This window comes from Paenibacillus sp. N3.4, assembly GCF_008017805.1.
In the GTDB taxonomy this organism is placed as follows: domain Bacteria; phylum Bacillota; class Bacilli; order Paenibacillales; family NBRC-103111; genus Paenibacillus_E.
Genome location: NZ_VRTT01000064.1, coordinates 1 through 43,457, shown reverse-complemented (window position 1 = coordinate 43,457; position 43,457 = coordinate 1). Strand labels below are relative to the sequence as shown.

The window sequence follows — 43,457 nt, the reverse complement described above, 5'->3', positions numbered from 1 at the left end:
GGGGAGGAAAAGCGTATTATATTGACTCCGAGGTTGAGCACTCTGCTTGAAGCAACGAGCAGGCTGCAGACGCGAATGTCCCGCAGACTTTTCTTGTCTCATCGCCGTACCATTGTCATAGGCGAAAATTTGCCAAAGCAGGCATCAACGGAATGTTCGATGTGGTTCCCCGGACACCGGAAAGTCGACTCACATGCTTCCTCGTCATTACCAAAGGCAAAGGGTATGACCTGCTGAACACTCAGCCTAAATTTGAACGTTTTCCGGCGGAAGCTATTCGGGAATTAACGAAATCACGCCAATCTATGACAACCTCCACGAAGGACATTGGCATAGCGCTAAGCTTTAACAGCGATCCAATCGTAAACTATTTTGAATCTAAGGAAAGCCAAGCATCCAAACAGAAATCTCAAGAAGTTCAATTTAGCGGCTATGCGCAGTTCAAAGGCGATCGAATGATTGGTATTTACAAAAACCAAGAAGCAAACGGACTCATGTGGCTCAAAAATCAAGTCAAAGAACATTCACTTACTTTCCCGATGGAATCAGGTAAAGATATGTCCATTCTCATCACGAAAGGCCAGACCAATATTCAATTGACGCTGCAAGACGATAAGGTCACTTTTCAACTAAAGCTCGATGCTAGAGGAATTGTTCGTGAGGATTTGTCCGGACAAGATTTAAATAAATCGGAGGTTCTTCATAAGGTCGAGCAAAAAATGGCCGAACAGGTGAAAAAATCAGTTCGAGCAGCGATCAAACAAATGCAAAAGGAAGATACCGATTCCGCACAACTAGGCTTACTAGTATGGAGGACTCATCCGAATGCCTGGAACGACAGGCTGGAAGCGAAATGGCCGGAGATTTTTAAAGAAGCTGCATTTCAAATCACTGTCGATGCCTCTATTACTGAAACAGGTCTTATTAATCAAAATGTAACAAAGAAAGGAACGTAAATATGGATAATATTTTTATGCTTAGCTTTCTAACCATAATGGTGATGAGCTTCGCCAGGGATCGTATGAAATTGAAACAAGCCGGAAATGGTGTAAAGATGATTTATGGTCTTTTCACATTTCTGTCCCTTACTTTTTTTATTACCAAATACTTGCATTGGTCTATTCCCATGCCTTCTCGTTTTTTTATTCATTCCGTCTCTCCATGGCTAGGCCGTTTAATCGGCGTATAAAATTCGCATAAGGTGGTGTTCTCCATCGATCATAAACAAGTGATTAACCAGAGGCAGCTAGCTTGGTTAGCTTCTTCCGTCATCACCAGCGGAGGCATCCTAACCTTACAAAATGTATTGATTCGAGTTAGCCAAATGGATGCCTGGTACAGCTATTTACTATCGATCTTCTATGTTTTCGTCATCGCCGCCTTTTTCGGGTATTTGGCAAAGGTATATCCCCAAAAGCATATTTTTGAAGTTTCCAAAGAAATATTGGGCGTATGGGGCGGCACGATCGTTAACCTGCTTATCCTGTTTCACTTTTGGCAAATGGTTGTTCGCGACATTTCTTCCATGGCTAAATTCAGTTCTACCCTTTTACTGCACAACACACCGTTAGAAATACTCATGCTGCTGCCTTGCTTGCTGCTTATCTATTTCGGGAAAGGCAGTATGGAGGTCGTCGCTCGTGTGAACGATTTGTTTTACCCGCTCTTTGTCATTACGATCATTATGATGCCCCTGCTCCTATCCAACGAATTTTATATTCAACTGATGACACCGTCACTGACGATACCCTTCCAGCATTTAGCAGCTAGCAATCTACTCACACTTGGAGGTGCTGGCGATGTATTCATTCTAGGTGCGTTCCTTCATATGGTTTATAACGCTAACCATATCCGCTCTTCCATACGTCATGGCACCTTGCTCGGTATTTTCTTGCTTACGCTGCTCCTTTTTCTCATTATTGTCGTCCTAGGGCCCAAGATGCCCGGCAACTTCTTGTATCCTACTTATAATCTGGTCCAAATGATTCATATCACCGATTTCCTTGATCGACTGGATATCATTATGCTAACGATCTGGTTTCCAACAGTCGCATGTAAAATCATTGCTATTTATATGGCGCTTCTCTTAGGAATAAGTGCCATTATTAATGAGCGCAATTACCCGATTTTTAATAAGCCAGTCGCTTTATTCATTGCCATAACGACCTTTCTTTCGTTTAAAAGTACGACGGAGCTGCTTTCGTTCTCTAATTTCAGTTCGCCCATCATTGTACTTATCTATCAACCCTTGGTCATGGGTCTTATCTTCATCCTTTCGGTTAGGAAGCAGAAAAAAAATCCGGAAACCGTCAAATCCAAGGATGAAACAGATCCGACAATGAATCCCTCGAAACAGGTAAAAAGTCGATTCACCTACAAGCAATGGTTATGGTCAGGCAATTTATTGCTGGCATTTTCCACTGTGTGCGTGACCATTGGATTAATGTTCAGTACATATAAGCCAATCATAGGAATCGTTTGTGGCCTGGGATTTGGCTGCAGCTTGTTATTAATAGGTGTGACAACCTATATGGAGGTGAGCCTTTTAAAGCAGTCCCAAACAGGTAAATAACAGAAGTTAAACAAGGATAAACGACTTCGTCGTCCTCCAGGGACGAGCGAGTTTTATTAAGGTAGATGCGAAGCAAAAATATAGACATATACTTTCTTATCTAATGAAAAAAACGCACCTGCCACAATCAGCGGGTACGTTCATGAACTTAGACGGGAACTGTCTGACTTAACCGACTTTTGGCCACTTTCAAATAACCATACATATTAAGAAACTCACTCTCATTTGCGAATCGCAGCTTCAGCGAGCCTGCCGCTTCCTGAATATAAGGCTTCAGTGCGGATGCGCCTCCGCCAATGACATAGAAGCACTGGATGTCAGGATATTTGCGCCAGCGTTTCTTGATCATTTCGATCATACGCAGGGCTGCGCGTCGGAAATGCTGGTCCACAATCGGCCGAATATCGACTTGCCCTTCACCTATCAGTTGAATCGAAAACTCCCGGTTCTTGACACGTTGCACCAGCTTTGCGCGACTAGGAAACACATAACCATAAGCATCTTCGACATCTCGAATGATTGCGTCAAGATAGGTGGCAATACCAACCTGCTCACCATGGCTAAAATGGTTATCGATAGCCATCCGTTTGATTACAGGGAAATCAGTTGTCAACGCGCCAATCTCACAAACGCCGATGCAGCCGTTGTAGATCTCTTCATCCTTGACCAACAAGCTGTCATGGGTGGCCAAATGGAAGATGGCGGCTGCCCCTTCAATGGAAACGGCCACTTTGCGGATGGATACTTTAATTTTGCGGTTTCGAAATTGTGGGGTTGAGAGGAACGTTACTTCGTGTTCGCCAAGAAGTCTTTGTTCGAATTGTTGATTGTATTTGGCAAACGTACGTACAGGCAAACCTGTACCAATCGTATATTCAACCTCATCCGCGCTACCGTGTCCTCCGTTAAAGCCTTGGCTGGCAGCAAGACCTTGGTAAGCTAATGCCGTTAAAGCGACAATGAGAGATTGTTCAGAAATCGCTTTATTGTCTGTGTCCTCCAATTCCAAGTTATCTTCATGCTCCAAAGCAAGCTGTCCGACAAAATAACGTTGATTTCTTTGCGACAGGGATGGGCTGTAAATCATAACATCCAGTGCTTTCCAAGGTGAATCTTCTTCTTGCAAAATATGCCTTTCGTAACCTGGTGCAATGATATTCGGGATAATCAGCGGTTCTTTAGAACCATCCAGCACCAACTTGATACTATCGTTACCTATATCTATACCTGCAAGCTTTATCAAGACCGCATCCACTCCAAATCTACTATTTCCTGTATTTGTTAAGTGAATTCGATTAATTCCGACAGTATTCCTTCCTACTTTTGACTCATTTTATCTAGGACTAGTAGGTATAAAGAGGGTTTTTATCGAAATATGACGAATGTTCTACAAGAACTTTACCAAATTCAACCATGACAAGGAGACTAGTAAGCCTGTATGAAGCTCAAGTGGAAACCTAAAAAGCTGACGCTGGTCATCATTCCCGATGCCAATCAATCTGTCGTCAGATTCCGTATTCCAAATATATTCGCTTATATCGCTGCAGCATGTTTGTCCCTGCTGCTGCTTATTTCTATGATTACATATGCTTTGCACGCCCATACCTTGAAAACGGCCAGCGAACTTCAGTCCAAACTGAACGGCGTCAATCATCAGTGGAACGCTACCTTATCCTCCAAGAATCAGGCCATTGAAAAGCTGCAGAACGAAGTGATCCAGCTATCCCAGCAAGCCGAGCAGATGAAAACGCAAGTTGAAGAAATGAAAAAATTCGAAAACGATCTCAAATCAATTGCTGGAATCGAAGCAAGTCCATCTGTAGCCACCTCGATTGGTGTCCAAGATGGACCTACAGATGGAACAGCTCCTGTCACATTGAATGCTGCGGGTATAGGCGGCAGTCCCAATCCAGTTTCGCAGGAAGCCATCATTCAGCTTGGTGAGCAGACCCTTGCCTCCTTCACCTTGCTTCATAGCGAAGTGCAAGAACTGCAAACCAGCCTAGCCGAGACCAAAGAAAAAGTTACCGTCAAGCAGCAGCTGCTTCGTGTGACACCTACCTTATGGCCAACATCCACCAAGGTCGTCACCTCGACATTCGGCTACCGAACGGACCCCTTTACCCATCGTCCAAGCTTTCACTCGGGGATTGACTTCGGTGCCAAAGAGAATGATCCGGTCTTCGCAACAGCTGCTGGTAAAGTCGTTAGTACCGGTAAGGACATGTTCCACGGCAACAACATCGTCATTGAGCATTCCAAGGGCCTGCGCACTTGGTATATGCATTTAAATAAAATTCTGGTCAACAATGGGGACACGGTAGAAAAAGGCAGTACCATTGGTCTCGTAGGCTCCACTGGGCGCAGCACAGGAGCTCACCTGCATTATGAAGTTCTCAAAAATGGAGAGAGCACCGATCCCAAACCTTATCTCAAAGCGATGCGAAAGGATGAATAAGCATGTTTAAAAGCAAAAAAAACAATATGAACCCTAATACAACAGATACTTTAATTGGAGAAGGCACGATCTTCGAAGGACGTATCAAATCTGAAGCGAGCATTCGCGTTGAAGGCAGCATTACGGGCGATATCGAATGTGCAGGGGACGTTATAATTGGTGAGCAAGGCAGCGTGAAATCCAATATTTCCGCCAGAGATGTCATATTGGCTGGCACTGTACAAGGCAACATTGTCACTAAGGGGAAACTGACGATTACTTCCACAGGATCACTCCAAGGCAATATCAGCGCAGCTTCCTTCATCATTGAGGAAGGCGGATTATTCCAGGGGACCAGCAAGATGGACACAAAAACACCGGAGATTTCCTCATCGAGCAACGAACAGGACAATGGCAGCGCACAAACATCCATAGGGAATAGCGCATTCAAAGGGAATACAATTGCAATGTGAACGAGCGGGGGAGAATCAGGCTGTCTAGTCGATGTCCTTTCTGCATGATATAATGGTTGGATAATCTTTTATTTCTAACGAATTCAGGAGATAGGCCAATGAAAGAACAAACCATCCTTTTTGATCTTGATGACACCCTAGTGCATTGTAATAAATATTTTGATTTCGTGATTGAACAATTCGTCGACCTGATGCTCACCTGGTATTCCGGACATGGACTTACGGCGCAAGACATCAGACAGAGGCAGCTTCAAATCGATCTAGCCGGTATTCATATTCATGGTTTTATGCCGGATCGTTTTCCGAAATCGTTCGTTGAAACCTATCAATGGTTTGCTGAGCGATACAACCGTCCCACTGTTGCAAGTGAAGAGTCTTGGCTCATGCAATTAGGGCACACGGTTTATGAATTCACGGCTGAGCCGTATCCGCTTATGAATGAAACACTGGAAGAGCTTCAGCAAGCGGGACATCGTTTGTTTCTTTATACCGGCGGAGATGCCTCTATTCAAATGAAAAAGGTGCGAGACTTGAGTTTGCACACCTACTTCGATGACCGAATCTTCGTTACCTTGCATAAGACCAAGGAATTTATGGAATCATTGATGAATGAACAACGGTTTGACCGTAATCACACGTGGATGATCGGTAATTCGGTGAAGACGGATGTACTGCCTGCTTTGCATGCAGGCATTCATTCTATCCACATTCCTGTTATGCAAGATTGGGAATACAACACAGGCACAATCGATATCGTACCCAAAGGAGCCTTCTACCAATTACCTTCTTTACAGGAAGTTCCTCATACCATTCATTCGCATATTAAGAAATAGAGCGGCTTCCCCGATCAAATATGGCCTAATGGAGCGGCAGACTTAATACCAATAGGAGCCTACTTGCTTTGCGCAGGTAGCTCTTCGTGTTTTGCGTAAAACCAAAATCTGACAAGCATTAGGCTGCCACATCGCGCCGGCGAAAAATCTCCCATGAAAGCACATTAAACAGTAAAAAGTAGAAGACTAAAACGGTGATAGAGAATCCCATTGTCATTCCTTCTGCTACAGGTGTCCCTTCCAAATAAGGCGTCAAATCGGTGTTCGCGAACAAAAAATACTTTCCCCAGCTGTATCTGGTTAAGAGCAGCGTAATGATTTGTCCGGCAAACATGATGAAAATACTTAAACCAATAGCCAGCGACGAACTGCGAAATACCGTCGAAATCATAAAAGCGAGAGTAACGATCATCACAAGCTCAATCAGCTTTAACCCATAAGTAGAAAGCACGTAAAGCAGCATATTTCCTTCATGAACACTTCCGTCCGGATTTATTGTAAGGTGCGGAAGACTAAAGCTATCAAATCCGTACAAAATTCCATTCGCCAGAAGTGTACTGATCAACAGAACAATAACAAGAACAGCCGCGAATAGCATCGTTGCCGCATACTTAGCAAAGAGAATCTTCGCTCGACTGGCCGGCCGAATAAGCAGCAGCTTAATCGTCCCCCAAGTAAACTCTCCCGCAACCATATCTCCCGCAATAATAACCGTAAACAGCGTAATCAGCATAATCAGACCGCTTGCTTTCTGAGCGCCGGCCCAAAGCGTATTTTGTAAAGGTGGAACATTATGATCGAGCGCATATTGCTGTAGCGTAATATCGTCCTTCAGTCTTTGTTTGAAAATGTCCGGCAAATCCGGATTATTCAGTTCTTTCTTCGTTTGTTCGATGTTATTTGCTGCTGCCTTTTTCCAGTCCTGATTCGCCTCATAGCCTGAATGAGAGAATATGGCAGTAACAACGACAACAACAATCAGCAATAAACCCATGATCCAAGTACGCAGTCGACGATATATTTTCATATTTTCATTTTGAATTAAATTAAGCAATCGAATCACTCCCCGTCATTTCCAGAAATTGATCTTCCAACGTCTTGGGCCTAGCCCGAATGCCATAAACCGCAATACCCGCCTCTACGAATCGCTTGTTCCACGCGGCGATTTCTTGTTTATCCAAGCTCATGACGAGTTCGTCCTGATTAACCTCCACTTCCAATCCGGGTGCATCCGCTGCTATTAACGCTGCTGCTTGCTGGGTCGATGTCACCTCAAAAGCAACCAACTGCTTTTCCCCTGCTTGCACGAATTCTTTGATTAATCTAACGTCAACCAGCTTCCCATTTTGAATAATAGCGACACGGTCGCACATTAATTCCATCTCCGCAAGCAAATGACTGGATATAATGACAGATATCCCATCTTCTTTGGTCAGCTTGCGTAAATGATCACGGAGCTCGCGAATCCCTGCTGGATCCAGACCATTCGTAGGCTCGTCCAGAATCAGCACAGAAGGCTTATGCAGAAGTGCTTGAGCAATCCCTAGTCTTTGACGCATACCGAGCGAATAGGTTTTCACCTTATCGTGAATTCTGTTCTCCATCCCTACAAGAGCAATGACCTCTTGAATGCGATCTTCCTTAATACCGGGGATCATTCGTGCGTAATGCACCAAATTCAGATATCCGCTCAGGAACTTGTACATTTCAGGATTTTCTACAATAGCTCCAACATGCCGAATCGCCTTTTCAAAATCCGATCGGATGGAATAACCGCCAATGTGAACGTCCCCTTCGGTCATGCTCATCAATCCAACCATCATCCGGATTGTCGTCGTTTTACCTGCCCCATTAGGACCTAGGAAGCCGAATACCTCACCACTCGGCACATCAAAGCTTAATTTATCGATAATTGTTTTGGAACCGATTCGTTTCGTAAGCTGCTTGATTTGTATAATCGGGACCTGAGAATCTGCTGCCATAGTCATACTCTCCTTCGCTTTAATCTTATCTTTTTCTTCACTTACTGAATTTCATGGACGGTATCCACATCTATGGATAACCACAATCGCCCCTCATCAAACAGTCACATGACTATGATCTTCGCAATTATGACCGTACTCACTGTAGATTTCTCTCCATATTATGTACAATGATCTTACAAGATTGAGTAGTAAAGGAGATCTTTTATGGTTCAAAGAAGACCTTGGCACGGCGTGGAATGGTCGCTTTTTATCGTTTTGACCGGTTCTGTGCTGCTTAGCCTGCTTTATGCCCTTGTGCACATGCATGAATATGAACACCGTTCCACTTTCTTAACAATTATGGCTATTCTCCTCTCCTACAGTGTACCATTTCTTTTCTGGAGACCTAATTACATTCAAACAGTTTGCTATCCTATAGCTGTCTTGCTAACGGGAATTCCTCTACAAATCTATCTATCGTGGATGCAGCAGGATGCTTACCTTACTATTAATTGCCCATTAATGGTCATTGGATTCCTCACGGATCGAAAAAATGCTTGGTGGACCGCCCCCATCTTCATGGTAGCTATGCCTGTAGCCTATTATTTCATCCTGCACAGCGGAATGGGGGTTGGTGAATTATTTGGTTTTATTTTGAATGCCGTGCTTTTCTTCGCCATTGGACTTAGCCTGCAACGAGTCGTAAATTCGAATGAGAAAACCGAGAAGCTGCTTGCCGAGAATCAACGACAATATATGTTAATCCACGAGCAAAATAATGCTTTAGAGCAATATGCCAACCAAATCGAACAGCTCACACTGGTTGAAGAACGCAATCGAATGGCCCGAGAATTGCACGACACCGTGGGTCATACTTTTACTTCCGTCATCATGGGCATGGATGCGATATCCTACTTAATTGAAGCCTCTCCCGAAAAAGCGAAGGAAAAACTGGATGTCCTGAGGAATGTTACCCGCAATGGTCTGGAAGAAGTTCGCCGCAGTATTCATCAAATGGTTCCCCAGGAAGGGGATATGCTGCTCTCACAGCAGTTGACCCGACTAGCCAATGAATTTGCACTGCATACAGGTACTCAGATTCGATTTACAACCGTTGGAGAAGAGTTCGATATTCCTAAGCAAACCAAACTTTCCCTGATCCGCTGCTTGCAGGAATCACTAACCAATGCCAAACGACATGGTCGTGCCTCCTCTGTGGAAGTGGTCCTCACATACGGCGATGATCAAGTTAGCATACGCATCGAGGATGACGGCGTCGGGGCTGAGCAGTTAAAAGTCGGTTTCGGCATCAATGCGATGCAGGAACGCATTGATGCCTTGCAGGGCGTTTTGCAAGTAAGCTCAGCCGCAGGCCAAGGAACTATCGTGTCCTGCTCCATTCCTGCCAGGCGTTTACCATCATTCTAGCTACGAACAATTTCCCGTAGTAGATGGAAAATGATACAATGTGGATAACTAACGTATCCCTTAGGAGGATCTATGCATGAACCCAACACCGCTCAAGCTGCTCCTGGTCGATGATCAGGATTTAATAAGAGAGAGCTTGCATATCGTACTCGATATGGACCCGAACATTCAAGTCGTTGGTCTTGCCGAGAACGGCCGCGTCGCTTTGAAGCAGTGCGAAGAACTGCAGCCAGACATCGTCCTCATGGACATTCATATGCCCATCATGGATGGAGTTGAAGCGACCCGTCAAATTAAAGAGGCATGGCCGCATATTCGGGTTATTATCCTGACCACCTTTCAGGAAATCAGCTACGTTGTCGATGCCTTGGGTGCTGGAGCAGAGGGCTATTTACTCAAAGCTATCCATCCGAAGGACTGGCAGCGGGTATTAAATGGGTACATCAAGGCGGAACACTAATACCTCAAGACATTGCGAAAATGCTTGTTCAGCAAGCCCGTGGTGTACAGGAATCGTCGAACCGTGAAATCGTTGAAAAATCTACACGTGAAGAGCCTGCGCGTGTAGACGCTTACGGACTTAGTGATCGCGAGGTGCAGGTGCTGCACGCTATAGCCGATGGACTTAACAACAAAGAAATCGCTGAAAAGCTCTTCTTGTCTGAGGGCACCGTGAAAAACTATATTTCCAGCATCTATTCCAAAATGGATGTCCGCGATCGTATTCAAGCCTCCAAGAAGGCATATGAGGAAGGATTGCTGTAGCAAGTCTTTCGATTGCCATGCTTTGATAAAGTCGCTCATCCATACGATGGAGCGGCTTTTTTATGCAATAAAAAGACTATGGCTTTGACTACGCCATAGTCTTGAATCACATTTTATCAGTTGATAAATTGAACATATTGCAAAAATCTTTTTAACATCACCGTTGCTTGTCCTCTTGTTGCAAGTTCTTTTGGAGCGAAGGATTGCTCGGTAAGTCCATTCACAATGTTAGCTCGAAGCGTCTGAGCCACTGCCTCTTTCGCCCAGTCGCTGATTTCCCCACTATCCGTAAAACGAGATAACTTGTCTTGTGCTGCCTCGGATTTAACTTCTTTACCCGCTAAGTTGATTGCGCGTGAAATCATGATCGCCATTTGTTCTCGGGTAATATCTTGTCCGGACTCGAATTGCCCATTCGCTGTGCCCTCAACTAACCCTACTTTCGCAGCCGTGCCTACAGATCCGGCAAACCAATCCTCATTTTTCACATCACTGAACTGCGTTCCCTTAGCATCCGGGATTAATCCTAGTGCGGATACAAGCATGGAAGCAAACTGTGCACGAGTCACATGTTCATCCGGCGTGAAGGACGACTCATTAATTCCTTGTACAATAAACTTAGATGCAAGCAAATCGATATCATTTTTGGCCCAATGTTCATTAGTATCATCGAAAGATTTACTTAATTCCACTAATGTATACATGCTATTATGGGATGATTTAATAGTAACTTCTGATTTACCATTGACCTGAGTCATAACTGCAGGAATGAACATCATTTTACCTGTGACTGTATCGTAGGAAACTGCTGTTGTTTTGTTAGCATTCAACGTATTCGGTGCAATTATCTTTCTTTCAACGTAAGTCCCTGAGAAATCGTTCAATTCTAACTTCGAACCGGATAACGTCTCTGCAATAATCGTGAATTCGATTGGATGATCCAGCAGCGTCTTGATCGACGGGTTCGCTTTCTTTAGCATTTCGTATGATTTATCCGATGCTTTGTTTATGGAAATCGTTATCTTCACATCTTTCAGGTCTGCATTCAATTTGCTCGCAACATCTTTAAAAATTAGGATAGGAACATTGTAAGTACCTACGTCGGATTGGATAGAAAAAACAGCATTTGATTTAGATGCAATAGCGTCTTTCAATGCGGAAGCCGGAATTTCGACTTTTGCTCCATCGTCCACACTGTTAAGTTCAAAAGAGAACATATTCTGAGCTTGTTTTTTAATTTTAAGCATTTCCAATCCCTTTTTCAACTGATCTGCATCGATCTGCGCAAGCCAGACTGATGTAGCATTGGTGCTCGCTTGCTTACTAATCCTTAAAGAATTTTTAGGAAGAAAGACGCCATTATCTGCATCCTTGGGAGAATTATCAAATCCACCACCGCCTCCACCCATTGGAATAACAACTGGGGGAACGACCGGAGATAGAATACTTATTGTTCTGTAAGCATCGTAGGAATCGACTTGAAGATCATGATTATTGTAATCTTCTTGCATATAAGAAGTAATCGTTGCTCGGAACTTACTTCCAGACCATTGAGGTAACTGGATTTTATTTGAACTGCTTGTCGATGACATTTTAAGCACATATTGTTGATTTGGCTCTAATTCAGCTGCCAAACTGAACTCAAGCTCACTAAGATTCCGAGATGAGGCATTTCCTCGAAATACACGATTTATAGGAACTATGCTTTGATCGGATAATTTTATTAATTGAAAATCAATCTGCTTTTAAAATCCCCATATTTATCGTTGTAGCGTTCCCTGCATGAAGTTCTCCAACTCCATATGGATCGAACGGGAAGGAAACAGAAAGAAATTTACCCTGACCTCTTGAAGGCGTGAACCGCGCAATCTCTTCATTTGGCTGCATCCAATGCCCTACCTCTTTATTATTAAAAATAAACTGTGGGGTAGAAGCAAAAGAACCTACCGGATATTCACCATTTTGAGTAAGATCATAGTACTTGCGATTATTAACATCAATTGCTGCCCTTCCGCCGTTGGGATACGTCTTTGGATTAAAGCTTTTGTTATCAACGGTTGTCACAGTTATTGTATATTTGTCCGATGGAAGATCGAACGAGTAAGCTAATGCATAGCTAGCAAAATAACCATCGCCTGATAGATCATTTGTTATTTGATAATGCCCAACAGACGTGTTTCCTTCAATTCTATTGCCATTGTAAGTCAGTTCATGCGCAACGTTACCACTTGCATCTTTCACGACAAACTTCGTCCCCTTTTGCGGGATTCCATGCAATTGGAAAATACCATGATATTTATAACCATCGAAATCTGAGGAAGGGCTTAGATGAAGAACATCGCTTGCATCCGACTCTTTCCCCATAACATCAAAAGCTTTCATCTTCACATCAATCGTAGGACCACCAATCACATAAGGTAAATCGAAATACTTGAGTACATCATAATAAACTCCATAGAACGATCCATCGTTGACGTATAAATTATAGCCAAACTGTAAAGGTTGAGACGCTATATCCCATGAAACACGCCACTTTCCATTTAGAAATGCGCCGGTTAGACCTGTTGGTTTATTCAATTTATACTCATTCTCGTAACTATACACATTACCAGTAACCTGGTTGATCGTGGAGTATACGGGCGTATTATCTTCGTAAACAGTCATGGTAACAGGCTTTAGTCCTATTAAATTATTGTTAGCCCCACTGTTCAATGTGTAATAATAAGAGTTATACATGTCGGAGGAAGACAAATTGCTAGCAATCGACTTTGTTCCGTAAGTTTCATCGTTTACGCTAACAGATAGATTCTTTTTATCTGAATAGATATACCCATACACTTCTCCTGTAACAGAATTGAACTGAAAATTAAATAGACTTGCTGCTGAAGCTAGAAGCGGTGTACATAAACTCAACAACAACAATATGGCGATTGCTGCTGAGGCTCGGCTCGTAAGCCGATTTACTAAACCTTGGGGTAAACGCAGAAAAACTCCTCCTCAAATTGGTACACCTACTAATATAATCCTTTTTATGATACGGGATTTTACAAATTCCGACAATACGCAGGAGCTTTGTATTATAATGAAAAGTAGGAACACAGCATTAATTTTCAACTAATCTTTTTGAAACCGGAGTGAGGACGACAAGCATGACTAAGAAACCCTATCCATTACAACAAAAGCAACCGGAAAATTGGATATCGCTTTCTTCGCTTGCTGTATTAACTTTATTTTTTATTCTTGCTTTTTTGCAACACGGTTTGCTCTTCAAGCCCGAGTATTTATTAATAGGAAGTATACTTTACGCTGCTGGATCCCTGGCTATTTTCTGGGGGAAAGTACCTTCACAGCCTGCATTTTATGTACTTCTTGCTCTAATTTGTTTATATTTCATCATGAGTTTCCATGCTGTTAATAAACAAGATTCTTTCAACATAGCCTTTCGGATTGCCCTTATTATTCCTTTATGGCTACTCACTGATCAACTTACAATCAAACATACCCATTTCCTCATAAGGGTTTTTATTCATTCATGTTCAGCATGGGTTTTCATGGGTGTGCTTTTCAATCAATTTCGTGAGGGACGATTTGAAGGAACTTTGCAATATGCGAATGCGTGGGGAATTTTACTTCTGACAGCACTTCTACTAGCCATAACCCAATACCTCACTAGACCCAGCAAGATTAACCTTTGGTGTATATGTATACTCGCCTCAGGAATCCTACTAAGCGGATCCCGAACTGTTGTTATTATTATGCTGATCCTAATTCCACTCCAAATGATTGCAATCGGTAAAGAAAACAGGACATCTCTCCCCCAAATTCATATTGCCATCCTTTCAGGCATGATGATCTCTATCACTTTTTCACTATCAAAATGGTTATTTTTATGTACACTTCTTCTAGCACCCATTGCGATCCTATTCATCCCAAGCCTCTTGTTCAAAAATAGAAGATGGGGCATGGCTCTCTGTTTCATAGGATTTTCGGTAATCACATGGGCACTGGTGTCTCATCAATCAGGACTTTTTCAACGTTTGACTCATATAACCTTACAAGCACCTGAATGGAAAGCTCGCCTAGGCTATTATCACGATGCTTGGCTTATAATTCTCGATTCTCCTTTTTTCGGCTATGGAGGCGGAGCTTGGAACATTCTGCAATACCACTATCAAACAGCTGCTTACTCCGTTCGATATTTGCATAATCACTGGTTGGAAACCTGGATAGATACCGGAATTACAGGACTTGCTCTATATTGTTGCATCGTTCTGCTGTTTGTATGGAATGGGATTGTAAGTTATAGAACGCATACAGGCACATCAAAGATTTGGACCGTTGGATGCCTTTCTGCCTATTGTTGTCTCTTATTGCATAGTACGGTGGACTTTACTTTCAGTTATCCGCTCTTATTTGGGATTTGGGTTTTATTGGGGAAATGGGGTTCCTCTTTTGGGGTGAATAACAGCAACAAAGAAGTGAATGACACGGGTAAACGCACATATCGAATCGGGATATCTGTAGGACTTCTTTTGCTGGCATTCTTCAGCATTCGTTTAGGCGTATCAGAATCTTTCCTAATAAAATCCAATCAGGCCATTCCTATTCAAAAGAGTCAAGATGAAGCTTTGCTTTTACTCAAAAAAAGCGCTGAGTATTCCTTTGCACCCGCTGAGCAGCATGAACAGATAGCAAAACTATTACTGCAAAGTTTTCTTGAGAAAAGCACATCATATAGCGAACTTGAACGAGCACAGATAGAAGTGAAAAAAGCCATTTCCATGAACACAAAAGATCCCCATACACTTCTTCTGCAATGCCAAATTGAATACGCGCTAGGTAATCAGTCAAGCGCTATCGATCATTTAGTTCAACTAAAGCAGCAGTTTCCTTTTCGGATAGATATCGAAGAACAGTATACTAACTGGCATTCGATAAAATAAAAAAGACCTCAACCGAAGCGGAAGCGGTTTAGAGGCTTTTTGCATGCAGGGTGCTATTCAAACAGCTTTTCAATAAAGGACTTCTTTCTTTGCCGAATGCGTCCATAGCTTTTCACTCTGGAATATGTCATTGGTTCCTCGGTCTCTGTGGAGCAGGAAAGCACTGCGGGTGTTTCCTCGCTATTCGCTTCATCGGCCTGCTTCTCCATTGGCGATTCAGTTTCCAACAGCTTCTGTTGTTCCATCCCTTTGATTAATTGCTGCTCAATGTTATGTTCAATCTGATATTTAAATTGCCGAAGAAGCAGCTCCTGCTGCTTGTTTTGGGCTTCAAAATGCTCGTAAAGCTGAGCTTGGAGTGTTTCAACCTGACTGGATAAGAGCACGATTGCCTTTTGCAATAGAATCAGATGCTGTTCCCCTATGGACTCGTCCGGTTCCATCTCCTGAAGTTCTTCACCGTTATCGGTTAGCAACGCATGAAGTTCAGCTGGCGTAATGATGTCCTCTTTCTTCATGTGCTCTCCCCCGAATCCGTACATCCTGCAGTCAATAATTAAACTGTTCTTCATCTTATTGTACAGGAAGATTCGAAAATGGCAATGCCGTCGTTCATTCCAACGAGGCAAACCAACTGACTAACTTAGTCTGTATTAAGAGGAGCAAACCAGTAATTTTCTTACATACTGGCCCTTATCGTAAGACCCGGTTTTTTCATATACCTTTTGCAGCGCGCTGAGCACGGCTTCCTCGTCGATATTTAAGTGATTGGCGATCTGCAAAGCGCTTTGATGATGAAGCCACGCAAAACCAACCTCTTTTTCCAGCGATGTAAATTGATAAGTATCGAATACCTCATCAAATTTTTCTTTCCTTAAAGCTAAGTCCCACTGTTTCATTTCATGAACCACATTTTGAACCGACTGTTCCAGCAGCATGACTGCAAAACTGAGCTCCAGCCCCTGCTTCATGGATAAGTCCAAATAACCAACAATTTCATCATCAATCACAATAGGATGGCAAAGACATGCCCAATCTCGAAATAATTGCAAACTGTGGTCGCTTCCCTCAACGACTGCTGTAGATCTTAGCTGCATAGCTAACGAAATGCCATTGATACCCGCGTACTCAAGCGCGAATGAACTCCCCGCAGTGACTTGGAAAGTTTCCAGCGCCTCACGTAAAGGTTCACTCGCTTCTAAGTGAACAACGACACCTTGTCTATCTGTCAAAACAAAAAAATGATCGACTGGTATTTTCTTTGATACGGCTTTAATCTCCTCAGTCACGATCGCGCATAAACGGTTGGAACCGTCTACAACCTCTTTCATAGGGTCAAAAGGTAGAATCCTCATAGCTATAGGAACACCAGAGTCCTTGATAAGTTGATTCCAGTGCATTCTTTCTTCATTTGATACATGATAATAATTGATCCAAGTACTTGTGGGTATGCCACTCGATGAAAAGATGCTCAAACTACAACGCCCTCTCTCTCCTACCACATTGAAATGTTAACGATTGCGGATAAAACAAGTTTACATTTTATTATACAAATAAAATGGCCGTAAAATTGTCGATAAATGTCGGACATTTATAAAGATCGTATAAAAAGACTGCCTACAAGTCATAAATTGACTTATAAGCAGTCTCTATGGATAAACCCTTATGGTAAATTCGATGATCCCATTAAGAAACAATCCACTTCGCGAGCTGCAGCACGCCCCTCGTTAATGGCCCACACGACAAGGCTTTGTCCGCGCCGCATATCGCCTGCCGCGAAAATGCCTTCCACACTGGTGGCAAACTTGCCATACGCTGCTTTAGCGTTGGAACGTTCATCTTTCGCTACGCCGAGCTGATCCAGCACGGTGTTCTCCGGACCTGTGAAGCCCATTGCAATCAGAACCAGCTGAGCGGGGTATACCTTCTCGCTTCCCGCTACTTCAACCGGTACAAACTGTCCTCTTTCATTCTTTTGCCACTCAATCAGCACCGTGTGCAGTTCTTTGAGATTCCCGTTCTCATCACCCACGAATTTCTTCGTGTTGATTAAATACTGGCGTGGGTCCTCTCCCTGAACAGCAGCCGCTTCCTGTTGACCATAGTCCACTTTGAGGACTTTGGGCCATTCCGGCCAAGGGTTATTAGCTGGCCGCGTCTCTGGCGACTTGGGCATAATCTCGAACTGCGTCACGCTCTTGCATTTATGACGCAAAGAAGTGCCGACACAATCCGTACCGGTGTCTCCACCGCCAATGACGATAACATCCTTGCCTTCTGCAGAAATATACTGTCCATCTGCATGTTCGGAATCCAGCAAGCTCTTCGTGTTCTTACTCAGGAATTCCATTGCCAGATGAACCCCGCCAAGTTCACGACCTTCGATGGGAAGGTCGCGGCCTTTCGTAGCTCCGCCGCACAAAACGATGGCATCGAACTCCTCTTGAAGCTTCTCGACCGGGTAGTTCACACCAACGTGGGCACCCGTTACGAACGTGATTCCCTCGGCTTCGAGCAGATCCACACGGCGCTGCACGTATTTTTTATCCAGCTTCATATTCGGGATACCGTACATGAGCAGGCCCCCAACACGATCCGCACGCTCGAATACAGTTACCCAGTGTCCAGCCTTGTTCAGTTGAGCTGCTGCCGCGAGTCCGGATGGACCGGAGCCTACAACAGCCACCTTTTTGCCTGTGCGAACCTCCGGAGGCTCCGGTAATATCCAACCCTCTGAGAAACCTTTATCAATAATGGCTTTCTCGATGCTCTTGATCGTAACCGGCGTATCCTTCAAACCTACCGTACAAGATCCTTCACATGGAGCCGGGCATACACGTCCTGTGAACTCCGGGAAGTTGTTCGTCTTATGCAATCGATCCAGCGCCTCTCGCCATTGACCGCGATAAACAAGATCATTCCATTCCGGTATGAGATTGTTAACTGGGCAGCCAGCGGCCATGCCACTGATTAATGCTCCTGTGTGACAGAATGGGATACCGCAATCCATGCATCTTGAACCTTGTGTCTGCAGCTTATCTTCGGTAAGCGGCGTTGCAAACTCTTTCCAGTGTCCGATTCGGACCAAAGGAGGCGCTTCGGAAGCAACTTCTCGACTATATTCTATAAAACCAGTTGGTTTACCCATTAATGTTTAACCCTCCTGAGATTAGTTAGTTTCCGCCGACGCGGGAAACGTCCTTCATATTCGCCTCGAAAGCAACCATGATGGCTTCTTGTTGGCTAAGTCCCGATCGTTTCACCTTCTCGATGGCATCAAACATCCGTTTGTAGTCCTTCGGTATAACCTTCACGAACTTCCAAACGTACTCATCCCAGTGATTCATAATCTGGTGGGCCACGCTGCTATCCGTAAATGTAGCATGATGCTGAATCATCGTTTTCAGCTCGTTCATTTCGTACGTTTCTTCCAACTGTTCAAGGAGGACCATCTCTTTGTTCACCTTATTGGCAAAATCGCCTTGCTCATCAAGCACATAAGCGATACCGCCAGACATCCCTGCGGCGAAGTTGCGCCCTGTGGAGCCCAGGACGACAACGCGGCCTCCTGTCATATATTCACAGCCATGGTCGCCTACACCTTCCACAACGGCGCGTACACCGCTGTTTCTCACACAGAACCGTTCGCCTGCTATACCTCGGATATAAGCATCCCCATCGGTTGCTCCATAGAAAGCCGTATTTCCAATGATGATGTTTTCCTCAGGCACAAAAGCCGACTTGCTGGATGGGAAAATCACTAGTTTACCACCCGACAAACCTTTACCTACATAGTCATTCGCGTCGCCTTCCAAAGAAAGCGTCATCCCCTTCGGTATGAAAGCACCGAAGCTTTGACCTGCGGAACCATTAAAGTGAAGTCGAATCGTATCATGAGGCAACCCCTCTACACCATGACGACGAGTCACTTCACTTCCTACTATTGTGCCAACAACACGATTAACGTTCGTAATTGGCAGCATCGCATGAACATGCGCTTTGCGTGCAATGGCAGGTTCACAAATTTCAAGCAGCTTCGTAACATCCAAAGAGCGGTCCAGACCATGATCCTGCTGCATTTGGCAGAAGCGGCCGACTTCGTCCCCCATGTCAGGTTGGTGCAGAAGCAGTGACAAATCAATTCCCTTGGCTTTCCAGTGCTCAACGGCTTGCTTGGACTCCAGCACATCCGTGCGTCCGACCATCTCTTCAATGGTACGGAAGCCGAGCTCAGCCATCAGTTCACGCACTTCATTAGCGATGAATGTCATGAAATTAACCACATGCTGCGGATCTCCGGCAAATTTCTTCCGAAGCTCGGGATTTTGCGTAGCAACGCCAACCGGACATGTATCCAAATGGCAGACGCGCATCATCACGCAGCCAATTGTAATCAGCGGAGTTGTCGCGAAGCCGAACTCCTCAGCCCCCAATAAGGCCGCCACCACGACATCGCGCCCTGTCATCAGCTTGCCATCCGTCTCGACGACGATACGGCTGCGCAAATTGTTGAGTACGAGTGTCTGATGCGTCTCCGCCAGACCGAGCTCCCACGGCAGTCCCGCGTGACGAATACTCGTCTGCGGCGACGCGCCTGTTCCACCGTCGTAGCCTGAGATCAGGACAACGTCTGCTTTCCCTTTGGCTACGCCGGCAGCGATGGTGCCAACACCAACCTCCGATACCAGCTTCACGCTGATCCGTGCCCGTGGGTTGGCATTCTTGAGATCGTGGATCAGCTCAGCCAGATCCTCGATCGAATAAATATCATGATGCGGCGGAGGTGAAATCAATCCGACGCCCGGTGTAACTCCGCGAACCTCCGCGACCCAAGGGTACACTTTGGTTCCCGGCAGCTGACCGCCCTCGCCGGGCTTGGCGCCCTGCGCCATTTTGATCTGAATCTCGTCTGCGTTGACGAGATAATGGCTAGTGACGCCGAAGCGGCCTGACGCCACCTGCTTGATGGCGCTGCGGCGAAGGTCGCCATTCGCATCCGGCGTGAAACGCTCCGGATGCTCGCCTCCCTCGCCGGTGTTGCTCTTGCCGCCGATGCGGTTCATCGCAATCGCAATCGTTTCGTGCGCTTCTTTGCTGATCGAGCCATAAGACATGGCTCCCGTCTTGAAGCGCTTAAAGATCGACTCGATCGGCTCTACCTCTTCGATCGGGATCGCCACGCGTCCTTGCTTGAAGCTAAGAAGTCCGCGAAGGGCCATATATTTCTCATCCTCGCGCTTGACCAGCTTCGCAAAGCTTTTAAACATATCGTAACTGTTCGTTCGGACAGCCGTTTGCAGAGCATGCACTGTTTGCGGTGTATACAGATGCTCTTCCCCATCTTTACGCCACTGCAAATCGCCGCCAGTATCCAGAACACGATCGCGTCCCGCCTGCTCGGAGAAAGCCCGATTATGGCGAATTAAGGCTTCCTGCGCCACGATATCAAGGCCAATACCGCCGACAGGCGTATACGTCCATGTGAAATACGTATCAACTAGTGCTTGGCTAAGGCCAATCGCTTCGAAAATTTGTGCGCCACGATAACTTTGAATTGTAGATATTCCCATTTTGGCCAGGACTTTGACTACGCCTTTCGTGACCGCTTTAATGTAGTTGTAGATTGCTTTCTCATGATCGACGCCGACAAGCTGCTTACGACGGATCATATCATCCAATGTTTCCAAAGCCAGGTACGGATTGATGGCGCCTGCTCCATAACCAAGCAGCAAGGCAAAATGGTGCACTTCTCGCGGTTCACCCGACTCAACAAGCAAGCTGACTTTGGTGCGCGTGCCTTCGCGAATTAAATGATGGTGCAGACCGGAAGTTGCGAGCAGTGCAGGAATCGGAGCCTTAAGGCTATCTACGCCGCGATCGGAGAGAATTAAGAGCGAAGCGCCGCCCGCAATCGCTTGATCGGCTGCCGTATATAATGCTTGCATTGCGCTTTCCAAGCCTTGGGTGCTTGCGCAGCCTCAAACAAGATTGACAGCGTAATGGTTTTGAAACCATCCCGCCCAATATATCGAAGCTTCGCCAGCTCTTCATTGGAAAGGAACGGCGATTTTAGACGAATTTGTCGACAGCTTTCCGGTTCAGGATGAATCAAGTTACGCTCGGGCCCAATCGTTGTGCCTTGCGCCGTAATAATTTCTTCGAAGTTTGCATCAATTGGAGGGTTCGTTACTTGTGCGAATAGCTGCTTGAAATAGTTATACAGCAGTTGAGGACGATCGGAAAGCACGGCAAGCGGTGTATCGGTACCCATGGAACCGATCGGATCTACACCCGTTTTGGCCATAGGCTCCAGGATTTTACGCAGCTGTTCGAAGGTATAGCCGAATGCCTGTTGACGCTGAAGCACCGTCTCTGGATCGGAACCGATCACGATCTCGGCTTCTTCTAGATCTTCTAGGGAAACAAGATGCTCATTCAACCAATCACGATAAGGCTGTTCTCCGGCGATACGGCTTTTGATTTCCTCATCAGCAACGATGCGGCCTTCAACTGTATCAACGAGCAGCATGCGTCCCGGTCTTAGTCGTTCTTTGTACAGAATACGCTCTGGCGGAATATCGAGGACACCAACTTCGGAGGCTAATACAATGAAATCGTCCGTCGTCACGTAATAACGGGATGGACGCAAACCATTACGGTCAAGGATAGCGCCGATTTGACTGCCATCTGTAAAGGCAATCGCCGCCGGACCGTCCCATGGCTCCATTAATGTGCTGTGGTACTCATAGAATGCTTTTTTCTCATCGTCCATCGTCTCATGCTTAGACCAAGGCTCCGGAACCATCATCATCGCCGCATGCGGCAAAGAACGGCCGGAAAGCATGAGGAATTCCAAGGTGTTATCGAACATTTGCGAATCGGAGCCGTCCGTATCGATGACGGGGAGGATGCGTTTGAAATCTTCGCCAAACAAATCGGAGTCACACATGGCCTGACGCGCATGCATCCAGTTCACATTGCCGCGCAAGGTATTGATTTCACCATTATGGATTAAATAACGATAAGGATGAGCGCGTTCCCAGCTTGGGAATGTGTTTGTACTGAAACGAGAGTGTACGAGAGCGAGTGCAGAGTCGACCTTTTCATCTTGCAATTCAAGGTAATAGGCGTCCACTTGCTCCGGTGTCAGCATTCCTTTATACACAATTGTTCTGCTAGATAAGCTGGAATAATAAAATTGCGAATTGGGGTGGGACAACCTGATAGCGTTTTCAGAAAGCTTACGAATGATATATAACTTGCGTTCAAAATCCAAATTGCTCTTCACATCGGTGCTTTGCTCAATAAATACTTGTCGTACGAAAGGTTCTGCCGACTTCGCGGAATCTCCCAAAGAGCTGTTATCGGTTGGCACGGTTCTCCAGCCAAGGAATTGCTGCCCCTCTTGATTAACAATACGTTCAATCGTACTTTCACAGGCTTGACGAGCCTCCAAATTCTGCGGTAAGTAGACCATCCCTACGCCATAGCTGCCAGCTGTCGGGAGCTTCATATTTTGTTGCTCACAAGCGGATTGCAGATACGCATCCGGGATTTGCATAAGAATACCGGCTCCATCTCCCGTATTCTGTTCACAACCCTGACCGCCCCGATGATCTAAATTGCAAAGTACACGAAGCGCTTGCTTGACGATTTCATGAGATTTGACACCTTTGATATGAGCAACGAAGCCAATCCCGCACGCATCATGCTCAAACTGAGGGTCGTACAATCCCTGTTTGGGAGGTAATCCATTTTTAGTCATGTTTTGCAACCTTTCTTCCCTCGTTTTTGGACATCCTTTGTCAGATATCCGCGTTAACGTACTAAATAAGCATCATACACTGGTGCGCCTTTCACCCTTCGCCCATGCAAACGATTTGATGAAATATTCTCAATATTTTTTCTATTATATTAACACTTGAAATCCTATAGTTCAATTTAAAAATAAATATATTGAAAACCCTTTCATTCTAGTAGATTTCCGATCCGTCCCAATGTGAAAACAGCGATCCCCCCGCACTCCCGAAGCGTATAATAGGTCAGTGCCCTAGGGCGTATCTGAACAGGCTCGACGGTCGAGGAGATACCTAAACTTTTGGCCATCAATGATGCACGGTAGGCATGAAAACCATGCGTAACAATAACCGCTTTATGGAATCCCTTTTCTTTCATAATTTTTTGACTATTCTCTAAATTCTCCATTGTGCTCCGAGATTGGTCTTCCAAAAGAATCGCTTCCTTCGGAACTCCCTTCTCCATTAGATATTTCTGCATCGTTTCCGCTTCGGATGGCTCGCTTTCACTTTTACCTCCTGATGCGATAATATTAGGTGCTAATCCTCGGCGATAAGCCTCCACTGCGATATCTAATCGTTCACGCAATGCCGGACTCGGTTTCCCGTCCCACACAGCAGCACCGAGAATAATCAAGCAATCGCTGGGAGTTCCTTGGGAATGTTTCCAAGTATAGTTAACTTTCCAGCTCATAAGAACAAAGTAAAGAAGAGCAATAAGGAACAAAGCGGCTGCTGCCCACAGGCACGTTTGGAGTTTCTTTTTCATAGTCTCATGATAGCAAACTTTCTATGTTTCATGCTATGATAGCTAATGCCGCTGCAATGAACCTACACCCAGATTCACAACTAGGAGGAACTCTGTTTTGAGTATACAGCATACTTTCTCGACCGGTATGATATGGGAGCCTCTGTACCAATGGCACATGAAGGCTCATCCGGTTGAAGTTGAGCTTTTCCGGTCGCAGCCGGTTCGCCGTCTGAAGTATCTGCATCACTTCGGCGCATCTGCGCTTTTTTCACCCATGACACATTCACGATTTGAACATACGGTTGGTGTTTGGTCTTTAATGGTTCATTTTTGCCCTGAAGAGCCGCTGCTTCGTATTGCTGCGCTTTTGCATGATATCGGGCACTTGCCCTTTTCCCATGCTGTTGAGCGAACACTTGGTTATGACCATCATCAACATACGGAACAATTGATTCTCGGTGGCGTGATCGCCGATATTCTTATTAAGCACCAGATTGCGCCGGCTTCCATTGTGTCTATTTTAAATCAAGACAGTCCCCTGACGAACAAAACGTCTCTGCTCGGACTTGATCATCTAGACAGCTTTCTAAGAGATACGTATTATGCCGGACAACAAATGATGCCGCCTTCTGAACTTGTTCGGAACCTTCACCTGCGAGGCTTTTACTTAGAAGCGGAAGAAGATACAGCGGCGGCACTTGTACATGCTGTTGTTGAAGACCATCGTCTTTTCCTGCATCCGCAGTTTCTGGCCATGGATGCTCTGCTAGCCAAAGCGGCTGCTCATCATTGTGAGGCAAACCCTGACATGAAGGATCGCATCCCTTCCCTCATGGACCATGAATTGGTTCAAGAGCTTTTACAGAGCAACAATAAGGTTGCTAAAGAAATCATGCATGTCCTGATGTACGAGCCTCATCGCATCCAAATAACCGGGGAACCTATACCGGGCAGTATTGAGGTGCAAATTCGCAAGCCCTATAAGAAACAGCCGCTTATCGGCGATAAGCCTGCTTCTGAAACGAGTTTTCGAGCCGCCGTCAAATTGGCTGAGCTTGATGCTATGACCGCCACTTACTTTTTCACCATATAAATGCTTGCATTCATTACATTCACAGAGGAGACTGGCTCAGCTTGGCAAAATTATATTTTCGTTACGGTACGATGAATAGCGGCAAATCTATTGAAGTCCTTCGCGTAGCCCACAACTACGAAGAGCAAGGGAAGAAAGTTCTGCTTCTCACTCCTGTAGTGGATGATCGCTTCGGTGTAGGCAAGGTCGTCTCCAGGATTGGCATGCAAAAAAATGCAATCGTCGTCGATGAGCATTTGGATATGATTGCACTGGCGAATGCGGAGCAGCCCAACTGTATTCTTGTGGACGAGGCGCAATTCCTGAATCAAGAACAAGTCCGTCAATTAATCGAAATTGTTGATGATTTGGATATTCCCGTCATTGCCTATGGGCTTAGAGCCGATTTCATGGGACAACTATTTCAAGGAAGCAATGCTCTCCTAGCTGTCGCGGATACAATTGAAGAGATCAAAACCGTTTGCTGGTATTGCGACAAAAAGGCCATTATGAATATGCGCTGCAAAGACGGAGAACCGATCTTTCATGGTGAACAAATTCAAATTGGCGGTAATGAGAGCTATGTGCCCGTGTGTCGTAAATGTTATGCTTCCAAGAAGAAGTTGGCAGCGGACGTAGGATAAATTCCTGTCTATGGCACAAAAAGATAAGGTTTTACAAAGAAAGGTGACTTCCTTGCGAAAAAAACGGATTTTGCTCCTATCCGAGGGCTTCGGGAAAGGCCATACGCAAGCCGCTCATGCGCTGTCTGTCGCGCTTCGACAAAACTCTGCCGAAGTCATCACACGCGTGATCGAGCTCGGTGCTTTTTTGCATCCTACCATAGCACCTTGGATCTTCTCTGCATACCGCCGCACGGTTACTTCACAACCCAAACTTTATGGTATGCTTTACCGCAATCAATATGAAAAATCATTGAATCGAGTTGCAGGTCTCGTATTGCATCGTATTTTTTATTCGCAAACGAAAGCGATTATCAAGCAATTAAAGCCCGACATCATCGTATGCACGCATCCTTTTCCGAGCATCATCGTCTCTCGTCTCAAGCGAGCTGGATTGGCAGTCCCTCTTTTCACGATCATAACCGACTACGACGTTCATGGCACTTGGGTAGATCCTGCTGTCGATAAATACCTTGTTTCAACTCCGTTAGTACGTGAAAGACTTATTGGTCGCGGTGTGCCCGAATCACATGTTGAAGTAACCGGCATCCCCGTGCATCCAAACTTCCGTCTGGAGCACAGCAAGGAGCAGATCCGCAGCGATTTCGGACTTAAAGCCATGCCTACCGTAATGGTCATGGGGGGCGGTTGGGGTGTTTTCAAGAAGCAAGAGAAAGAAGAGCTTTTGACTTACCTCGCTAGCTGGAGCAAGGACATTCAGCTTCTGATCTGTCTAGGTACAAATGAGAAGGCGCGCCAGCAGCTGCACGAAGAGGATGTATTTCGGCAGCCGAACGTGCATCTAATCGGTTACACAAGTGAGATCAACAAGCTTATGGATATCTCTGACTTGTTAATTACGAAACCTGGCGGAATGACTTGTACCGAAGCCATGGCCAAGGGGATTCCCATGCTGTTCTACAGTCCTATCCCAGGTCAGGAAGAGAAGAATTGTCAATACTTTCAAGAGCAAGGGCATGGTCAGATGATCACTTCGCTCGAAATGATTGATCACTGGTTCAAGCTTCTTCTTGAACAGCGGTCTGAACTCTCGAAACGTCGATCCGACATTCGTCATCATCACAATTACAGTTCGCAGGATTGCTCCAGTACGATTATTCAGTACTTAAAGTTATCGGAGAGTCGCCCTTACATTCAGGCATCAACCACAACACCGCTCATACAATGGTATTAACCATATGTAGGGCGGTGTTTATTTATGGACCCACTTCATCGACTAGGCAAGCAATTCATCTTCGCATACTTACTGATTTGGTTCGTTGGCAGTCTATGGATGATGGCTCTCCTCGGAAGTGGCTCCCCTCAGGGCAAACTGCTTGGCATCAACATTGTTCAGTACAGTGACTATCTAAGCTTTGGCTTCGCCGGCGCTTTAGGCGGAGCGCTTTATGGACTTCGCATGTTTCATGAGCATTACAATGACCTTACTACTCAGTGGGTATATTGGTATGTCATGCGTCCTGTGCTTTGCTTTGGTTCAGCAATCATCACGATCGTTTTGTTCGAGAGCGGCATTCTGCTGCTGCAGGTCGGCGACTCGATGGCCGCGCGTATCAGTGTAGCCTTTCTTACCGGCTACGGCTACGGAAAATTCATGGAGAAAATCCGTGATCTAACGACAACCTTTTTCAGTGGGAATAGTGGAAATAATGGGAATAAGGGGAATGATCAGCCGAAGTAGCCGTGCGACGTGAAATTACCTTAGAACATGATGTTCGTAATGCCTATGTCTGCTTCCGTTGTACGCTATGGGTATGGGTCATAGATGCCTCTATTTTCCAATTGTGAACTCCCCATTTGTTGCCTTCTCTTTTTCAGAACCCGTAAGGCTGGTTTTCGAGCTTACAGAGCCGCTCATAAGATCACGGCGGTTTGTAAGAAGGTTTTCCGAGCTTACAACTGTCTTTTCTATCAACTTCCTCTTTTTCAGAACCCGTAAGGCTGGTTTTCGGGCTTACAGAGCCGCTCATAGGATCACGGTGGTTTGTAAGAAGGTTTTCCGAGCTTACAGAGCCTCTGATAAGATCGCGGCCGTATGTAAGAAGGGTTTTCGAGCTTACAGATCCGCTAATAGAATCCCATGCACTGAAGTCGGGGTCTTACAGCTACACGCACTCAACACACTCAACACACTCAACACCGTCCAAACACTGCAAGCACTAAACTCACTCAAATTCTCAACCATGTATAAAATGAAGTTCTCCTCCCGATTACCAAAAGAATAAAACGCGCCTTCAGGGCAAGACCTCGCGTTTCCGCGAGGCTCACACTGTAAGCGCGCCTTTCACTTCGGTGCATCAAATGTATGCGCCTTTTTCCAGTTCACCCCACCGTTTCCGGTGGTGTACATCACACTTGGCTGTTCATTGTCATTCGTGATAAGCCAGCCTCCGTTCGCATCAGCCATAGCTAGCTGAAGCGGACCATATCCGCTGAACGCTTCCTTACCGTTCACCCATGTCTTGCCTCCGTCCTTCGTCCACCCAACGGTGTTAGGCTTATCGCAGCTTGGGCACTGACCGCCCATGAAAGCTACATCGGGGCTGACGACGTAGAGAGGTCCGGGCTTCGTTCCTGTATTTTTGGGGCCTCCCGTATCGCCCAAAGGAAATCCCGGCGCCGGACCGCCACCTGCCGTACTATTGGCAAGGACGGTTTGCCAGTTCTTACCGCCATCCTTCGTGTGGAAGAGCGAGTACGAGGTTTGCGTCATCCCGGAGTCACCAATCAGCTCGATCCAGGCATCGTTTGCACCTGCAGAACGTATCACAACCCCGTTCAGGGGAGCAGCGCTTTTGCGTGACAACACCGTATGCCACGTTTTACCTCCATCCTGTGTACGTTCCACTTCAAGAACGTCCTTCACCTGCTTGACGACCCAACCATTGTCTTTGTCATGAAAATAAGCATCTCCTGTGATCCCTTCAGGCACTGGCAAAGAAGACCATTTCACGCCACCATCCACCGTTCGGGCGTTCCCGCTGAATGCTTCCTGCTGCGTCACAAAGTGAAAAAATGCGCTATTCGGCACCTTGCCAACCGAAGACCAGTTCTTTCCGCCATTCTTTGTGTGAAGCAGCTTGCCTTCCTCACCCATCGCAGCCCAAGCCTCTTGAGCATTTAATGCAAACAACTGTTTAACTTCTCCAGCGCCTTCATATTGAACCTGCCACTTGCTCCCACTATCATCCGTTCGCGCGATCCAGCCCTTACCCCCAATCCAGCCCGATTTGGCATCGGCCAGTCTCACTGCTGTTATCAGACTCATTGCTGCTTTGGAAGGAGCCTCGTTAAGCTTTCCTGAACCTTCTGTTGTAGGCTTAGCGGTCGCTGGTGCCGCAGTTGTAACCGGGGCTGTCGATTGTGTTGTGGCTGCCCGATCCGATGTCGCTGCCCCGCTTGTTGTTCCTGAGGACTGCTCACATCCTGTGAGCACGAAGAGAGAAAGTGCTAACACTTTCATCGATGTTCTTATCATTGGCACATTCACACCCTTCTGTTCAATCACTTCTGCTAAAAAGTCTTTCTTAGACTAATTAACATCTACATAGACGTGATGACTATCCCAAAAGTTATAACTTCCTTTCATGACCACTGTATTTACTACCCCAGTCAACAATAATTTGAACCATTTCTAGATATCGTAACTGCCTGCCTTTCTTTCTTTTCGTTGCTTCCTGCATATAAGTCGTCCATTGCCTATAGCCAAATTTACGGCTTAATCCACGGTCAATGTGTCTTATTAGAATGTCCCTTAGCTGAGTAACTCATGTAACTTTTTCCAATAAACCTCTCGTCTTATGAGTCACACTTTTCCAAAATATAAACGAAAAATAGGCATGACTCATCCCTTAGACGAATACAATCGAAGCAAGGAGGGGGACTTTGTTACGGAAAGGAAGAGGATCGGTTGAGATTCATATGGGGTAAAAAAGAATTCACCTTAATGATCATTCCGGGCGCAACCGCCGAACCGTAAGAATCAAGCTTCCACACAGCAGCCTATATGTTGTGCCCAGCGTGATCCTACTCGTGCTGATTGGATTTTTTGTCAAGATTAACTTCATGAACACTTACTTCCTTCAAACGAAAGTCAACATGCAGCAATCGTTTGATGGACAAGAACGCCAACTGGTTGATCAAATTTCACTTAAAAATAGCGAACTTGAGCAGCTTCAAACTAATTTGATTGACTTGTCACAGCAAGCAGATGAATTCAAAGCGAAGCTGGAAGAAATTAAAAAATTGGATCATGTGATTCAACTAATGAGTCAAACAGGAGCGCCAGGTGGGACGAGCAAAAAATCAGCCGGTTTGAACCTCGGTTCGAGTTCTGCTTCCTCCAATGCGGCCAGCTCGAGTGTTGGCGGCACCGAAGTGCCCGTCACCTCACAAGAGGTGTCCATGCTCGTTACGAGCACCAAGCAGGGACTTTCCTCATTAGTCGGAGACATCAACGCTCTCCTCTCTAATCTGAGTGAATCGGAAGCCAGGCTGCAAGAGGCCGAACGTCTGCGCAACATAACGCCGACACTTTGGCCAACTGTCACACACCGAATTACATCGGTATTTGGCATACGGAAAGACCCCTTCACCTTAAAACCTGCCATGCACGCGGGAATTGATCTTGATGGGGAGATGAATGATGCCGTCTATGTGACAGCAGCGGGTAAGGTAATCGAAGCCGGCTTCGACAACGATCACGGAAATCATATTATTGTCGATCACTCACGCGGCATAGAAACGGAGTATATGCATTTGAACAAGATGCTCGTCAAACGTGGAGATTCCGTTACGAAAGGACAACAGATCGGCCTTGTCGGAACAACAGGACGAAGTACGGGCTCCCATCTGCATTACGAAGTTCACAAGAATGGCATTCAGATTGACCCCTTCCCTTATCTTCTTACCGATAGAAAGGATGAACGCTAATGCTCGGAGGTTCTAAAATGAAGCGTATCGACACCAAGGCAACAGACACATTAATTGGTGCAAGCACGATATGTGAAGGTAAAATCATGTCCGAGGCCAGCCTCCGCATCGAAGGCCAACTCAATGGCGACATTGAATGTGCAGGAGATATTACCATTGGCGAGAACGCTGTTGTGCAATCGAATATCCATGCCCGTGATGTCATCGTTGCCGGCAAGGTGAAAGGCAATATCCATACCAAAGGCAAACTGATCGTAACCAGCTCGGGTGTATTGGTTGGCAATATTGATGTACGCTCCTTCATTATCCACGATGGTGGCATTTTCCAAGGCAGCAGCGCCATGAGCCTCGCATCCGCGACTGAAAGAGGCAGCGGCGGCAAAGTCATTGACGCTAAAGCGCATAAGCAGCAAAAAACGGAGCAGCAGGCTGCATCAGGAGGCAATTAAGTAAGAACTAGCTTTGTTTCCATGTAAAGAAACGCCCTGATGAATGATGAAGCCTCTAAGCCGCTTCATTCATCAGGGCGTTTTCCATGGATCTACCACTAGCCTATTCTTTACTTTCCATTCTTCACTTCATTGAGCATGGATAAGTCAACGAAGCTGCTAAGATCAAGCTCATCTTCCTTTATGCCCTTAATGTATCGGGCCTCAATAGAAACTTTCGCCATCATCTCCATCACCTTGATGTTCACATCTGTGGTCAGCTTCAAACGACTAAGGGAAGCTTTAATCAAGCTTTTGTCCATCCCTTTTCCGCTATATTTCTTTAACTGATTGTTGATGAGGTCATAAGCTTGATCCGGACTATTTTGGATGAATGCGATGCCATCCATATTCGCTTTGATGGCTCCTTTTACCATATCTCGATGATGCGCGATAAACTCGTCGCTCGCCACCATGATAACCGTAGGATAATCGCCATTGTTCGGCGGTATAGCCTGCCAGTCAACAATAACCTTGCCGAGTCCGGCCTTTTCCAATTGTGTGCCCCATGGTTCGGGTACGAGTGTAGCATCGATCTCCTGCTGCCGGAAAGAAATAAGCGTATCAGAGGGAGAGCGTACAATGAGGTGAGCGTCGTTCACTGACTTCCCTACCTGCACACCACCTTGTTTAAGCAGCATGCGCAGCGAAATTTCGTTGGTGTTTCCTTTGGACGGAATCGCGATTGTTTTATTCGCTAAATCTTTAACGCCATTAATTCCTGCACCATTCCGTGCTACAAGCACCGCGCCGCCATTATTAGAACCAGAAACGACCCGATAATTGTTGCTTTTCAAAAAGAACGTCGTGGCAGGTCCAGGTCCAACAAAGCCCACATCGATATCGCCTGTCGACATCGCGATGGATAAGTCGGATCCGTTATCAAAGGCTGTGACCTCGATTTCGACATCGCTCCCCCACTCTTTGGCGAAATAGCCTTTTTCCAGAGCGATGTAAGCCGCGGCGTGCGTCACATTTTTGAATACGCCAAGACGTACTTTCTTAGCCTTACCTGTCGACGTGAGCGCTTCCCCGCAAGCGCTTAACAAAGAGGACAACAGTAACAGCAGTGTCAGCAAACCTATCCATTTTCTCATCCGATGCGCCTCCACTACGACTTCGAGCCTGCGAGGCCATAGCGCTCCAGCACTTTATCTTCGAGTTTCTTAAAGCAGAAGTGGTCAGAAACCGTTCCCAGCACGGCAATGATGATTACAATACATAACATCAGTGACGTATCTCCAAGATTACGACCGTCCTGCAGCAGTTGTCCTAGGCCCGCTCCTTTGGCGATAAGCTCACCGGCAACAAGCGCACGCCATGCGAACGCCCAAGCCGTACGGACACCGTTGATCAAATGAGGGAACGCCGCAGGAATCATCACCTGCACGAAAAGATTCAAGCCATTGCCCGTTCCCATCGTCTGCGCGGCGCGCAAATAAATCGGCGGGATGTTCTTAATCCCGGTACGGCTAGCCAACGCCATCGTCCATGTAGCTCCAAGCGTAGTAATGAAAATGACTGAAGATTCGTTAAGACCGAACCAAATAATAGCAAAAGGCAGCCAAGCAATACTTGGAATCGTTTGCAGCGCAACAACCACAAAGCCAAGCGTATCATCCAATAACCGGTAGCGCGCAAACAAGAATCCTAATGTTGTGCCAATCAGCAGAGACAACGCAAAAGAAATCAACAATCGAATCATACTGGCACCCGTTGCTGGCAGCAATTCCCCATGTACCAATCCGTCATAAAAGGCTTGCAGCGTCTGGGTGACTGAAGGGAATTTCCATCCCCAACCAAATATCCTAAATCCCGCCTCCCACGCTATCAGAAGCAGTACCAGAAAAATCGTTCTTCTTAATGATGTACTCATCGCCAGTCTCCTCCCTTACCACTTTCTCCAATTCATCCGCTAATGCATCCATGATCGAATTCTCGACATGATGAAGCACGGTATCAGCGCTCTCGCGAGGTCTTGCGGCTTTCACCGCAAATTCCTTCTTAATCGTGCCGGGACGAGTTGACATGACGAATACGCGATCCGACAGGATCACCGCTTCCCGAATGTTATGGGTAATAAAGAGGATCGTTTTGCGCGTACGCATCCAGATTTCTTCTAATTCTTTATGCAAAATGAGACGTGTCTGCTCATCCAAAGCCGCGAAAGGCTCGTCCATGAGCAAAATCTCTGGGTCCATCGCAAGTGCCCGAGCAATAGCCGCCCGCTGCTTCATGCCACCGGACAGCTCATGCGGATAACGGTCGGCAAAGCGGCTAAGGTGGACCGATTTAATGTGCTCCACGGCCAGCTCATGGCGTTCTTTCTTGGCCATGCCTTTCTGCTTCAATCCGAAAGCGACATTGTCCAGCACCGTGAGCCATGGAAACAAACCATGTTCTTGGAAGACAACGACACGGTCTGCTCCAGGTCCGGTTACCTTTTTCCCATTGACCTCGATTGTTCCCTCACTAAGCGTATCGAAGCCTGCCACCAGATTCAAAACGGTTGACTTTCCACAGCCGGAAGGCCCAAGTAGGGAGACAAACTCCCCTTTTCCAATCGTTAACGAAATATGGTCCAACGCCTGGTAGCTGCCGCCTATCCGCTGGACAAACGTCTTGCTGACTCCAATCAAAATGAGTACCTCCACTCGGGCATGTCCCGTCGTTGTCCTTCCCTGCCTGCACGCAGTTGATCTTAGAAAAGCATCTTTAACCCGGCCAAGCCAAGCCCGATGATGAATCCGCATATGGCACCGTTCACTCGAATCCACTGTAGGTCCTTGCCAATCTTATCTTCCATCAGCTCGATCAGTTTATCGTTGTTCAACTTGTCCAAATTTTCTTTCACAAGTTGGCCGATTTTACTATGGTTTTGCTCTAGATAGGCAACAATTTGGTGTTGAATCCAGCTCTCTCCACGTTGTAATAAATCCGCGTTTGCTTGCACAGAAACGATTATTTTGCGAATCATCGGTACGACATACTGAGGAACAAAATGCGGCTGATCTACAAATTCCTCTGCCTTTTCCTTTAATCGCTTCAAGAGGCCCGAGATTTTGTCATCAAGCTCGAACATATCCGGCAGCTTGCCTTTCAAACCTTCCATTTCCGCCAAAAGCCGCGGATTGCGCTCCAGCTTGCCAAGCTCACTGCGAATAAAGCCAAGAACCGCATCCCTGCGTGGATGGTTCTTCGTTCTCATCTGTTCGATATAGGATAACAAGAAGTTTTGAATAATGTTGCCGAGCTTCTCCTCACTAACCATCCCCATAAAGGCGTTGACTGCGAAAGCCATGAAGCCATTGGACTGCAATCCCTCAAACGCTTTGACCGCCATGCCGCCCAGTTGATCCCGCGTTTCCGATTTAATCGCCCATGCTTCGACTTTATCAATAACGAAATCAAAGGTCTTGCTGTCATAACCGCCCTCTATAATGCTATCGACAATCGTACGAACAAGTCGGCTTGTATCCACATCCTGCAGTGCTTTGCGAATTTCCTCCGCTAACAGCGGTGTTAATTTCTCCAAGTCAATCGCTTGCAAAGCTTGCTTCGCCAGCATTGTGATTCCCTTGTGAAGCGCTTCATTGTCCAAATGCGACTCAGCCAATTCCAATCCGCGGTCCAAGAAACGAATTTGCTGCAATCTTGCGCGAATGGTCTCTTTCGACAATAGTTCATTTTCAACGGTAGATACAAGGGCTTTCGTAATTTTTTCGCGATTTTTCGGCAATAAAGCCGTATGTGGAATCGGAATACCTAACGGATGTCGAAATAGCGCGCTGACCGCAAACCAGTCCGCAAGACCGCCAACGACGCCTGCTTCAAAGCCACCTTGCAAAAAGCCCCCCCATAAGCTTGAAGAAAAGGGAAGGGTAGCTGCAAAACCAACGCCCATAACACCTAAAGATACTGTCGCTATATACTTTGCTTCTCTTTTCATAGTGGTAACATCTCTTTCTAGTCGTAGTGGATGAATCCTTCGTTCTATTTTATCACAAAATGCGACGAAAACCGTTCTTGATCCTTTATTTGTTGAATACACTTTCATGTTGCCCCATATGACTGCGCAATCGCATCTTAATGACCAATCCAGAACTGCCTCTTTCATCCGATACCATGATTCAGCTATCAAGGGACATTTACCCTGTTGTGCTTGCCTACTGCCAGTTTGAAGGGTACATGCAGTACTTACGCATTCAAAACAAAGTCATCCTCTCGCTGACACCTGTTTATTTTAACGGTACTCTCCTAGAAAATGCGGAGTATTTGCGTATCCTGCGTCATTCGTGAATATCAACATACCGAATTGCTCAGTCGGCTTACGTTGCGATTCCTTGAACATCACTTACCTGAAACATGCTATTTCCTACATAAGCTGGCGACCTATAATGTGGAAATTTTGGCCCTGCCCAACTGCTCACTGACGAAACCATCGTTTAGATGAAGCAAAGGACTGACTTCCCCTTATGGGAGAAGACCAGTCCTTCTTTACTGTTAAACCTTATCGCTCGCCTTCCCATTCTGCGTAGAATTGTTCCAGATACTGTTCCATGAATCGATGCCGCTCCTCGGCCAACTGCTTGGCGTAGGCTGTATTCATAAGCTCCTTCAGCTTAAGGAGCTTCTCATAAAAATGATTGATCGCGGTATCGTTTCCACCGCGATACTCCGCTTCCGTCATCTGCTCGCGTGGGATGACGGAAGGATCGTGAATCGGGCGTCCCTTCCAGCCCGAATAAGCGAACACGCGCGATATGCCTACCGCGCCTATAGCATCCAGCCGGTCGGCATCCTGCACGACCTTGCCTTCCAGCGTGCGCATCGGCGGTCGCGCGCCGCCCTTGAACGACATCGTGCTGATGATCTCCAGCACGTGCTGCACTTGTGCCGCCGGCGTACCGCTGGCGGCGAGCCATGCCTCCAAATCCCGCTGCGCAGCGGCGGGGTCGGCGTTCAGCTTCTCGTCGACAACGTCGTGAAGCAGTGCAGCCAGCTCGCATACGAAGCGGTCAGCGCCTTCTTGTGCGGCGATACGCCTTGTCGTTTGCACAACGCGATAAATATGCCACCAGTCGTGCCCGCTGCTATCGCGTTCCAGCTTTGCCTTCACAAGATCTTCAGCAGCGAGCAGAATATCCCTCTGCTCAGCAAGAAGCTCTTGCTCTATCTTAGGATTCTGACTCTCTTCGCTCGGTTTCATTTCTTCTTTTTCCTCTTTTCTTCGAGTGGCTTAGCATCCAGTTCTTTAACCTCTGTGTACTTCTGAATCATTTTTTTGAAGTTTTTCCCGTACTTATCTTCCAGCTTTGATCCCATATCCCGCTTAAGCTCATAAATAACCAAATGTTGAAAAAAACTATTGAGCAGCTGCTCTACCATTGCAGGATGTTCTGTCAGCATCGCCAGTGTCGGCTCCCCGCCACCTCGCGTCCCAATAATCGCCAGTTTGCGATCCAGCAGCAAAGTGAACTTCCGCCCGCTGCGTTCCTGCCAAACCTCTTCGCGTCCATGTGTGAACTGATGTACGCCAGCCGGCAGTTCAACTTCACCTTTGGTCGAGACTAGCAAGTTCAAGCCATTCTCTTGGCCATAACGCAAATCTTGCTTCAGCAGCTCCGTTTCTTCCGACCACAGATCGCAAAGCACCTCTTCCTTCGCCTTTCTCAGCTCTGTACGAATGCGCTCAACAACCTTCGTGTCTCCCTCTAGGCTGAAGTACTCAGAACGGTGTGCCTCTTGCTTGGGCATATGCGCCTTCACGTAGCGGATCGATGCCTGCAGCTCCGCTTCAATACGCTCGCCGATTTCCTCGATCGGCACGCTCTGATAATGCGTCGGCTCACCATGACTGGTGAGCAGCGCCCCCTTCTCCGCGAGCTTTTGGAGCGCGGAGTAAACGTTCGAGCGTGAAACGCCAAGCTGCTTGGCGATTTCGTAACCCGTCTGCGTGCCGCTAACCGCCAGTACGTGCAGGCACTTGGCTTCAAGCTCCGTAAAGCCTAGATTTCTCAAATGCAGCAAAACATCCTCCATATCGGCTCCTCTTTTCATAAGTATGATTTATAGTAGTCCTCATTAAAACTACTATAAATCATTTCTTAAACTCCGACAACATTTTCCTGAAAATTCAGTTGAATTCAGCCAACTTATCGGTCAAAAATGTTCAGCCATTTATTCGAACGGCCCGACATCTGCAGCATTATTTTCATTTTGTTGTTGACAATGATAATCATTATCAAATAATATGAGGATGGCTATGATACAACGATAAAACATGAATACATACTATAAAACAGTGGAGGGATACCTGTGTCGAAAATCATTATTGTATATGCAAGTATGTCAGGAAATACGGAAGAGATCGCAGAAGCGATTGCTGACGGCATAAGAGAAGCAGGGATTGAGCCTACTGTGAAGTCCGTTATGGATGCGAACGGTCAGGAATTGGCGAACTATGACGGCGTTCTGCTTGGTGCATATACATGGGGCGATGGCGATCTGCCGGATGAATTTGAAGATTTCTACGAAGAAATGGATGATTTGAATCTGCAAGGACGCAAATCCGCGGTATTTGGATCTGCTGATTCCTCTTATGCACAATTTGGCGCCGCCGTAGACACGCTTGAAGCTAAGTTGGCTGAAATTGGCGCTGAGAAAGTGTTGGATGGTTTGAAAATCGAATTGAACCCCTCTAAAGAAGAAAAGCTATTTTGCTTGGAGTTCGGCAAGAAGTTCGCAGCTTCACTTGGCGTTATAAACTAATTGATATCGGCATAGTGGAAGGATCGGGAAGGAGCAACAGGTATGTCTGACATCAGGTTAATCGAGGATTACAAGCTGGAGGCGTTCATGGTTGATCGCCTTCAAACGATAGATTCCAGGCCAAGCAAGCAGCCGAAAAAAGATGTGAAGTGGTCTCAGTTAGTACAATACGCAGTAAATTACGTCATTCACGATCTCTACGCCTTACCTCAGGAACAGCGCACAGCCGAATGTGTCGCTGCCTTGGTAGAGAATCGATGGACGAATCGGCATTACAAATTTGAGTCCTTTGCCCATTTCAAAGCTTGCAAACAGCTTGTTATTGATAATCTAACCAAGTATGTGAAACAAATGCCTTGCAGCATTCATCCGATTCTTCTATTTGAACAATGGAGATCAACCATCCCTCCGTTGAATGTAGAGTTGTCCATGATTTTTCAAGTTGCCTTTATGCCTCCTGCTTCAGAAGCGTCCGGTCTCGTCATTCAGAAATTCATCGTTGAGGATCAGGTAACACTGATATCCACATTTGTACATATGACTGCTGTTTTTTGCTTGCATGCTTTCGGACACATACCCGACAGAATCGAAGTCTACTCGATGTTAAGCGACAATGTATATAGTTATCGGCCTCATCGCGAAAACATCTCATCCTCCTATGATTATATGAAATTAGTTGCTAGCTGCCTGTATGAGTCCAAACAACAGCAACTGCATTTAAATTGAAAACCTACAATGTTTCGACTTCGGCGATCTCAATGTAAGCCATACTTTTGAGCTCATCATACACTTCGGACGCATATTTTCGATCAATGAACACGATAAAGTTCAACTCCTGCTGCTCTTGGTTGAGCTCCTTGATATGAACACTCTTCATTTTATACCCTTTTGCAATAATGTCCTTAATGATTGTCGTTAAATTCCCGTCATGGGATACAACCAGCCTTACTCGCAAATCTTTCATAATCAAAGGTCTAGGACCCATTTTTTTAATATAGTATGGCAGAACGATCACGCTAATCATAATAAGCACCAGTCCAAAAAAAGCTTCAACAAAGAACCCCGCTCCAACTGCGATCCCAAGGCCTGCTGCTCCCCAGATCATGGCGGCGGTCGTCAAACCTATAATGACATCATTATGCTTTCGAAGTATAACCCCAGCCCCGAGAAACCCGATTCCACTCACTACTTGCGCCGCAAGCCGCATCGGATCCATCACATGCAGTCCCGCAACCGCATATTTATTGGCTGATTCTATCGAGACGATGGTTAGCAAACAACTGCTTAAACAGATGACTAACGATGTTTTCAAACCGAGAGGTTTATTGCGAACCTCTCTTTCCAGACCAATAATTAAACCGAAAATAGCCGAAATCCCTAATTTTAATAAAATATGAAAATCTATTGCTTGCATCTATCATTTCTCCTTTTATGCGACAGCCACAGTTGTTATTGACCACGTGATAATTAAAGTAACCTTTACAATATATTAATATTTCTCTTATGTAAACTATAACATAGAAGTCAACCTATCATTTTCAATTCCCTTTTTGATTGTGAAAACCAATAAAAATTACACAAAAAAACTACGTCAGAAGCAAAGCGCTTCTAGCGTAGTTTCCTATTCCTTATATGCGGAAGCGATACCCTGCTCCCCAAATCGTTTCGATATACTGTGGGTTGGACGGATCTTGTTCTATTTTCTCTCTTAATTTACGAATGTGTACGGTGACAGTAGCAATTTCTCCCATTGAATCCATCCCCCATAGAAGGTCAAAAAGCTGATCCTTACTGTAAACACGATTCGGATTCGTCGCTAAGTGAGTAAGCAAATCGAACTCTTTCGTCGTGAAAACGACTTCCTTCTCATTCACGAAGACGCGGCGCGCGCTTTTATCAATCATCAAGCCGCGAATACGGACTTCATCGTTCTTGAACTCGCGTTTCCCCATCAAACGCTCATAGCGGGCTAAATGAGCCTTCACTCTGGCAACCATCTCACTGGGGCTGAATGGCTTGATAATATAGTCGTCAGCACCAAGACCGAGACCGCGAATCTTATCGATGTCTTCCTTCTTAGCCGAAACCATCACGATCGGAATGTCCTTCTCACTACGGATTCTACGGCAAATTTCAAAGCCATCTACTTTAGGAAGCATGAGGTCGAGAATGATTAAATCATAATGATTGGAGAGTGCTCTTTGAAGCCCTTTGTCGCCACTATTTTCAATATCTACCTCATAGCCGTTGATTTCCAAATAGTCCCGCTCCAGCTCAGCGATACTCTGCTCATCCTCTATGATCAAAATGCGATTCATCCTTCATTCTCCCCTTGCTTGCGATTGCTTACAGGTAATGCCATGTAAATAGTTGTACCGCGCCCTAATAAACTGGTAGCTCCGATTCTCCCCCCATGCTCCTCCATAATCTGTTTGGCAATGGCGAGTCCGAGTCCACTCCCTCCTGTCATCGTATTGCGTGAAGGGTCGGCCCGGTAAAATCGATCGAAAATATGAGGCAGCGCTTCTTCGGAAATACCTTGACCGCTGTCTTTTATTTCAACGATGGCATAACCATCATACTCTTTCACATTAAGTGTGATGCGACAGTTGTCTTCATCACTATATTTAACCGCATTTTCGATAATGTTCAGGAGAACGCGTTTAAGCTTTTCGCGGTCGGCCGTAACGAGCAGTGGTGACTTTGGAAGCTCATCCAGCACAAATTTAACACCTTTTTTCTCCATATCAAATTGTAATTCCTGTGCGCAATCCTGCACGTATTGTCCTAAGTCGACGATTTCGAAATAAAAGGACACTTTGCCCAGATCAAGCTTGGAAAACAGAAAAAGTTCATCGATAAGCCGATCCATGTCAGCAGCTTTGTTGTAAATGGTACGAACATATTTATCCAGTTTATCCGGCGAGTTGGACACTCCGTCTATAATCCCTTCCACATAACCTTTAATCGCGGTTACCGGCGTTTTGAGATCATGTGAGATGTTGGATATAAGCTCTTTCCGGTTTTCTTCATATTGCAGCTGAACCTCAACGGATCTCTTGAGTCTGCGGCGCATTTCCTCAAAGGCAGTACTGAGCTCACCGATTTCATCATCGGAACTCGATACGACCTCGAAATCCAGATTGCCTTCTTTGATTTCTTCCGCTGCTCGTTTAAGCTCTCGCAGGGGTCTGATGATGCTGCGGGAAACGAAATAAGTCAGAATGCCGTTCGTACCTATGAGTATGAGAATGAACGTAACAATCACCGACTTGGAAAACTGATGAAGGTACTTCTGAAAAGGACTACCATCCAGAAAAACGAAGACCGAGCCTTTACTCTTATCGGAGAATAAGAAATCCTGCTGCCGCGTTATCCATAAAGAACCTTGATTTCGCTGAAACTGACCGGATGAAGTGCCAAAAACAGGCAGCATCGTTGTATTCTCAGCCTCTCCTTGCTTTAAATATGGAGAGATATAGGTGATCTCTTTATCCTTGCGAATGATGAGTCCCATATTAATTTTATGGAATCGCTCTTCCAAATCTTTCACGAACGTAGGGTCCAAAAAAATGTCCGGTTCTACATCCATCTTAGCTTTCATATAAGCGACGTTTTCCAATTCCTGATCGACGACGCGCTTGATCGGATTGCCTTGAGAAAAATCGACCTGAAACACAGATTTTAAATTACCTAAGGTAGCGATGCTGATTAGTATTATGGCTAGCCCTGAAAGCACAAGCGGTACAAGCAGCATGGCTATATAAGAAAGCACCAGCCGTAAGCGAATCGACATCGGTTCAGATCTCCTTTTTATCGAATACATAAAATCCTGCTGTAAAAAACAATATACTACACGCAACTAAAAACATAAAGATACTGCTGATCTTGCCTACAGCCATCGAGCTGCCAATCCAAAGTAAATGCCAATCCGTATAGGCCGCTGGTGAGTAAGTTGCAAGCTGCGGAATGACAAAAGCCGCTACCTTTAACACCAAATATAATAGAATACTCACTGTCAAAGATGAGCTGCTGCTGGAAAAAAACTGCGCAAGACAAACCGCTAATAGACTTAGTGTGAGGAGAGGAACTACAGATGAACCATACGCCAAAAACCAGTTGAATACAGCACGCAAGCCGCCCACCTGTTGGAACAGCAATGTAGAAATAGCGGAAGCCAGCAAGGCTACGAATAAATAGAGCACAATATAGATGCCTAAAGCGATCTGTTTAGATGCAAACACGTTAAATCGAGAAATTGGACGCGTCAATGTATTTTTCATTGTACGATCACCCATCTCGCCAGAGAATACATCCGCGGCACCTGTAAATATAAAAAGAGGGAGGAATATACTAGTAAATAAACCGAGCATAAGGATGGGAAAATCCTGCGAAGTAATCGCCCCGATACCTATACCGCTTTGGAGACGCGCCAGCAAAAGACCGGCGATAATAGGGAGAAGAAGTAGGACCGCGAGAAAAAAGATCGTCTTCTTCTTCGATGCGATTTTGATCGTTTCATTCCAAACGTTGGCAGTTAGGCTATGCATGTGCAGCGATCCTCCTTACTTCATTAATTTCCCGCAAGTACGCCTCTTCCAGTGTTGCGCTTCCCTTCACGAGATCAGCGACGAGTCCTTCCCGCACAAGTTTTCCTTGATGAATAATTCCCATCCGATTACACATCAGCTCCATCTCATGGATCAAATGACTGGAAACCAAAAATGTAATTTGTTCTTCTTGGGCGAGACGCATGATGATTTCACGGATATGGACCATCCCTTCAATATCGAGCCCATTCGTTGGCTCATCAAGGATGAGCAGTTCCGGCTTGGATAGCATCGCTGCCGCGAGACCGAGACGCTGCTTCATGCCCAGCGAATAACCCCCTACTTTTTCGTACTGATAAGGAGTTAAGCCAACGATCTCGAGCACCTCATCCACTCGCTGCTTCCCGATCTCCGGATAAAAGCGGGCCGCCTGTTCCAGATTACGTCTACCGCTCATATACGTGTAAGCCTCCGCTGTTTCAATCAGCACCCCAACCTTCGCCATGGCCTGCTCATATTGTGTGGCAATGTCATAACCAAAAAGCTTAACATTCCCCCCCTGCGCTCGGGTCAAGCCGGTCATGATTTTCATAACTGAGGTTTTACCAGCCCCATTAGGCCCAAAAAAACCATAAATATCGCCTTGCTGTACGGTCATATTCACTTGATGAATGCCGCGTTTATTCTTATATATTTTCGTAAGATTGTTAATTTCCACCACAGGCTTCATAGCCAGGCCGCCCTTCTAAGGAAAATAGAGAAGCAAAGATCATTTCTTAGCCTCTCTACTGCTTTCTTCTACTAATGCTTAGCACTCCAGTTCACATGAGACTTTTCATCGAACTTCACATTCTCCACTTGCTTCCCGTTCAAATCAATCGTATCCGGCGTTGTGGCATTCAAACTAGATAGGCTCATATTAACCTGCAGCAATAAATCATGTGCTGCGCCTTGTGCATCTTTACCGGAAATGTGAAT

General features: G+C 45.8%; 40 protein-coding genes and 2 pseudogenes. 20 read left to right on the top strand and 22 right to left on the bottom strand.

From position 1 onward, the window contains the following. Positions 1–21: 21 nt before the first annotated feature. The 4 genes and pseudogenes from FU659_RS39375 to FU659_RS25905 form a co-directional block, all read left to right on the top strand. Positions 22–266, top strand: a pseudogene (locus FU659_RS39375) (Ger(x)C family spore germination protein); the annotation flags it as partial. Positions 267–305: 39 nt separating this feature from the next. Further along, positions 306–956 (top strand): Ger(x)C family spore germination C-terminal domain-containing protein, encoded by a 651-nt coding sequence (locus tag FU659_RS25915; RefSeq protein ID WP_483874514.1) that lies wholly within the window; start codon positions 306–308, stop codon positions 954–956. Positions 957–958: 2 nt separating this feature from the next. Further along, positions 959–1,189, top strand: coding sequence for a hypothetical protein (locus FU659_RS25910; protein ID WP_147950217.1), 231 nt, complete (start codon positions 959–961; stop codon positions 1,187–1,189). A gap of 39 nt (positions 1,190–1,228) precedes the next feature. After that, positions 1,229–2,572 (top strand): GerAB/ArcD/ProY family transporter, encoded by a 1,344-nt coding sequence (locus FU659_RS25905; protein ID WP_222708645.1) that lies wholly within the window; start codon positions 1,229–1,231, stop codon positions 2,570–2,572. 148 nt (positions 2,573–2,720) lie between these two features. On the opposite strand, the gene FU659_RS25900 is transcribed toward FU659_RS25905, so the two are convergent. Next, a complete protein-coding gene (locus FU659_RS25900; protein WP_147950215.1) occupies positions 2,721–3,815 on the bottom strand; it encodes a ParM/StbA family protein in 1,095 nt (364 codons plus the stop codon). Between the two features lie 195 nt (positions 3,816–4,010). On the opposite strand from FU659_RS25900, the gene FU659_RS25895 reads away from it, so the two are divergent. From FU659_RS25895 to FU659_RS25885, 3 genes are all read left to right on the top strand, one after another. Continuing rightward, the gene (locus tag FU659_RS25895) at positions 4,011–5,030 is read left to right on the top strand and encodes a peptidoglycan DD-metalloendopeptidase family protein (protein WP_147950214.1); all 1,020 of its coding nucleotides are present in this window, start codon (positions 4,011–4,013) and stop codon (positions 5,028–5,030) included. 2 nt (positions 5,031–5,032) lie between these two features. Further along, a complete protein-coding gene (locus tag FU659_RS25890) occupies positions 5,033–5,482 on the top strand; it encodes a bactofilin family protein (protein ID WP_147950213.1) in 450 nt (149 codons plus the stop codon). A 98-nt stretch (positions 5,483–5,580) separates the two neighbouring features. Further along, positions 5,581–6,315, top strand: a complete 735-nt coding sequence (locus FU659_RS25885) for an HAD family hydrolase (protein WP_147950212.1) — start codon at positions 5,581–5,583, stop codon at positions 6,313–6,315. Between the two features lie 118 nt (positions 6,316–6,433). On the opposite strand, the gene FU659_RS25880 is transcribed toward FU659_RS25885, so the two are convergent. Next, positions 6,434–7,378, bottom strand: a complete 945-nt coding sequence (locus FU659_RS25880; RefSeq protein ID WP_261808053.1) for an ABC transporter permease — start codon at positions 7,376–7,378, stop codon at positions 6,434–6,436. Continuing rightward, entirely contained in the window at positions 7,362–8,297 is a 936-nt protein-coding gene (locus FU659_RS25875; RefSeq protein ID WP_147950210.1) for an ABC transporter ATP-binding protein, read from the bottom strand. The genes FU659_RS25880 and FU659_RS25875 overlap by 17 nt, the downstream gene beginning before the upstream one ends. Positions 8,298–8,504: 207 nt before the next feature. Here FU659_RS25875 and FU659_RS25870 point away from each other — a divergent pair, with 207 nt between their 5' ends. From FU659_RS25870 to FU659_RS37655, 3 genes are all read left to right on the top strand, one after another. Next, complete coding sequence (locus FU659_RS25870; RefSeq protein ID WP_147950209.1) at positions 8,505–9,707, top strand: sensor histidine kinase; 1,203 nt, start codon at positions 8,505–8,507, stop codon at positions 9,705–9,707. Between the two features lie 76 nt (positions 9,708–9,783). Beyond that, positions 9,784–10,167, top strand: coding sequence for a response regulator (locus FU659_RS37660; protein ID WP_261808052.1), 384 nt, complete (start codon positions 9,784–9,786; stop codon positions 10,165–10,167). Between the two features lie 20 nt (positions 10,168–10,187). After that, the gene (locus tag FU659_RS37655) at positions 10,188–10,472 is read left to right on the top strand and encodes a response regulator transcription factor (RefSeq protein ID WP_261808051.1); all 285 of its coding nucleotides are present in this window, start codon (positions 10,188–10,190) and stop codon (positions 10,470–10,472) included. A gap of 116 nt (positions 10,473–10,588) precedes the next feature. Here the strand turns inward: FU659_RS37655 and FU659_RS25860 are convergent, their stop codons facing one another. Together FU659_RS25860 and FU659_RS25855 are read right to left on the bottom strand one after the other, a co-directional pair. Next, positions 10,589–12,106: an S-layer homology domain-containing protein gene (locus FU659_RS25860; RefSeq protein WP_147950208.1), complete on the bottom strand. Its 1,518-nt coding sequence runs from the start codon at positions 12,104–12,106 to the stop codon at positions 10,589–10,591. A 100-nt stretch (positions 12,107–12,206) separates the two neighbouring features. Beyond that, positions 12,207–13,388: a hypothetical protein gene (locus FU659_RS25855; protein WP_222708644.1), complete on the bottom strand. Its 1,182-nt coding sequence runs from the start codon at positions 13,386–13,388 to the stop codon at positions 12,207–12,209. 839 nt (positions 13,389–14,227) lie between these two features. Between FU659_RS25855 and FU659_RS25850 the strand changes: the two genes are divergently transcribed. Continuing rightward, positions 14,228–15,415, top strand: a complete 1,188-nt coding sequence (locus FU659_RS25850; protein WP_222708643.1) for an O-antigen ligase family protein — start codon at positions 14,228–14,230, stop codon at positions 15,413–15,415. Positions 15,416–15,468: 53 nt separating this feature from the next. Here FU659_RS25850 and FU659_RS25845 read toward each other — a convergent pair whose 3' ends face one another. From FU659_RS25845 to FU659_RS25825, 5 genes and pseudogenes are all read right to left on the bottom strand, one after another. Beyond that, positions 15,469–15,933: a hypothetical protein gene (locus FU659_RS25845; RefSeq protein ID WP_147950205.1), complete on the bottom strand. Its 465-nt coding sequence runs from the start codon at positions 15,931–15,933 to the stop codon at positions 15,469–15,471. Between the two features lie 135 nt (positions 15,934–16,068). Continuing rightward, on the bottom strand, positions 16,069–16,746 hold the full coding sequence (locus FU659_RS25840; protein ID WP_187274402.1) for a helix-turn-helix transcriptional regulator: 678 nt from the start codon (positions 16,744–16,746) through the stop codon (positions 16,069–16,071). A gap of 332 nt (positions 16,747–17,078) precedes the next feature. Further along, positions 17,079–18,563, bottom strand: coding sequence for a glutamate synthase subunit beta (locus FU659_RS25835; protein ID WP_147950203.1), 1,485 nt, complete (start codon positions 18,561–18,563; stop codon positions 17,079–17,081). Positions 18,564–18,588: 25 nt separating this feature from the next. Beyond that, positions 18,589–23,180: pseudogene (gltB, locus tag FU659_RS25830) on the bottom strand (glutamate synthase large subunit). A 203-nt stretch (positions 23,181–23,383) separates the two neighbouring features. Beyond that, on the bottom strand, positions 23,384–23,980 hold the full coding sequence (locus tag FU659_RS25825; RefSeq protein ID WP_147950202.1) for a YdcF family protein: 597 nt from the start codon (positions 23,978–23,980) through the stop codon (positions 23,384–23,386). Between the two features lie 97 nt (positions 23,981–24,077). On the opposite strand from FU659_RS25825, the gene FU659_RS25820 reads away from it, so the two are divergent. From FU659_RS25820 to FU659_RS25805, 4 genes are read left to right on the top strand one after another with little or no spacing between them, the layout of a single operon-like run. Beyond that, positions 24,078–25,055 (top strand): HD domain-containing protein, encoded by a 978-nt coding sequence (locus tag FU659_RS25820; protein ID WP_147950201.1) that lies wholly within the window; start codon positions 24,078–24,080, stop codon positions 25,053–25,055. 41 nt (positions 25,056–25,096) lie between these two features. After that, on the top strand, positions 25,097–25,678 hold the full coding sequence (locus tag FU659_RS25815; protein ID WP_147950200.1) for a thymidine kinase: 582 nt from the start codon (positions 25,097–25,099) through the stop codon (positions 25,676–25,678). Between the two features lie 52 nt (positions 25,679–25,730). Further along, on the top strand, positions 25,731–26,912 hold the full coding sequence (locus FU659_RS25810; RefSeq protein ID WP_147950221.1) for an MGDG synthase family glycosyltransferase: 1,182 nt from the start codon (positions 25,731–25,733) through the stop codon (positions 26,910–26,912). A 24-nt stretch (positions 26,913–26,936) separates the two neighbouring features. Then, positions 26,937–27,419 carry a hypothetical protein gene (locus FU659_RS25805; protein ID WP_147950199.1) on the top strand — a complete coding sequence of 161 codons (483 nt, stop codon included), beginning with the start codon at positions 26,937–26,939 and terminating at the stop codon, positions 27,417–27,419. A gap of 603 nt (positions 27,420–28,022) precedes the next feature. On the opposite strand, the gene FU659_RS25800 is transcribed toward FU659_RS25805, so the two are convergent. Then, entirely contained in the window at positions 28,023–29,246 is a 1,224-nt protein-coding gene (locus FU659_RS25800) for a WD40/YVTN/BNR-like repeat-containing protein (protein ID WP_261808050.1), read from the bottom strand. A gap of 512 nt (positions 29,247–29,758) precedes the next feature. On the opposite strand from FU659_RS25800, the gene FU659_RS25795 reads away from it, so the two are divergent. Then, a complete protein-coding gene (locus FU659_RS25795; RefSeq protein WP_261808049.1) occupies positions 29,759–30,670 on the top strand; it encodes a M23 family metallopeptidase in 912 nt (303 codons plus the stop codon). A 17-nt stretch (positions 30,671–30,687) separates the two neighbouring features. Continuing rightward, positions 30,688–31,119, top strand: coding sequence for a bactofilin family protein (locus FU659_RS25790; RefSeq protein ID WP_147950198.1), 432 nt, complete (start codon positions 30,688–30,690; stop codon positions 31,117–31,119). A gap of 110 nt (positions 31,120–31,229) precedes the next feature. Here the strand turns inward: FU659_RS25790 and FU659_RS25785 are convergent, their stop codons facing one another. From FU659_RS25785 to FU659_RS25770, 4 genes are all read right to left on the bottom strand, one after another. Further along, complete coding sequence (locus tag FU659_RS25785; RefSeq protein WP_147950197.1) at positions 31,230–32,255, bottom strand: ABC transporter substrate-binding protein; 1,026 nt, start codon at positions 32,253–32,255, stop codon at positions 31,230–31,232. Between the two features lie 14 nt (positions 32,256–32,269). Further along, positions 32,270–33,034, bottom strand: a complete 765-nt coding sequence (locus tag FU659_RS25780) for an ABC transporter permease (RefSeq protein ID WP_147950196.1) — start codon at positions 33,032–33,034, stop codon at positions 32,270–32,272. Continuing rightward, positions 32,967–33,797 carry an ABC transporter ATP-binding protein gene (locus tag FU659_RS25775; protein ID WP_261808048.1) on the bottom strand — a complete coding sequence of 277 codons (831 nt, stop codon included), beginning with the start codon at positions 33,795–33,797 and terminating at the stop codon, positions 32,967–32,969. Before FU659_RS25775 ends, FU659_RS25780 begins: the two co-directional genes overlap by 68 nt. Positions 33,798–33,859: 62 nt before the next feature. After that, a complete protein-coding gene (locus tag FU659_RS25770) occupies positions 33,860–35,107 on the bottom strand; it encodes a DUF445 domain-containing protein (protein ID WP_187274400.1) in 1,248 nt (415 codons plus the stop codon). A gap of 140 nt (positions 35,108–35,247) precedes the next feature. On the opposite strand from FU659_RS25770, the gene FU659_RS35815 reads away from it, so the two are divergent. Next, positions 35,248–35,457 (top strand): hypothetical protein, encoded by a 210-nt coding sequence (locus tag FU659_RS35815; RefSeq protein ID WP_187274399.1) that lies wholly within the window; start codon positions 35,248–35,250, stop codon positions 35,455–35,457. A gap of 211 nt (positions 35,458–35,668) precedes the next feature. Here the strand turns inward: FU659_RS35815 and FU659_RS25765 are convergent, their stop codons facing one another. Both FU659_RS25765 and FU659_RS25760 read right to left on the bottom strand, forming a co-directional pair. Further along, the gene (locus FU659_RS25765) at positions 35,669–36,367 is read right to left on the bottom strand and encodes an HD domain-containing protein (RefSeq protein ID WP_147950193.1); all 699 of its coding nucleotides are present in this window, start codon (positions 36,365–36,367) and stop codon (positions 35,669–35,671) included. Further along, positions 36,364–37,200: a TrmB family transcriptional regulator gene (locus FU659_RS25760; RefSeq protein WP_187274398.1), complete on the bottom strand. Its 837-nt coding sequence runs from the start codon at positions 37,198–37,200 to the stop codon at positions 36,364–36,366. The genes FU659_RS25765 and FU659_RS25760 overlap by 4 nt, the downstream gene beginning before the upstream one ends. A gap of 276 nt (positions 37,201–37,476) precedes the next feature. On the opposite strand from FU659_RS25760, the gene FU659_RS25755 reads away from it, so the two are divergent. Further along, positions 37,477–37,929: a flavodoxin gene (locus tag FU659_RS25755; protein ID WP_147950191.1), complete on the top strand. Its 453-nt coding sequence runs from the start codon at positions 37,477–37,479 to the stop codon at positions 37,927–37,929. Positions 37,930–37,971: 42 nt separating this feature from the next. Further along, positions 37,972–38,655: a hypothetical protein gene (locus FU659_RS25750; RefSeq protein WP_147950190.1), complete on the top strand. Its 684-nt coding sequence runs from the start codon at positions 37,972–37,974 to the stop codon at positions 38,653–38,655. Between the two features lie 4 nt (positions 38,656–38,659). Here FU659_RS25750 and FU659_RS25745 read toward each other — a convergent pair whose 3' ends face one another. From FU659_RS25745 to FU659_RS25725, 5 genes are all read right to left on the bottom strand, one after another. Next, complete coding sequence (locus FU659_RS25745; RefSeq protein WP_147950219.1) at positions 38,660–39,334, bottom strand: MgtC/SapB family protein; 675 nt, start codon at positions 39,332–39,334, stop codon at positions 38,660–38,662. Between the two features lie 223 nt (positions 39,335–39,557). After that, entirely contained in the window at positions 39,558–40,247 is a 690-nt protein-coding gene (locus FU659_RS25740) for a response regulator transcription factor (protein ID WP_147950189.1), read from the bottom strand. Beyond that, complete coding sequence (locus FU659_RS25735) at positions 40,244–41,725, bottom strand: sensor histidine kinase (protein WP_147950188.1); 1,482 nt, start codon at positions 41,723–41,725, stop codon at positions 40,244–40,246. Before FU659_RS25735 ends, FU659_RS25740 begins: the two co-directional genes overlap by 4 nt. A gap of 4 nt (positions 41,726–41,729) precedes the next feature. Next, a complete protein-coding gene (locus FU659_RS25730; protein ID WP_147950187.1) occupies positions 41,730–42,479 on the bottom strand; it encodes an ABC transporter permease in 750 nt (249 codons plus the stop codon). Continuing rightward, positions 42,472–43,209 (bottom strand): ABC transporter ATP-binding protein, encoded by a 738-nt coding sequence (locus FU659_RS25725; RefSeq protein WP_147950186.1) that lies wholly within the window; start codon positions 43,207–43,209, stop codon positions 42,472–42,474. The genes FU659_RS25730 and FU659_RS25725 overlap by 8 nt, the downstream gene beginning before the upstream one ends. Positions 43,210–43,457: the final 248 nt, after the last annotated feature.

What these genes read in the sequence shown, in the direction of transcription:
- FU659_RS25915 (WP_483874514.1), top strand. Translation starts at nt 306, where the DNA reads ATGACAACCTCCACGAAGGACATTGGCATAGCGCTAAGCTTTAACAGC.
- FU659_RS25910 (WP_147950217.1), top strand. Translation starts at nt 959, where the DNA reads ATGGATAATATTTTTATGCTTAGCTTTCTAACCATAATGGTGATGAGC.
- FU659_RS25895 (WP_147950214.1), top strand. Translation starts at nt 4,011, where the DNA reads ATGAAGCTCAAGTGGAAACCTAAAAAGCTGACGCTGGTCATCATTCCC.
- FU659_RS25890 (WP_147950213.1), top strand. Translation starts at nt 5,033, where the DNA reads ATGTTTAAAAGCAAAAAAAACAATATGAACCCTAATACAACAGATACT.
- FU659_RS25885 (WP_147950212.1), top strand. Translation starts at nt 5,581, where the DNA reads ATGAAAGAACAAACCATCCTTTTTGATCTTGATGACACCCTAGTGCAT.
- FU659_RS25875 (WP_147950210.1), bottom strand. Translation starts at nt 8,297, where the DNA reads ATGGCAGCAGATTCTCAGGTCCCGATTATACAAATCAAGCAGCTTACG.
- FU659_RS25870 (WP_147950209.1), top strand. Translation starts at nt 8,505, where the DNA reads ATGGTTCAAAGAAGACCTTGGCACGGCGTGGAATGGTCGCTTTTTATC.
- FU659_RS37660 (WP_261808052.1), top strand. Translation starts at nt 9,784, where the DNA reads ATGAACCCAACACCGCTCAAGCTGCTCCTGGTCGATGATCAGGATTTA.
- FU659_RS37655 (WP_261808051.1), top strand. Translation starts at nt 10,188, where the DNA reads ATGCTTGTTCAGCAAGCCCGTGGTGTACAGGAATCGTCGAACCGTGAA.
- FU659_RS25850 (WP_222708643.1), top strand. Translation starts at nt 14,228, where the DNA reads ATGCTGATCCTAATTCCACTCCAAATGATTGCAATCGGTAAAGAAAAC.
- FU659_RS25845 (WP_147950205.1), bottom strand. Translation starts at nt 15,933, where the DNA reads ATGAAGAAAGAGGACATCATTACGCCAGCTGAACTTCATGCGTTGCTA.
- FU659_RS25840 (WP_187274402.1), bottom strand. Translation starts at nt 16,746, where the DNA reads ATGAAAGAGGTTGTAGACGGTTCCAACCGTTTATGCGCGATCGTGACT.
- FU659_RS25835 (WP_147950203.1), bottom strand. Translation starts at nt 18,563, where the DNA reads ATGGGTAAACCAACTGGTTTTATAGAATATAGTCGAGAAGTTGCTTCC.
- FU659_RS25825 (WP_147950202.1), bottom strand. Translation starts at nt 23,980, where the DNA reads ATGAAAAAGAAACTCCAAACGTGCCTGTGGGCAGCAGCCGCTTTGTTC.
- FU659_RS25805 (WP_147950199.1), top strand. Translation starts at nt 26,937, where the DNA reads ATGGACCCACTTCATCGACTAGGCAAGCAATTCATCTTCGCATACTTA.
- FU659_RS25790 (WP_147950198.1), top strand. Translation starts at nt 30,688, where the DNA reads ATGAAGCGTATCGACACCAAGGCAACAGACACATTAATTGGTGCAAGC.
- FU659_RS25785 (WP_147950197.1), bottom strand. Translation starts at nt 32,255, where the DNA reads ATGAGAAAATGGATAGGTTTGCTGACACTGCTGTTACTGTTGTCCTCT.
- FU659_RS25780 (WP_147950196.1), bottom strand. Translation starts at nt 33,034, where the DNA reads ATGAGTACATCATTAAGAAGAACGATTTTTCTGGTACTGCTTCTGATA.
- FU659_RS25770 (WP_187274400.1), bottom strand. Translation starts at nt 35,107, where the DNA reads ATGAAAAGAGAAGCAAAGTATATAGCGACAGTATCTTTAGGTGTTATG.
- FU659_RS35815 (WP_187274399.1), top strand. Translation starts at nt 35,248, where the DNA reads ATGACCAATCCAGAACTGCCTCTTTCATCCGATACCATGATTCAGCTA.
- FU659_RS25765 (WP_147950193.1), bottom strand. Translation starts at nt 36,367, where the DNA reads ATGAAACCGAGCGAAGAGAGTCAGAATCCTAAGATAGAGCAAGAGCTT.
- FU659_RS25760 (WP_187274398.1), bottom strand. Translation starts at nt 37,200, where the DNA reads ATGGAGGATGTTTTGCTGCATTTGAGAAATCTAGGCTTTACGGAGCTT.
- FU659_RS25750 (WP_147950190.1), top strand. Translation starts at nt 37,972, where the DNA reads ATGTCTGACATCAGGTTAATCGAGGATTACAAGCTGGAGGCGTTCATG.
- FU659_RS25740 (WP_147950189.1), bottom strand. Translation starts at nt 40,247, where the DNA reads ATGAATCGCATTTTGATCATAGAGGATGAGCAGAGTATCGCTGAGCTG.
- FU659_RS25735 (WP_147950188.1), bottom strand. Translation starts at nt 41,725, where the DNA reads ATGTCGATTCGCTTACGGCTGGTGCTTTCTTATATAGCCATGCTGCTT.
- FU659_RS25730 (WP_147950187.1), bottom strand. Translation starts at nt 42,479, where the DNA reads ATGCATAGCCTAACTGCCAACGTTTGGAATGAAACGATCAAAATCGCA.
- FU659_RS25725 (WP_147950186.1), bottom strand. Translation starts at nt 43,209, where the DNA reads ATGAAGCCTGTGGTGGAAATTAACAATCTTACGAAAATATATAAGAAT.